Raw genomic sequence first — 57,671 nt, forward strand, 5'->3', positions numbered from 1 at the left:
ACACCTGCGTTGCACAAAAATTCCAAAATGCTCAAGTACGAAAATGTACGCTCCGCTTTTTGAATTGCTAAGCGGAAACCTTCGGCTTGTCCATGGACTTGGTAGTGAACTCTAAAACCTGTAATCGTACAACAGTAAAACTAGTACATAAAAGAATAAGAGGGCGTCCTTCATTTAGCCGTTAACAATTACTCCGAAAAAGTTTACTTTGCAAAATGATTTATGGAAACCTTGTTTAAGTCGATATAAATGAACTGGAAAACCTCTGTATTCTTAGTCCTCTTCGCAGGACTTTTGATCTTTTTGACATTTAATCGTCACAAGCATAGTAAGAAAGGCTACTTCAATTATCAAAGTGAAATTTGGGCTGACAAGGCGGGTTATAATGTTTATTTGCCTGCAACATTTATTTACAATTTCGACGCTTCTGCCTTTCCAGATTCACTAGATTCTCGAACTGGCGATGGGTTTAAACTTAACAAAAAGACTAAAATTGTATATACCAAATATACCTACGGGGTAGCGCTAATGCAGGCACCATTTTTTTTATTCGCCTATTGGTATTCTAATTTGATGGGTGCGGAATCTACGGGCTACGAGCCAATATACCACGCTATTATTAATCTTTCCGCAGTTTTTTATTTAGTTTTTGGGCTCTTTTTTTTATTCAAATTTCTTTCTTTTCAATACTCTTGGAGAACGGCATTTTTCTCCACCGCGATCATTTTCTTAGGGACTAATCTTTATTATTATGCAATTGATGATACTGGGATGTCTCATGTTTATTCATTTTTTCTGTTCTCAGCTTTTTTGTTCATCTCACGAAAAACTGATTTTCTCAAGGATTTAAAGCTAATAAACTTGATATCGATCAGTATTATTTCAAGTATAATTCTTCTCATTAGGCCTACTGGGGCAATGTTCTTACTTGTATTTTTCTTTTTGGATTTGAATCAAAGAAATCATATTCTGGAAAGAGTTCGGAGACTAGGGAATATTAGAGCCACTAGTGTTTTTCTATCCATTTTTGCCCTTATCTGGTTACCACAACTTTTATATTGGAAATATTCCACTGGCGATTTCTTGTCATATAGCTACGGTGGGGAAGGATTTAATTTTTTAAGCCCAAAGCTAGGCTATACATGGTTTTCTCCGATAAATGGATTATTTTTATATACCCCTCTATATTTGCTTATTCTTTTTGGAATGGTGCGTATGATTCATAACCAAGTAACCAATGGATGGTTAATCCTGACCTCGTTTTTTGCAATTTCATTTGTGTTCTCTTCGTGGTGGGACTGGTCATTTGGATGCTCGTTTGGAGCGAGAAGTTTTGTTGAATATTTAAGTCTTTTTGTTTTACCTGTCGCATATACTCTCTCTCAATGCACTAAGTTGAGATTGTATAAAAAAGTACTTATTGGAACTCTTATTTTGGGGTTTGTGGCGTTTAACTTGAAAGTGACTTATACCTATGATAGTTGCTTTTTTGGAACTGATGCATGGGATTGGTCGGAATACCTTTCATTAATATCTTCTCCTACAAAGTGAGAACTCCGAATTTTTACGTCAATAGAATTTAGATTTTAGTTTTTTATTGAAAAGTGAGTATATATGCAACCCACATAACCCTCAAAGCCTTAACCCCAATCCAAACCGGATATGCAACTCATTCGGGAAAAGTTTGATATCCGACCTACTCGATTTTCTATCTGAAATTGGCACTGCCGGGTTTTCTGTCTTGGTACTTGATACAAAGGCATTTGCAACGGTAAAGGGAATATTGAGGTTGAGAAACCAGTGATCTGAAATGGAATATGCTAGTGTCGGTATTGCAGAGAAGCGAATACCACCGGTTGACGATGATACCGGGAATATGTCTGATGTTTGCGGCCTCATTGATGCTCTTAGGTAGTAAGGGCTGGCTCCTGCACCTAAGTAAACTTTAAGCTTCGATTCTTCTTCAAATAAATCAATCAGAAATGAATAGGTATAACGCACTGCTGCCTTAATCTCGTCTACACTCGTACCTCCTACCAAATGTGAAAACTGATTGAGACTGTCAAGCGAGTAGACCTCTGCTTCTTTAGTATTAAAACCAATTCTCGAAATTTCAAATTCTTGAAAGTCGCCATTCTCTCTGAATAAAAGTACTGCCGGACTAAAATAGCCATAGGCACCATTACTCTTCTTTACTTCAATGCCCTGTGGATGCCAATTTTGAACTTGCTCATTGGAAATTGCAAAATTGGAGTATGCCGCAAACGCGAAGTTCTGATCTTGTGAGAATAGGCTTACGGATGATAAAAGAAATGTGGCTAACACCAGAAAACTCAAAAATTTGACCCGTGAAAAACGCATATTGTTTGAAGATTGATGTGCGATGTAAAACGCTCAACAACAGTTTTTAGTATGCTTTAAGTTTGATTTTACTTTCTAATACTCCGGGAGATAAGTTAGGCTAAAGATATTCGAAGCACATCCATTATTCAATTTCTATTCTGAAAATTTAATGTAAAACTATTCAATATCAGCATTATAAATATTGAATATGCAGCTGTTTTCATAATCTGGAGGAATGGTTTTTACTTTTTCATTTTCCGAATCCCAGTTGTCAGTAATCTGTATTTTCTTCGTCAAAATTCCACCGCCATCTACTTCTGTATAAGCCGAGTCTATTTCCCAAACGCAATCAGGCTCTTCATCGCTACCCTTATTAGAGGTAGTAATAGACAACTGATTTGATTGTCCTGATTCAATATTTAGGGTATCGCTTCCGCGTCCATTTCTGTAAACTACCATTTTTAAATTCTTGTCGCTATTATTTTTAATCGATCTGGTCGTTACAGTTTCACTAGAGCAGGAGGTGAGGGATAGAAGGACAGCTATTGAAAATAAATTTTTCACTTCAGTATTGTTGGAATAATTGAATTTTGATTGCGTTTTAATAGCCGAAATCCGAAGCAAATGCTCCGGATTCCAGTGCTATGAAACAGAAAACCCTGAAATGACTCATAATTGAAACAAATAGAAGCACACTTCAGGTATCCGAAAGGTAAAAAAAATATTTTGATTATTTTAATTTCGAATAGGTGTAATTTCGCAAGTCCACATTTCAAAAGTGCTCTTGATGTGAGAATTTCATGCTGTATAGACGAGTGAGGGCATTGCACGCAGCTTACAAACCAAAGATTGAATATGGCTGTATCACTTCTGTGAAATGAGAATAAAAAAAACCCTTAACGAATTCTCGCTAAGGGTCTTAAAATATGATTTAACAATGTAAAATTAAGCAGGTACTTCTTCTACATCTGCCATAATAGTTAGAATGGTTGAAGCAGGCTCTGTATTAGCAGTAATTGTAACAGTTTTATTCTGTTTGTTTTTTTGCTTGCCTGGTTTATACACAACTTTTATTTCACCTGTTGCACCCGGAGCAATAGGCTCTTTCGGATACTGTGGTACCGTGCAACCGCATGAACCTTTGGCATTTTCAATAATAAGAGGTTCTTTACCTGTATTTGTAAAAGTAAAGACTTTGGTGTTTTCAGAATCCTGAAGAATATTTCCAAAATCGTAGGTACTTTCGTTGAAATCCATTGCTGTAAGCGGTCCTGAAGGTTTTGTGCTGGCAGATTTCAATGGATCTATCGATGCTACATCTGCAGCTTTCTTATTTGCCAGTGCGGTAGAATTATTGTCTGCTGCACGCTCAAAAGTTGCTTTTGCACTTGTTGGATCTGCATAGGATGAAGAGCCATTCTTTACTAATAATACTGTGTTTACAACGAGCAATGCTGCGATGAAAACCATTAATCCGTTTTTTAAACTTTCACTCATGTTCTTAGATTTTTGACTTTTTGAATTACAAATTTAGTAATTCTCTTGATTTGATGTATTGTTTAACAAATTGTTTAGAATTCAGTACGCGCTAAATTATAGTTTTTATAACTATTGTCATTTAAAATGTCAACTGCATGCGAGAATGCAGGCCAATAAGGATTGAATACTTGATAGTATGCAGAATAGTTCCAAAGATTTCGTGCAATAAGCGCTTCAAGCCTTCCTTTTATCATTTTTTCAGACGCAGCGTACTGCTCATCTGTCCATTCTATTTCGGAATCTTCATCGGCGGTGTATGCTTTAAACTCTTCAATTACAGTATTCATTTCAAAGCTTTCGATAAACTTATCTACGGTGGGGTAGGTTTTTAAAAGCTGCTTCCTATGTTTATTCGAGTAGGTAATAGCAAAGCTATTCATAACCCCTTTTCTGATCAGATCGGTATTCAGTTTTGTTGATTGGGTGGTATCAATGGGTACAAAAACATCGGGAGTAATGCCACCGCCACCATATACAATTCGTTTTTTGTCTGTGAAATATTTCAGAGAATCAGGTGCGTGGAGACTATCTAATGAAAATACTTCACCAGTTTCATAGCGCTCATATTTCTCCATATAATAAGCTTCGGCACCATCTTCGTATGATTTTTGAATACAGCGACCACTTGGAGTATAATATTTCTGGGTGGTTAAGCGCACATAGCTTCCATCTGGAAGGGGTATGGGGCGTTGTACCAGTCCTTTTCCAAAACTTCGGCGACCTACTACCAGCCCGCGATCCCAATCTTGAATGGCTCCGGCCACGATTTCAGATGCGCTGGCAGATCCTTCGTCCATAAGTACCACCAGACGTCCTTTTTCAAAATCACCATTTGCAGTGGCGCTGCGGTCTCTGCGCGGGTAGCTTCTTCCTTCGGTATAGACTATCAATTCATTTACTTTCAGAAATTCATCGGCTAAATCTATTGCGGTTTCCAAAAGCCCACCGCCATTTCCTTGCAGGTCAAGTATTAAATCTTCCATACCATTTGCTTTCAGTTGCTTCATGGCTGTTGTAAACTCATCCATCGTTGTTTTCGAAAAGCGATTTAGCTTGATATATCCTATTTTGTCGTTGACCATATAAGATGCATCAAGGCTGTAGATTGGTATTTCATCTCTGATGATTTCAAAATCGAGTGGATCTTTCGTGCCACGACGCGAGATACCGACATTTACTATAGTGCCTTTCGATCCCCTCAGTTTATCTGTTACATCTTTGTTGGTAATACCTACACCGGCTACATTTTCCCCTTCAATAGATACGATTCTGTCACCGGCCATTATGCCAAGCGATTCACTCGGGCCACCTGCAATAGGCGATACAACTATAATCGTGTCTTTAAGGATATTAAACTGCACACCGATACCTTCAAAATTTCCTTCCAAACCTTCATTGGCTTTTGCCACATCTTCGGCAGGAATATAAACGCTATGTGGATCTAAATCTTCAAGCATTTTGCGAATGGCATCATCCACTAATTTATTCGTGGAAACGCTGTCAACATAGCTATTTTCAATATGATATAGTAGTGCGGTAAGTTTCTCTGCGGCTTGTCTAAATTCAGTATTGAGTTCTTGCTGTTGAGAAAATGCACTGAAAGACAGAGTGATAGACATCACTACAGTAAGTAATAATTTCATAAATGAGGTTTAATGCTTAATTTGTTCATAAAAGTAACGAATCCGCGTAAGGAAGGGATGTCTTAGTGCCGTTAAATATGGTTAAAGATGTTTGCCAATGCATACGCCAGGAAAAAAGAAATTGTTCCACCTTATCGTATAAATGATTGGTAATGAAACCTCACAACTGCTTATTGCGTAAGCGTGTTTAATGTATTCTTATGATAAATCAATAGAATCATCTCTTTTATTTTTTCCAGATGCGTTGCAACACGAAATATAATCAATGAAAAATGAAGAATTACATAAGTTTACTAGCGAGGATTGGAAGCTGTTAGAATCCCAGTTTGCGGGGTTTTCATTGCCCGTTATCGATTTCGTAACCGAAAATAAAGGTTCACTTTCTGAAGCCGAGGAAATATACATAAACGCATTTATTTACTATACGCAATTACTCGAGCTTCATGGTCTTAAGCTCTCCACAAAGGCTGAAGATTTGATTTATTCTTTTTCGCGGAAGCTTTGGATAAAAGTATTGGGAAAAAGAAATGTGGATGTCAATTTTGTAAAGCATCGCAGGTCATTTTTTGAAATGGAAGATGCATTTCATGAAATTGAATCCATAAATGAAAGAAGCGAAAAAACGGCCGAGAAACTCGCCGAAGTGGGTGAGCCGGCACGTACGCTGATATTAGAACATATTGGGCGAAACGCAGAACTTGCAATTATAGGGTCGAGATTGGGCTATTCCGATGAAGACAGGGCTTTTGGACAAATATCCAAAAGTCTTCGCAAACTTATTCGCCTCTCTGAAGGCAAAACATTTGAACTAGATGATGCTGATTTTAAGCTCTTATTGAGATATGTTCTGGACAATCAGGGTCGTGACTCAATAGATCTTAATGAAGAGAAAAAAGTAGCAGTAACCATGATTTCGCGATCTGTGGCAATGATTAGAAGCTATGTAACCAGAAACCAGCGCATTGCAAAATTAAAAGAAATGCAGGAAAGAATTCACCCGGATGTGCATTCTGCTCTTGAAAAATCTCAGCCAGTCAGTACTCAAAAAAACAGAAAAATGAAGCCAATAGCAGTATTTGCCCTTTCGGCTATAGTGGCGCTATCCGTTTCGGTGATGACAGCATTCGGAATTTCCGGTTTTCAAAAACAAAACCAGCAATCTGAAACTGAAACCGAAATAAACGCCGATACGTTAATAACTGAAACCGTCGTTATAGACTCTATGCCTGTGATAGCACATAGTTCATCGGCATTTGCGATTTCTAACGATGGTCTTTTTATCACCGCAGCAAAAGTCGAAAAGGGAATACGGTTTAAGCTCATCCCATCTGTGGAAGGAGAAGTGCTAATTGGCGAAGTGGTATTTAGCGATACCGCACAAAGTCTTGCAATAATAAAATGTACTTTAGAAAGCCGTTTGCGATTACCTTATATGTTATCTTTTGAGGATCCGAAAATTGCACAGGAATTGTATTCTATAAGCAATTATAAGCAAGAATTTTTTTATACGGAAGGTAAAGTAAACGCAGCAGGAGTAGAGGGAATGGGAAAAGTGAAACTAGATAATACTACACCCGGGGCTCCTATTGTTTCTGAAAAGGGACAAATTCTTGGAATGGTTCTTGGTAATGGTGATGAGAATATGAATCTCGTGATTACCAGTTCAAAAATGAAAGAAGCTATTTCAAAATATGAGGAAAACTCGGGCTTAAGAGTCCAGCTTGTTACTCGCAATGGTTTGTTTTATAGCAATAGAACATCTCAGGTAGAACTCTTAAAACCCTTTATCTACGAGGTAAAAAATATTTGAAAGGAAAGCGCAACCTTCTATTTCGAGGCGCGTACTATAAATCGAAATAAGATGCCCGTCCGAAAGGGCTATGAAACAGGAAAGCCTCCCTTGCTATGGGGAGGCTTTTTCTATATAATGCTTTTTTATATTAATGTATTCCCTGATCTGCAAGATAACGCTCTGCATCCAGTGCTGCCATACATCCGGTACCCGCAGCAGTAACGGCTTGGCGGTAAATTTTATCGGCAGCATCGCCACATGCAAATACGCCTTCTACTTTTGTTTTGGTCGATCCGAGTTGTATCTTTAGATATCCGGTTTCGTCCATATCAAGCTGTCCTTTAAAGATGTCGGTATTTGGTTTATGACCAATAGCTACAAAGAATCCGGTAACATCCAGAACTTTTTCTTCGTTCGTTTCAGTATTTATCACTTTTACACCTTCCACTCCTTTTTCGCCCAGCACTTCCATTGTTTCGGTATGCCAGAGAATCTCAATGTTTGGGGTGTTCATCACACGGTGCTGCATCGCTTTTGAAGCGCGCATTTCGCCACGGCGAACTATCATAGTAACTTTACGACAAAGTTTAGCCAGATAGCTGGCTTCTTCAGCAGCTGTATCGCCGGCACCTACAATTGCTACGTCCTGACCTTTGTAGAAGAACCCATCGCATACCGCGCAGGCACTTACTCCAAACCCATTTAGGCGTTGCTCGCTTTCAAGACCAAGCCATTTTGCCGAAGCTCCGGTAGAAATAATTATCGTATCGGCAGTAACATGCTTCTTGCCGTCTATTTCCACTTTATGTGGCTTTTGACTGAAGTCAACTGAGGTGGCCAATCCAAAACGCACATCGGTTCCAAAACGCTCGGCTTGTTTTTTAAAATCTTCCATCATTTCAGGACCCTGAATCCCATCAGGATATCCTGGATAGTTTTCAACATCGGTGGTGATGGTAAGCTGACCACCGGGCTGTAAACCCTGATACATTACTGGATGCATATCGGCTCTGCCTGCATAAATAGCAGCGGTATAGCCAGCAGGCCCAGATCCGATTATAAGACATTTTATGTGTTCAATTTCTTCGCTCATGCTGATATTATTCAAATTTGAAGGTGCAAATGTACGAAGAGATTGGGCGATTTAGAAGTGATAGTTATCACCAAAACCAATGAACCCTAAGCCGGAAACTATTACGGAATTGCAATGATAGTATCGCGCGAGCAAGCGTATCCCGCCCAAATGCCTAAGCCACCATTAATATTGCTGATTACATTTGCCGGAGATGCAAAAGGACTTCCATTGGCACCTTGTTGAGATTCAAATGTGAGGTAAAACTCGTAGGAGGCTTTGGTAATTGAACAAAACTTAAATATAAAGGTATCTCCTATTTCAAAATAACCAGATTCGTCGCCCTGATCTGTCGGGCGAATAGAATTTGCCGGTTGACCTCTTGTGAAGCCTACTTCAATGGTTTCTCCGTTAAAAAATTCATCAATAAAAGTAGATCCCAAAGGGGCGTAATAAAGATCATCAATGGGGTTGTTATTGTCGTTTGGCCCTATTCTTTTGGTGAAAATGCGGTAAGCATTATTGAGTGTGTCTGGATCTGAAAGATTGCAAAATACGTAGCCATATTGTGGACTATCTGCCCAAAGCCGAAACCAAACAGAATCGGGTTCAATGATTGCCGGGATTTTGGTCGTCGCCGATAATTCCTTTCCCTCTGCGGTTACAGACAGGTCGTAAATTGTGTTTTCAGTACCTATTAGAGCAGGGTCAAGCCCAATGTAGGCGCATATTCTAAGATCGTCTAAGTCTTCTATGCTTATTCCAATTAAACCAGATACAATTGCTTGAAATTCGGGAGGTAAGCTATCTGAACAAATTCTATTGAGCAGAATGCCATTTACCCGTACCTCTGCATTATCAATATATGAATTGGCAATATCTTGGGCGCTTGTTGGCTCAAAAAAACCGCGGGTTTTGCTCAAAAGTACAACTGGAGGCTGGCCGGTTTCTATGGTGCCTTCTACAACTATTTGGGTTTCACCAGTGGGTACGTCGATTTCTATCTCTCTTTCGCAAGAAGCAAACAAAAGGGTAAAGGCTACCAGTATCAGAATCCGAAAAACGTATTTTAAAACGAGAAATTCCATGTAACAGAAGGTAAAATAGGAAAAAGTGAAACTTGCTTGGCCGTAACTTTATACGTATTATCTACAGCTCTTCCAGCGGTATCGAAATAATAAAAATACGGATTGAGCCTGTTGTAGACATTGTAGATCGAAAATACCCATTTCGATTGTATTTTACGTGGTACTTCAATCTTATTTCCGGTTTTTGGATCTATTTCAATTCGGGTATTGTTTGGCTGGTAAATCGCAGAAAGATCAAGGCGGTGATAGTCTTTCATTCTGAAACTATTCCTTTCGTCATAGTTGTACACCAATCGGTTTTCGATGAAGTATCCACTTTGTGGAAGGGTAATTGCACGACCAGTTCCAAAAATAAAATTCCCTGAAAGTGTCCATTTTTTATTGAGCTTGTGAGCGACTACGAGCGCGAGATCGTGCGTGCGATCAAATGTAGCCGGATAAGTGCGCCCCTGGTTTATTTCTTCAAAAGTCCGCTCTGAACGCGAGAGTGTATAACCAATCCAACCTGTAGTTTTCCCAATTGTTTTATGAATAAACACTTCAATTCCATACGCTATTCCATTCCCAAAAGTCAAAAGATTGTCTTCGTTATTATCTACTCCATCACTCGGTTGGGTATTTTCCTTGTATTCAACAAGATTGTCCATAGTTTTGAAATATCCTTCCACAGAAGTTTCGAGCATTCCGTCAAAAAAGTTTCTAAAATACCCCAGAGAATATTGCCGTCCCAGTTGTGGTTGTATAACGTCGGTGCTCGGAAGCCAAACATCTGTGGGCAGCGCGAGTGGTGAGATATTGGCAAGATGAATATACTGGTAGTTTTGGGTGAAAGCTGTTTTAATAGATGATCTGGAATTTAATTGATAACGAACCATGAACCTGGGTTCAAGCCCAAAATAATCCGCAATATTTTCATTTTTACCGTACGAAATGGTATCTGTTTTATTCCCATTTTCATCTAAAATATAGCGTGTAAATGGCCCCACATGCATAAATGCTGAGGCGCGAATGCCAGCTTCAAAACTCCAGGTTTCGGTGAGATCAAAGGCATCTGATAAATAGATTGCTCCCTCATGACTTCTGTATTTTTGAAGCTCCCCCAAGTCAAACTGTGTTCCTCCCTGCTCTGCTCTTGAGTTGTTAGGTCGAATGGCGTGATTGGTATAAGCGCCACCAAAACGCATTCGATGGCTACCCAAATTAAAACTGTATTCGGGTTTAAATCTGTAATCGAGCACATTGCTTTTTACCTCCAGCTCAAAATCATCCTGAGCACCCAAAAAGGTAAAGCGATAATTTGTAATTGAAGCATTTAATTTAAGTAAACTATTGTTATTGAATAATTTGCTATAACCACCTGAGGCAATTCTATTGCCCCAACCTACCGTTGTTTTAAATTCTGATTGTGGGCTGTTAAAGTCAAAATAATCATCACCGAAATAACCGCTTAGGTAGAGCTTTCCGCCTTTATTGAGTTTCCAATCGAGCCTGGCATTCAAATCGTAAAAGTAGTAGCCGCTTCCGCCGAAAGGCGAACTCTTTTTAATAAATGGCTTAGCCAAAGCGTCAATATAGGTGCGCCTTCCGGCGATAAGAAAAGTGGATTTTCCTTTTTCGATAGGTCCTTCCAGGGTAAGTCGGCTCGAGATTAGGCCAATTCCTCCCCGGCCTGAGAATTTGTCTTTATTTCCCTGTCTTTGCTCAATATCAATTACCGATGCAAGCCGTTCGCCATGGCGAGCCGGCATTACACCTTTATAAAGTTTTACACTTTGAATAGCATCTGAATTAAAAACAGAAAAAAAGCCGAGTAGGTGAGAGGCATTATACACTACGGCATCATCAAAAAGAATGAGGTTTTGATCGGGGCCTCCACCACGCACATAAAATCCGGCACTTCCTTCACCAGCAGATTGCACACCCGGAAGGAGTTGGATTGATTTGAGCAAATCTACTTCTCCCAAAAACGCAGGCATAGTCTCTATCGTTTCCATAGTGAGGGCATTCACGCCCATTTCAGTACTCCTTATTTTTTCAAGCCGTGTTGCTTCAATTTCAACAGCCGATAAAGTGATAGAACCCAGAGAAATATCGAGTTTAAGAGAGTCATTTTCGCTGAGGCTTATCTGTTTTTTATATTCGCGGAAGCCCACATAAGATGCTGTAAGCAAATAATTGCCTGGTGATGCACGAAATTTATAATTTCCATTTGCATCTGTAATTGCGCCCTTTAAGCTCGGGGTAAGATAAATGCTAGCTCCCGGAAGCGATTCGAGGGTAAGGCTATCTTTTATACTTCCGTAAATAAGCACCGATCTTTGCGCCTGTGCGGAAATTTGCAAAAAACCAAAAAGGAAGAAAAAGAAAAATAGTCGAACCAAAACAAACATTGAATGGGGATAACTACGAAAGGGGTGTTTTGGTTTAAACTGATTCACAATTGCAAAAGTACGGAGAAAGAAAAAGGTGGAGCTCTTGCGACTAGGGAATTTCGTACAAATGAATATATCGTTTATTATGAACCGCAATTTATCGCCTATCGCATACTTTTATTAAAAATAACCATCTTTGGCGTCAGATAGTCTTGACTACAAACTAGAATTGCCTGCATGGAGAATATCAGATTAACCATTATTGTTCCCGTTTACAATGAAGAAGAAAGCCTTGGACAGCTTCAAACTGAATTGAACAAATACCTTAATGCCACACCTGTAAGCTCTCAGATTCTTTTTGTAAATGATGGTTCGTCGGATAAAAGTCAGACAATAATCGAAGATATTTGTGCTGTGAATCCTGCTTATCACTACTTAGCGCTGGCCGCAAATCACGGTTTAAGTACAGCTGTAAAGGCGGGAATTGATGCTTGCGAAACAGAATTGGTTGGTTATATAGATTCTGATATTCAGACTACTCCAATGGACTTCTTAAATTATTTTGCCTTCTTCCCGGAATATGATATGGTAAATGGAATTCGAGCCAACCGAAAAGATACAGGCGTTAAAAAGCTCTCCTCGAAAATAGCAAACTGGTTTCGTCGTACTATGATAAATGATGGTATTGAAGACACGGGCTGTCCTTTAAAAATTATCAAAACCGACTTTGCCAAGCGGATTCCATTTTTTGACGGTATGCATAGGTTTATCCCGGCGCTGATACAACTTCAGGGTGGTAAAGTGAAACAAATTCCCATTCAGCATTTTCCCCGTTTTGCGGGCACAGCGAAATACAATTTGTGGAATAGAATGAAAAAGCCTTTTTTTGACACCTTGGCCTTTAGATGGATGCGTAGCCGATACATTCGCTATTCTGTTAAAAAACAGGCATGAATCCCGAGCAAATACAAAACATCGGGTTTATAGCTCAAGGCCTTTTTGCTTCGCGATTTATTGTGCAATGGGTACGATCAGAAAAAGTAGGTCGCGTGTTGACTCCTGTTATGTTTTGGCAACTGAGTCTTGTAGCATCTTTCCTGCTCATTATATACAGTATTTTGGCTCAGGATCTGCCGGTATTGTTAGGGCAAGCCATTGGCTATTATATCTATGTTCGCAACCTTAGACTTAAGAGAGCCTGGCGCGTTCTCCCCAAGTATTTTCGATATTTTGTCGTTGCTTTTCCATTTCTGGCAGGTCTTTGGCTCATCTTTGGAGGTGAATACAGCCTCAAAGGAATTTGGGATCACCATGATAACATGGCTCTCTTGATATGGGGTACAATAGGGCAGCTTATCTTCTCTTCTCGCTTTATTTATCAATGGTATTATTCCGAAAAGGTGAAACGCTCAGTGCTGCCTTTGGGGTTTTGGATTATCAGCATTGTGGGTGCGGTTTTTATATCAACCTATGCCTTTTATATGGATCTGTATCCGATAATTTTAGGGCATGTTTTTGGCTTCTTTATTTACAGCCGAAACATCGCCATACACTTCAAATACCAAAAGAAATTGGCAGCGTTGAAAAATACAAATGTTTAGACCACGTGGATTGATCGGTACCAATCTACAAACCTGGCAATGCCTTCTTCAAACGGAATCTGCGGGTTATAACCTATTAGCGCTTTGGCACGGCTTATATCTGCAAAGGTAATGTCCACATCACCCTCCTGCATAGGCATTTGCTGAATGTTTGGCTGTTTGTCCATATAGCGGTAAAGCGTAGCAATCAAGTCGCTCAAATTGATAGGTGTATTATTGCCCAGATTGATCGTTTCGTAAACGTCGGTATGCGTTAATAAATAGTTCACACCACTAAAAATTCCCGATACGGTATCAGAAATGTACGTATAATCGCGCGAACTACTACCATCGCCATACATTTGAATCGGTGTTTCTTCATCAATTAGTTTTGAGAATTTGTGAATGGCCAAATCTGGGCGTTGCCGCGGGCCAAAAACAGTAAAGAAGCGCGCATTAATCACGTCAATATGATAAAGGTGATGGTAAGTAAAATTCATTAATTCGGCAGACCTCTTGGTAGCAGCATATGGCGAAATGGGCTTATCGTCCACCTCATCTTCCTTAAAGGGAATTGATTTTTGATTTCCATAAATAGAAGATGATGAAGCGAAGAAAAGTTTTTTACATCCCGTTGCCACCATCCATTGCAGAATATTATGTGTTCCGTTCACATTTACTTCAATATAGGCTTTTGGATCTTTTATAGAAGGGCGTACACCTGCTTTTGCCGCAAGGTGTACCACAATATCAACCGGAGTAGACAAGGTGTCAAACAGCGTTTTTTTATCGCGAATATCAACCTTATGAAATGTAAAAGAAGGGTGCTTAATAAAGCCAGACATGTTCCGATCCTTGATGCTTCGGTGATAAAATCTGGAGAAATTATCAATTCCAATTACCTCATGACCTGCTTCCAGAAATCGCTCTGCTGCATGGGAACCAATAAATCCAGCGCAACCAGTTAGGAGTATTTTTGCCATGCTCAAATATATGGTTTTTGATTTTCCAACCAGTTTTTAATTTTCTCGAAGCTTATATTTTTAATTTTGGGGTCTAAGCCAAAGAATGAAGAGCTACCAGCAATTCTTACTAATCCTTTCCCTTTGCGGCCTCACTTTTTTTGCCCACTTGGGCGAGTTTGCTCCCGATTTGATGGAAGCGCGTAACTATATCTCTGCCCGAGAAATGCTAAATGATGGCCATTGGATTACGCCAACAATGAACGGTGAGCCAAGGCTTGAAAAACCGCCATTTCCAACCTGGATTACCGCCTTGTCAGCAAAATTTGGTGGCGGTCTTGACGATCCTTTTAGTATGCGATTTCCGGCAGCAGCATCTGCTACACTCTTGGTCTTTTTCTTCTTTGGATTTTGCCGCGAGCTAAGCAAAGAGAAATATCTGCCGCTGCTGGGTGCCGCTATTATGGCTACCAGTCTTATGATAATTCAGCAGGCGCGCACTAATAGCTGGGATATCCACGCCCATGCTTATATGTTGGGAAGTTTATGGCTGCTCTTGCGTGGCTGGAGAAAAGGAGGTTGGCGCAACTTCACAGGAGCCGGAATTTTAATGGGCTTATCCATTCTCAGCAAGGGTCCCGTTCCGCTATATGTGCTTTGGCTTCCATTTATTCTTGCTTATGGATTTGGGTATAAAAATGGACTGGTAAAACGATATTGGAAGCAAACACTTTTGGTATTTGTACTGGGACTAATCGTTGGATTCGGGTGGAGAGTTTATATTTATTTAGAACTTCCTGAAGTGATGGAATACGTTATCAATAAAGAAACCACATCGTGGGGAGATCGCCATGTGCATCCGTTTTATTTCTATCTCCACTTTCCGGTTTTTATCGGTATATGGTCTGTTTTTGTTATCGCCAGTTTCTTTTACAAATATGCTAAGGAGCGCGTAAATAGATTTGGAAATTACCGCTTTGCGCTTTTGTGGATTCTCATTTCTGTTCTTCTCTTGTCGGTTATTCCCACCAAAAAGGAGCGCTACCTCTTGCCTGTTATGATTCCCATGGCCTTAATGGCAACTTATATGGTTTACGCTGTTATTAAAGCTATACAGGAAAAGAATGATACGAAATGGGATAGAATAGTTTTGCGCATCTTTTCGATAATTATTGGCCTTGCCGGTGCGGCATTGCCTATCGTTGCCTGGGTTTTAAAAGACCAGTATGCTTCGAGTACACTTTTTATAATAAGTGTAATTATAACAGGCATCTTGGGTCTACGCGGATGGTATTTGATAAAATCTAACAGTGCTTCCAAACTAGTTGTTAACGCCATGGCAATTGTAGCTGTGGTAAGTGGATTACTCACTCCGCAGCTATCTGATATACATTATCAGTACCCCAATTTTAGAGATATTGCAGAAATTCAGAAAATCTCCAAATTACAGGGAATACCAACGGTATCTAATTCTCAAGAGCTCAATATGAAAATGGTATGGGCCGTAGGTGGAAAGGTAGGTTATATAAATTTTTCTGAACCAAATTGGGAATCATCACTACCTGCTGTGCTAATATGTGGAGCAGCGCCCGCGGAGTGGATGCCGATTGAAGTTTTAGAAAGACTAAAATTTGAAGATTATGGAGTGTATGATTATTTTAGAAAAAATTCGGAGTACAAAGCGCATGTATACTATGTTTCAAAACTCTCTGATTAAGTTATGCTCAGCACTCGCTTTGTGCGTAATATTCAGTAGCTGTAGCTCTGTGGATACAGATGCAATTGATAATCTACATAATGGAAAGATATTGAAACTTGGTCATGCCGGGTTGGGTTTCACATCTTTAGTAAACCCGTTTAATCCCTATCCTACCAATGGAATAACAGCACTTAAAAAAGCAATGGATTATGGGGCTGATGGAGTAGAGGTGGACGTGCAAATGACAAAAGATAGCGTAATCGTACTTTTTCATGATTTAACCATGGAGGAGAGTACAAGTTTGAAAGGATGCATTCAGGAAAAAAACTGGTCAGAAATTAAAGATACACACTATGAGCTTGGTGGTATTTATGATCTTTTTCAATCAGATAAAATAATGCGTTTAGATAGTTTATTGTCGTGGTTTCAAAATATGGAAGAGTATCCCCATATCCACTTTGATACCCGCATTTACAACACGTGCAATAAGTCTGAACCCTATGCGTATAACGGTAGTTTAGGTCCCCAACTGGTAAAAGTGTTAGATGAATACAATGTGCCAACTGATAAGGTGCTCATCATTTCGACGACTAAAAAGTTTTTGGAGTATTTGCAGGAAATACAAACGCAATATTTGCTATCTTATGAAGAAACGGACGATTTTGATAAGGGGTTAGAGACCGTATTGGATTTGGGAATTACTTCGATGACTATAAAACCTAAACTCCTAACGTCAGAAAAAGTAGCAATCGCTCACAAGAACAACATCCAAATAGTAACTTTTGGCGCTAAATCGCGAAGCGGAACTGCCAGCTTAATAGAGTTGAATCCCGATGTGATTCACAGCAATAATATCAGAGCTTTGATTGATTTGCTGAAGAATTAGAGAGTTGGAATTAGCTTTTTTTGAAGGCTCGGGAGCTTAGACCAAAATCGAGCAAAATTGTGATTTCGGCCAAATCAAAACAGAGCTTTTATCAAAAAAAAAGCCTGTAGATCACAAGATCTACAGGCTTTATATTTTTTTAAAAAACTAGTCGGGGTGACAGGACTTGAACCTGCGACCTCACGCCCCCCAGACGTGCACTCTACCACCTGAGCTACACCCCGATTCTGTGGTTAGGGCGACAAAAGTAGCATTTGACAGCATTATTTGCAATGATTCCAAAAGTTTACCGGCAAATTAGTGGGGCGATTTCTTTAAATGCTAATTATCAACAGCATTTAGAAGTAATTTCATTTTTATTTCCCCGATCGCGTCATAAATGCACCTATTATTAGCACCACTGCCGAAATAATCAGCGGTGTCCAGTTGGCTTTACTTACAGCGATGTCGGCTCCGAAAATACTGAATGACTCGGAATCGCCGATAGCCTGAATTCCAAAGATTATGCACCCGATTATACCGAGTACGAGCAGAATAATTCCTACAATTTTCATGGTTTGTATTTTAAATGTTCAAGGTTTTATTTGGCAAAAATCAGTCCGCGATTAAGACTGTATGGTGAGTTACTTGCGATAAGAAGTTGATAGCGTGATTTTTAAAATTAAATTTTGAAATTGTAAAATTAAATGTGAAAATAATAAGTGTGGAAATTACTGCACATATGAGCCTATACAGGCGCAAGTTTAAAGGAAGGCAAATAATTGATTGTAATTTGAACTAGAACTGCTTAGCCGAGATAGCCTACCCCAATTGGATGCTTTGTAAGCCAGCCAGTTACACTATACCTGCTGGCTTCTGTTTTGAGTACTTCATGTTCTACAATATCGCTGCGCAGTAAAACCATTCTTCCCGGAAGGGGATCAATATCAACGAATGCTTCGTTTGGGGCATACACACGAAGCTGACCTGCATTTGCGGTAATCCACTCAGTGTTGACATAGAAAATGACCGATAAAATACGGTTGCTTCTTATTTTGAACTGATCAAGGTGTCGTTTGTAAAATGTGCCTTTTGGATAATGTGCCAGATGAAATTCGCAATCTAGCGCACCCAAATAACAGAGCCGGTTCATTTGGGCAGTTAACTCATCAATTAACAAATAGAATTCACTTATTTCCTGATCTCGTATTTTATCAAGCCAATAAATCCAGTCGCCGCGTATGGCTCGATCTACGGTAAAATCAGCCATGGAGCCAATTCCTGCTTTGCGAAATTCTTCTTCCTCCAGCTTTGTTTTTAGAAAGGCATGTAGTTTGGCTAAAAGATTTTTGTTGAGAAAATCGTTGAGTATAACGTAATTGTTTTCGGCGAGGTCATCTGCCCATGATTCCCATTGAGAATCACTAAAGTAGGGTTCATTCATTTATATGGCAAGAGTACAACAAAAGTGAAGAAAAAATCTTAAAATTAAGTAAATTCAAAATTTTCTGTTGTAAATCAGTCATTCTTTCATCATTGCATTCAGGCCAAAGATATCAGTGCGCCAGCAAATCGCTGATGAATTTTCAGATTATTTATCTCAAGACGAATGAGCTGATCGTATGATTTTAATGATCTTCAATTAGCATCACTTATCCGTTTTCACATTCATTGCAATTCACGATACAAAATTCGCAAGGAAGAGCAGAATTGCGAATTTATCGTAAATCTAGTCTTATCTGGTGCCTGAGCCTTTGCAAGCATTAATTTTCTTCCTTGCTTTGCAGTTCAATTGGCTAAAATGCCGTTTATCACAATTTTAAAATGGGGGAAATTGTTTTTTCCATATTTGTGAAAAATTGATAGCCATGATAAAACCATTATTTCAAATCTCCATTGCCGGAATTTTATTGCTTTCCGCCTGCGGAGATGCAACAGAAGTCAAAAATATGAATACAGAAACCAAAATTGATGTCCCTATAATTCCCGTTGAAGATTTTTTCAAAAATCCTGAAATGTCTTCTTTTCAAATATCACCAGATGGGAAACATTACTCTTATACTGCTCCTTGGGAAAACCGAATGAATATATTCGTAAAGCAGGTTGGAAGCGACAAGGCCACACGAATTACCGAACAAACCGACCGCGATATCTCTGGATATTTTTGGGGTAACGACAATCGGATTGTGTACCTGAAAGACGATAACGGCGATGAGAATTTTTACCTCGTGGCAGTAGATGCCAATGGCGAAAATTTGATTCCGCTTACGCGTGAGGCAGGTGTGAGAACCCAAATTATTGACGATTTAGAAGATGATAAAGACTTTATGATCGTTGGGCTAAATAAGAGAAACCCACAGATATTTGATGCATACCGTTTGAATATCAACACAGGAGAAATGGAAATGATCGCCGAAAATCCGGGAAATATTACCGGCTGGATGACAGATCACGACGGGAAAATGCGCGTAGCTATTACAAGCGATGGGGTAAATACGTCTGTGCTTTACCGGGCTACTGAAGATGCCGAATTTAAATCGGTGCTCACTACAAATTTTAAGGAGACAATGTCTCCACAGTTTTTCACTTTCGATAATAAGAAGCTTTACGCAAGCAGCAATATCGGTCGCGATAAAGCGGCTATTGTTGTTTTTGATCCAGAAACTGGCAAAGAGGAAAAGGTTCTTTTTGAGGATAATGAATTTGACGTTGATGGATTGAATTACAGCCGAAAAGATAAAAAGCTGATTGCTGCAACTTATACCGGAATTAAGCAGGAGCGTCATTTTTTTGATGATGAGTACAAAGCTATTTTCACAAAACTCGAAAAGCAGTTTCCTGAAATGGAGATTTTCATGACTTCTTCTACCGATGCTGAAGACAAGTTTATTATTCGCACCTACGGCGATAAATCTTTGGGCGAATATTACCTATACGATCGCACTTCAGGTGAAGTAACCGATATCGCAAATCCATCGCCCTGGATTAATGAAGAAAATATGGCTTCTATGCACCCCATTTCGTACCAATCACGCGATGGCCTCACCATTCATGGATACCTTACATTGCCTGTAGGCTATACCATGGACTCTGCAAAGAATCTTCCGGTGGTTGTTAATCCACACGGTGGCCCGTGGGCGCGAGATAGCTGGGGGTTCAACCCTGAAGTACAATTTTTAGCTAATCGCGGGTACGCTGTTTTGCAAATGAACTTCCGTGGATCGGTAGGTTACGGACGCGATTTTTGGGAGGCCAGCTTTCGCGAATGGGGCAAGAAAATGCAAGATGATATAACCGATGGAGTGAACTGGATTGTAGAAAAAGGAATTGGTGACAAAGACAGGATTGCGATTTACGGAGCGAGTTATGGAGGTTATGCAACACTTGCCGGCATGGCATTTACTCCAGATTTATACGCCTGCGGAATAGATTATGTTGGAGTGTCAAACCTGTTTAGCTTTATGGGAACCATTCCACCTTACTGGGAACCGTACAAGAAAATGATGTACGAGATGGTTGGAAATCCCGAAGAAGCCGCAGATTCAATCATGCTCAAAGAAGCATCTCCCGTTTTTCATGCTGATAAAATTGTAAAACCACTTTTCGTAGCTCAGGGCGCCCAGGACCCAAGAGTAAATAAAGACGAAAGCGACCAGATGGTAGCAGCAATGAAAGCGCGCGGTGTAGAAGTGGAATATATGGTAAAAGACAATGAAGGCCACGGATTTCACAATGAAGAAAACCGATTTGAATTTTATCGCGCTATGGAAGCATTTTTAGCGAAGTACATAGCAGAGTAGTTGATCTATTTGCCCAAATTGAAGTTTGAAACGGAAGGTGTGTGAATGCTTTCCGCTTTTTTTTCTTCTGCGTCTTATGTAATGTAGGAAATTCTGTGCAATTTTTTCACAACCTCTCATCAAAACGAAAGATCAACATTTTCGATAATAAAAGACTGAAAACATTTGTGAATTAACAAATATTGGTTACATTGCAATTATAATAACCCAAAAACTCCTTAATTATGAAAACTTTTACACAGCATTCTCACAGCATTCTCACAGCATTCTGGTGGATCGGCTTCCGGCAGTTCAACTGGAGGATTAGACTGTGTCTGGCAAGGAGTTGACGGTACCGTATTAGCCTACACCGGTATAAAAGGTGAATGGAACGAGGATGGAAGTGGATATTCTGTTTCACTATATTATGAAAATATTTTCGATTATATGGGTTTTAGCAGCGATTGTTATGATCCAGATGGAGACTTGGTATCATCAACAACGGGTGATAGTATAATTACTTTTTTTCGAGAGATACAATTATTATCTATAACATCGTATCAAAATGGAGCTAAAAACGTTTTCACAACTTCTGCTAGCGAATTGTTTAATCAAGACGGATCCCCAAATATCCCATCTATCAATTTTGAAAGAGGGCTTCACAGAATTGCGATCAAATATCGTGGACAACCCTTAGATTATACTTTTGTAGAAATAACGGGTTCGGGAACCTTGACTATACCTCACAAAGATTTCTTTAATGCGAATGTTTATCCGAACCCAGTTACCGCGCAAAGTCAATATAGTATTGACATGAATACTTCTGCCAGATTGCGAATGACTTATGAAATTTATGATCATTTCGGTAATTTGGTTACAAGTACTTATTATGATTTAGAAGAAGGGCATAGTAGAACTCATGTTTTCCCGAGTGATAAACTAGACCCCAATGGAATTACAGTTCATAAATTCTCATTTGATGATGGATCGTATGAAACTATTACAACAATTAAATAGTTTTGAATCTATAACCTATGAATTTTAACATGAACAAAAATCTCTCATCTTTTTTACTCTTGTGCATTTTTTTTCACTTCAATTGCTCAGCCCAAACAGATCAAACATTGGTTTACTCTTCTTATTTTGGAGGGTCTGGTTCAGAAACAGCAAGTCGAAATGTCTTAGACACAAGGGTTGATCATTGGTTATCTGGAGACATAACCTCTTCAAGCAATATGCCATTTACGAATAATGCTTTCCAATCCTCGCTAAATGGAGAAGTAGATATCTTCATATCAATTTTTCAAGATTTAAACACGTTGACATATGCCTCTTATTTCGGTGGAAGTAATAATGAATACAGTTCAAGCGTGCAATTTATGCCGGGTATCAATGGCTTTGTTATTGCCGGATTTACAACATCCACAGATTTCCCAGTCACTAGTGATGCTTATTTACAAGAGCATCAAGGAGGTGGAGAAGATGGATTTATAGCTCGCTTTTCAGAAGATGGACAGCTTCTTTGGTCTACCTATTTTGGCGGATCTGAATATGATCGTATTGAGAATATGTCAGTTGATGCTTTCGGTTTTATATATGTAGTAGGTCGCACCGCCAGCGCGAATTTGGCTACCAATGGGGTTCACCAAACAGAAATCAATGGTGGGGATGCATTTCTGGCTAAGTTCGATTCAGATGGTATTCTTATGTGGAGCACTTACTTTGGTGGTTCCGGTGATGATCGATTCTCTTGTATTGGAGTAAGCCCAGACGGTAATACAATATACTGTTCTGGATCTACTAACTCCGATAGTAATATTGCCGTAAATGGATTTCAAAATGTATATGGAGGACTAGTTGACGGCACTATCGCTTGCTTTAACTCCTCTAACGGCACTCTAAATTGGTCAAGCTATTACGGCGGAGAGGAATATGATAAGATAGATGATTTGATTGTTGAAGATGATGGAAGTATTTATTTTTCAGGTGAAACACGCTCTTCATCGGGTATCACGTCAAGTAATGCTCATCAAGAAAATTTCGCAGGTTTTTCTGACAACTTTCTTGTGCGTTTTAGCTCAGAAGGCGATAGAGAATGGGGCACTTATTATGGAGGAGATAATACTGAAGGATTTAGTGGTCTTACCTCACAATATAATAATATTTTACTGTATGGATCTTCAAATTCTCAAAACAATATAGTTTATGGAAACCCCTTTGACGCGGGAAGTTCCTTTACTAGCTCATATATGGCAAAGTTTAATCCATCAGGTGAGGTTATTTGGGGTAGCCATTTTATCTCGGATCCACCAATTTCTATACGAGCTTTTAAAGCCATTCCCGGTAGTTCAAAGATGGTTGCTATAGGCGGAGTGTGGGAAGGTGTAAATATGTCAGAATTTATCACCTCTGATGCTTACCAGGAATATAATGCCGGTGAGGATGATCTTATTTACTTTGTTTTTGAAGACAATACACTTTCCGCTAAAACGCATAACATAAATCCCCTAAAAGTGTATCCAAACCCAGCTACGGACATGGTTACGATAGAAAGACCTGAAAATTTAACCGGTGATCTAAATCTGGAAATTTTTGATGCAATGGGAAAACTGGTTTTACGTAAGTCATTAAATACATGGAGCATTGGCGTAAATGTATCAAAGCTTACAGCCGGTGCTTATATTTTAAAAATCAATACCGAAGAAGAAATATATAGAACGAAGCTTATTGTGGAGTGAATTATAGGCTCGAGCATGGTGGCTACGCTACCCTTGCCGGAATGGCGTTTACACCTGATTTATACGCCTGTGGAATTGATTATGTTGGTGTATCTAACCTGTTTAGCTTTATGGGAACGATCCCTCCTTATTGGGAACCTTTCAAAGTAATGATGTACGAGATGGTTGGAAATCCCGAAGAAGCAGCGGATTCAATTTTGCTCAAAGAAGCATCTCCCGTTTTTCATGCCGATAAGATTGTAAAACCACTTTTTGTAGCTCAAGGCGCCCAAGATCCAAGAGTAAATAAAGATGAAAGCGACCAGATGGTAGCAGCAATGAAAGCGCGCGGCGTAGAAGTAGAATATATGGTAAAAGACAATGAAGGCCACGGATTTCACAATGAAGAAAACCGATTTGAATTTTATCGCGCTATGGACGCATTTTTAGCGAACCATCTAAAGAACATTCCTGAAAAAGTGGATATGTAAATATCAGATATTGAATTTCTGTTTAGTCCGAATTTAAATATTGTCGCTCCGTTAGATCAAATCTGACGGAGCGATGTTTTTTTTGTCCACTTTTTCGAAAATAGACCCAATTATATTTGTCTAAAAAGAATTTGCAATCGCATTTTGAATTATATTTATAAACGAATTGAGGTATGCCATTATCCCCAATTTCTTTAACCGTAGTTGAATGACTTGATTTTCTTCATAAAATCATATTTTGATGAATGCAAATAATAGAATCTTACAAAAAGGGTTAATGACTATCGTTGGCATTCTTTCCTCCTTTTCATTGATAGCACAAAAATTGGATGTATTTGAAAACTTGCAAGATTATCGGAAGTTTAGCCTAATGGTAGGTACGTCATTATATCATTCCGCTGACAGCCGTATTACCTCCGGCACCATGGCACCAGAAAATTTGATGAATTGGGGTGTATCCGGTGGATTCGAATATGATTTTCGACCTGAACGCCGGTTGTCTTTTGTTTTAGGACTTACTTTGACCAAAGAGCCCACTTCTCGATTTAGATTAGATATTAAAAAAGAAGAAATACCGGGTGTTACTTCTGATTATAGCTCGACAATTCGTGAAGCTTTTTCACCTTCTTTCTCAGTGCCCTTTTACATAACGTATAAATTCCCTTTAAACAAAAACCAATTTCTCGAGTTTCAGACAGGTGGAAAAGTAAAATGGTTACCACCTGGTGGATCGGTTTATATCGTTTCGATTAGCGAAGATATTACGGATGCTGTTGAAGTATTTACTCTTAAAACAGAAACTGCGGATAAATTCTATTATGGTAGTTATTTATTCGGTGCAGGAATAACCACACTCTTTAGCGGTTTTTTGATCAAGACAAATTTTCTTTATACGCTTAACTTTCAAGACACTTATGGGGGTCAATATGAATTTAAAAACTTGAGCGTTTCCGGAAGTTCGACAGGAACTTATGCTTTGTCGGGAAATAATTTGTCGCTAATGGTTAGCATTGCTTTTAGGAAGCCGGATAGTCGTCGGAATGATTATTATTAAAAATCGCAACTCAAAATGCCCTCTGTAAAACACTTCAAGAAGTTAGTCCTCATAGCTTTTACTATGCTAGTTGGTCAAGGTATTTTCGGACAGGATGGTTTTTATGCCGGAATAGAAATGGGTGTTTTATCGGGTAGATTTCATTATACCAACGAAAAAGGATATTCCTTATCGCAAGGGTGCATAGGAAACACTGTAGGAGCACATTTTGGGAAGAGAAAGAAGGGATTTTATTTTCAGACAGGAATCTATCGTGACAGACCCGACCATCCATTCGCAGAAATCAATTATGAGACTTGGGAGCCATCAAAATCTTTCAGCGCTGCAAACGGTATTGAAAATTATAGGATACCGCTTTACGTCGGAAAGGAATTTAAAATTTACAAACAGCTATACGGCGGTGTAGGTCTTGGATTTAATACTATAATAGCGAGGGATATTGGGGAAGTAAGTGGGTTTGGTACTGTTCATTATGATCTCACTCAACCTGTTCTCACCGCAAGCGGAGATTCTACATGGGGTGCTTTACGCGTAGACCATAGGGTTAATTTCGGATTTGAATCTGTCTTTACGCTCGGAATGAGGTCGAAAGGTAATTTTGACTATTTCTTAAAGGCTGGATATTTGGCTCATTTTCAGCCGTTTTCAAATGAAACAATTACTCATTATTCCAATCGGGAAGTAATAACTGCAACCCGTGTAGGTCAAAACTCAATGACAATTGGAGTCGGTTTAAGTTATCGATTCCAAAGTAGAAATCGCGAGAACGAGCCTACTGAAACGATTTTTTGATATTCTATACTGAGGTAGTTGACTTTAGACAGATGAATGGTCAAACTATGGCGTCCAAAAACCAATCACTAAAAACTAAAAACCAAAATCACCCTTCCCCAAGTTCTTTCAAAATATCATCCACTTCCTTCTCCGTATTCTTGAGCACTGCCTGGCAGCTGCGAATTAATTGGGCAGCTCGTTTTACTTTTGCAGAAAGCTCATCTACAGAAACGCTTTCGTCTTCAATCTCGGCAATTATTTGCTCGAGTTCTGCTATTTGATCTTCGTATCTCTCTTTTTTCGCCATTGTTTTTATTTTACTGTACTCTTTACGGTGCCCTTCCACAAGCGGGTTTCCAGTTCTGCTCCCGGCTCTAATTCATCTGCGTTGTTAACGGTTTTACCATTTAGGGTGGTAATGCTGAAACCCCGTTTAAGGGTATTTGCCGGGTCTAAAATTCGCAATTTATCGGCAATAAATCCCAAATTTGTCTGTGATTCCTTTAGCTGACTCATTGTACTATGCGCGAGTGAAGCCGGCTGGGCATTAAGTTTTCGATTGCAAGTTTCAAAGCGATTTTTTACTACCCCATTAAGGCGCATCGGCATACGGTAGTTTATAGATGCCTTTGCTTCAACAAGCGCATTTTCCACACCGTTGTTTATACGGTTTGCGCTGCGGCGAATGTGATTTCTGCGGTTGGCGAGCTTTTCGCTTACGGCCAGCTCCAACTGGTTGGCTTTTGCATCAAGCTCATTCCGCGTAAGCGTAAACCAGCCTTTGCGAAAGTTGGTGAGACTGCGTTTTACATTTTTTAGGCGTGTGGCAAAGTCAATGAAGTTTTGCACCAGATTGCGTGCTAAATCGGTAGGAGTGATGAGGTTTTTGTACGCCACTTGCTCCACCACAGTAAGATTTGTTGCATGGCCTATTCCCGTGAGGATGGGGATAGGAAACAGGCTTACATTTCGGGCCAGGTTGTAACTGTCGTAACAATCCAGACCGGTTTCGCCGCCACCGCCTCTAATAATCACAACGGCATCAAAATCTATATCAACCTGCCGGATTTTAGTCAGTGCCGCAATTATGCTCGCCACTGCTGCGTCGCCTTGAAGCAGAGCCGGAAACAAACGCAAGTTTATGCTATTTGGAAAAGGACTTGAAGCCAGTACATTTTTAAAATCGAGAAATCCCTTGCTCGTTTCTACCGAAATTACAGCCACATTTTGCACTAGTAATGGTAAATAGAGTGATTTGTTCTGGTCAAATATTCCTTCTGCTTTCAGCTTTTTTATGGCTTCAGTGCGCATCCGTGCCATCTCGCCCAAAGTATAGCTGGGTTCTATATCAAGAATATTTAGCGAAAGCCCGTAAACAGCGTGAAAACCAAGCGTGCAGAGGAAGAGAATTTGCATTCCGTCACCGGGTTCTTTTCCTGTTAGCTCCAGAAACTTGGTTCGGATATGCTGATATTTTGATTTCAGAATAAACCCTTTTAAATCGGCTACGATTTTCCCGCTTTTCTTTTCTACAAGTTGCGGGTAGCAATGGCCACTCTGCGGGTAATAATTGAGTTTGCTTATTTCAGCAGTAATCCAATATGATTTCGAATACGTTTTTTCTATCTGGCTGCTTAAACTTCTGGCCAGCTCACTTAGCGAGTAGTGTTTTTTCACCGCCGACGTATTCATATCAGCCATGGCTATTTATTTTGATTTGCTTAAATTCTGAAGCGCTTCTTTTGTAATTGGCTTTGAAATAAAATTGATTATTAAGCTATTGTCATTAGCTTTCCTTTGATCATCAGGGTCAAAAGTGGCGGAGAGCATCACCACGTGCGGCGTGCGTACAGGAATATTACTAAATTGGCCGTATGCTTCTATAAAATCCCATCCAGAAATTTCTGGCATTTGAATATCGAGAAAAATAAAATCCGGCATTTCATTTCCTTTTTCGTAATGGTTGTCTAAAAACGTCAGGGCGTCTTTACCATTACTGAATGTTTTGATTTTTTCGGTGAAATCAGATTTTCTAAGCATGGTTTCACATACCAAAACTGAAATCGGATCATCGTCAATAATTACTACAAGTTTATGCACAGAAATTAAATTTGGGTTGGGTTTTAAACGAACCTACTTGCGAAATAGTTCTTCAATGCAAATGTATGCTATTTGTGTCCTTTTACAAGTTTATTGATGTATTCTGCTATTTCAGAACGATTAACCCATGTCAGACTATTTTTAGAGAATTCAAATTTTCATAAATTTCAATAAACAGATTTCTTTATTCTCTGTACTTATCCTGCGGGCTTCATTGTGGCATAGCGCCGGGGGGAAACGGAAAAGTTGGCAATACTTCAACCACTAACTTTATTTCGGGTCTTTATCAACCTGTACCGCCTTTACAGGAAATGTTTAATATGGCAGGGATGAATTTACCGGAATATCTAAAAAGGAAAAGACGGAGATGTGAAAGTGCAAAAAAGGCAAGCCTGATACAAGAGATTCAAAACCGGAAAAAGAAGATAAGGAATAGGATTTCATACTCCAATTTGTCTGGTGGACTTATTTCACTTTATCGGCTTTCGCTATAAAGGTAACGTCGCCTTCCAAACATTTTCAGTATACTGGTGTTTCAGTCAAAACCTTATCATGAAAACAATTTACAAATCACTTATTTCAATTTTATTTATCACTTCTTTATTTTCTTGTGGCGACGGCACAAAAGATGATGCATCTGAAACGGAAGACCCAAAAGAAACCGCTCAAATCAAGCAACCGGTTAATGTAACAGGCAGGGAGGTAAGCTATTCTACAGATTCTGTAAAAATGAATGGCTATATCGCCTACGATTCAAGCTTCGAAGGCAAGCGTGCGGGGATATTGATCATCCATGAATGGTGGGGACATACTGATTATGTTAGAAAAAGAGCAGAAATGCTTGCCGAACTAGGGTATGTGGGTTTTGCAATTGACATGTATGGCGATGGAAAAAAGGCCGATCACCCTGATGATGCAATGAAATATATGAAAATGGTAATGCAGAATATGGATGGTGCCAAAGCGCGTTTTGACGCTGCGTATAAGCAACTGGCAAGCGATCCACATGTAGATCCGGAAAATATATCTGCCATAGGTTATTGCTTTGGTGGCGCCGTAGCTTTGTCAATGGCAAATGCAGGAGAGCCGCTTGATGGAATAGCTATATTTCACAGCAGTGTGCAAGTTGCCATACCACCATCTGATAAATTACAAGCCAAAATTTTGGTTCAAAATGGTGCCGCGGATCCAATGATTTCGCCCGAATCTGTGACTGTTTTTAAAAACGAAATGGATAGTCTGGGTGCCGATTATGAATACATTTCGTATGCAGGAGCCCAACATGGTTATACCAACCCGGGAGCAACCGAGCTCGGTCAAAAATTTAATATGCCGATATCGTATAATCTCGAAGCTGATACCACTTCATGGAATAAGCTCAAAATCTTTTTGGGTGATTTGTACCCTTCCGGGAAATAGATTTAAGACTACTAATTTTCTATGCTTTGATTGCGAATGAGTTTAACTGCTACAGATTAACGTGCGCACGGTGGTATCAGGATGCCTTTAAAATTTCGGATTTCGCAAATCAAACTTTCATTATTAAATAGAGAAATAACTATCTGAATTTCACTTGGTGACAATTGTTTTTTGCAAAATTATTAATAATAACTGAAAAATAATTGGTAAAATGCTTGATTATATCCCGATGAATAGGTTAAATTAGCCGACTAATTAATCTTATTTAATAACCAAACCTATTTAACCATGAAGCGAATCCTAACCCTCGCAATTGCGGCTTTGATCATTTCAGGCTGCGCAAAAGACGATGAACCAACCGTACAGGAAACCCCCACCAAAAGTGCTGCTGCAAAAACTTATGATGCAGATTTTATGATCGACTATTTTTCGCTTCAGTGCGATATAGTGCGCAATACCAATGGTTTCTTACCTACAATTGCCGCTCGTGGGTATGGATATCTGGGCGTTACCGCCTATGAATCTGTCGTTCACGGAATTCCCAATGGTCAATCTCTCGCCGGACAAATACAAGGAATGAGCGCCGGGAGCTTACCCCTTCCAAGCGCTGATTTGAAATATGACTGGGCTTTGGTGTCCAACAAGGCTATGGCCGATATGATGCGTTATATGTTTGGCGTTAATCTAAATCCTGACGATGCAATTCTAATTGACAATATGGAAGCCAATACCAAGGCTCAATTATCAGCCGGAGTTGATGCCGATGTTATAGCACGCTCTGAACAGTTTGGTGCCGATCTTGCTGACGCTATTTATCAAGTTAGCAAAACAGATGGTGGCGATGAATCGTATCTCAACCCCTGGCAAACTCCATGGGAAGTGCCCGAAGCTGACTATTGCTGGATTCCTACAGATTTACAACTTCAGCCTTTAAGTCCTGACTGGATGAACAACCGCAGCTTTATTGCAAATATTGCTGAAGATACACAAATTGGGGCCCATATTCCTTATTCTTCAGACCCACAGTCAGAATTTTACGCAGCTGCAATGGAGGTTTACAATCAGGTTAACAACAATACACCAGAACAAGTAACTATTACAGAATATTGGGCCGATGATCCATTTCAAACTTGTACTCCAACCGGCCATACTTTTAATATATTAAAGCAATTGCTGGCAGAATCAGGAGCTACTTTAGAAAAAACTGCGGTAGCATTTGGAATGATGGGTGTGGCAGAAAATGATGCATTTATTTCGTGTTGGAAATCGAAATACGATTATATGCTTATCCGACCGGTAAGCTATATTCAGGAACATATTGATCCCGATTTCACAACCGTTATTGGTACGCCGCCTTTTCCAGCGTTTATTTCAGGCCATTCTGCCGAGATTGGTGCCGGTATAAAAGTGATGATAGACCTCTTTGCCGATGCGCAGGGCAATTATACATTTACAGATATCAGCCAGCAGCAATACGGTTTTACGCCGCGTAATTTTGATAATTTTTATGATTTGGCAAATGAATGTGCCTTGTCTCGTTTTTATGGAGGAATTCACTTCACCATGGACAATGACAAAGGGCTCGAGCTGGGCATTGCAGTGGGTGATGCGGTAGTAAACGAACTGACCTGGCCGAAAAATATTCAGTAAATGAAATCATTAAAGATCTTTCTGCTTGCAGGAATCTTAGTTGCGTCATGCACCAATGATCCTGTTGAAGAGCAAGATTCCTGGCCTGTAGATTTTGATGCGCTTGTAGCCCTCAATTGCAGAGCAATAGAATTGCGGAAAGCACGGTTTGCTACTGCAGATTCTCTTCGTCTGGATATGGATTCCATAAAAGCTTCAATGAATCAATCTGATTTTGAAAAGTATCAAAACGATTTTGAAACGCGCAAGAATGCATTGCTTTCAGAGAGCAATGCATTGGCAGATACAATAAGGCTACGCATGAAAGGAGTAATGAGCGATTTAGGTCCTGATAGAAAACGCGTTTTTAACGATAGCCTTCAAGCAACATTGAAGCGTGAAGGCTGTGAATAGCTGACGGAAATTTCTTCACTTATTGTCTTTGAAAAAATTGATATCTAACGTATTAGTGTAGCAATAATACGTAGTGTTTGCGGGTTACTTTCATTGTGATTCCGGCTGTTTTTGTACTTCATCGGGTACGTGTAAAAGGCTTACGAATAGTGATTTTCAGAACTGATATCATTTCCATTTCAGGCTTCTGCGGGCGCAGTCCTACTTTCAGATTTGCCCATGTTTTCACCGTTTTACGTCTGTTTAAAGTTTGGATGATTTCAAAATTGAAAGTAGTTGCGGCGGATTAAACAATCACAAATTTCCGCTCATCTAGATGATTTTCATCGTCAAGTCTGTACGCCACGAGTTTTCCCTCTTTAGCCACGCTGTAGTCTAGGCAGCAAATATTATTTCGATAGAGCATAGGCTCACCTTTTAACCAGTAATGGCCAAAAAATACCTTTTTCTCATAGGGGCTGTAGAAATTCTTCGATTTCAGATCGTCAACGGTAATCTCATCATTTGGTAAGGAATCATCTTTTAGAACACTTATCTTTTTATACGTCATTTTAGCAGGATTTTCCCACCATTTAATTCTAAACTTGTCTCTTCTCGTGCCATCTTTATCTATAAGAAATTGACCTTTTGGCATGTCGGCCTCTTTGCCTTTTAGCGATTGATCTATTGCGTTGTTTAGAGGTGATCCAATTTTAACCGTTTCGCGAAGAGTTTCTTTTGTTAGCCGATCATTGGTCAGCGATTTTCGAAGCAAATCAATATTTTCATTGTCCCAGCAGGCATGAACCGCTCGAAATTTGCTAGTTTCGTAATAGATCGGCAATGTCATAAACCAATTCAGATAATCATTTAACCCTTTCTCATCGTTTTGAAACTGATCCAGCGTTGCTTGGTACTGATTCTTGTTTTTGAAACTGTGTTCTCTTAAGTGGGTGCCATTCTCATACCGATGGTGATAACAAAGTGCGTTGTATTCATGATTTCCCATCAGCGCCACCGCATTTCCGGTATCACTCATCGCTTTCACGATCTCAAGCGTTTCTCTGATTTTTGGACCGCGATCTATGTAATCGCCTACAAACAGTACTTTTCGTTCGGGATGGCTGTAGGCCCCATTCTTTTTTCTGTATCCCATTTTTTGCAATAGAGCTTCAAGCTCATCAGCATATCCGTGGATATCGCCAATTAAGTCAGTCATAATTCTATAATTTATGTGGTTTTTAATTTGTAGTTCAGAAGAAGTATTTTCTTCAAACTTTATCCGGTTAAGCGCAAATAAATAGGGTTAGGACAGGCGCTTTTAGAATTGAAAATAATGTCAATTCTATTCTTTATTTACGTTTTATTTGTTAATTAATCTCACTCGCCCAACCGAGTTCAAGATACAAATTATATAGTTTTTAGGCAAGCGTTTTGGTGATTAAATTACCACATTTTAGTCAAGCTATTTCTAACAATAAGAAGATGTTGAATAATTACTTCATTCAGTCGTCTTGAGAAATCCTCCATGTAGAGGTCGCTTAATTTGCCAGTCTATCTTGACGAATATCAATTGAATTAGGGCTCCAGGTGTTTGATTGAATTTCTGTACTCAACTTATATTGTGAAGTCGCAAAAATTTCCTTTTTATCCTGAAATGGTAAGGACTCACAAGAGCGATTTTTGTCTTCTTCTAAAAGGGTGTAATTACCTAATCTATAAACTACCGATTCGTGAATTGCTTGTGGAAATTCTGTGAGATAATTTTCATTACCATTTTCAGGTAGAATATGCTCAATCGTTCCCGGATTCTCTTCAAAATCGTAATCAGATTGACTTATGTGGTTTTCTAATGAGAATAAAACGTAACGCACGATTTTTTTACCTCGTTTTGTACTAATCGACTTAGAGGCAAAATCATTTTTAAAATCATTATCACTGGGGTATAATGTTTTAATTGCTTGAGCTATCTCAGTAATCTTTGTAGATTCATTTGTGCTTATTTTTATCGCAGCCTTATTGTAAACATCTTCTTTTAAGTTGGTATGAAGTTTTGCAATAACGGTATATCTAAATGTTAATGTACTAACAAGTTTTAATACTCTTGCAAAATCTTCCTTGTTAAGGTTATTATAAGCTGCAATTAAAATAGGATAGGCTTGTTTTTCTTTAAACAGGGTCAACTCCTTGATTCTTTTTTTAATCTCACGATGGTCACCCCAAAAGGTATCTGAATAATTTGACAGCGCTTTATACAGTCTTGCATTGTCTTCTAAAGAATCTAACAAATCTATCACAGCAGGTGAATCTGAAATTGATTCCTTGATAGCTCGGAATAAATATTCCTGTCTGATTAATTTATTTTTAGAAATCCAAAAGTGTCTTAAAAAAGTAGGAAAATCATCTAAGCCGATAACGTCTACAATTTTCTTCCATTTAGATTTTACATGCGGAAGGTCAACTTGTGAGGATATTGAGAAAAGGTAATTCTTTAATAAATCTGTTACAGTTAGTCCAACTCCTCTTGAGTTTAATGTCTCAAATACAGTGTAAGCACTTAATTCATCTTCCACAATAATTTGAATGAACATAAGCCGCTCTGCAATATCTTTATTTAAAAAGTTGGTGATTATTTCTCCATTCTTTTCTTCAGTAAAAAGTTCATTAACTTTTTCTATAAAATATACATAGGCATTCCAAATTTGTTTATCGGAATCTTGTAACGTGGCGACGTTCGTTGGCGGTCTAAAAACAAGGAGGTTAGATTGAAAAAAACTATCATTATTTTCGTTCAATTGTAGTTTAGATGAATATGTTAAAGAAGCAGGGTCTTTATCTCCTATATATTTTTTGGACAAAAGAGATACACGCTCCTTGTTATCTTCTATTTCAATCCCCTGAGAGATAAGAGAATTTAACTTCTTATTACTGCCAAAACGATAATGGTAAGCGTGGAAAATCTCTGTGGTCCATCAATGACATTATATTTCTTGTCTCCCATATTCTGGAGAACTATTGAACCCATATAATGCACGTTGCCGGTTTCGCTTATAGCTAATATGTCATTCCAAAGATCTTCCCACTGATCTTTTTTCCAGCTATAATCTCTCTGGTATGGAGGAACAGTATAGGTCTTTCCATTGCCAATTATATCACTTAAGCTAACAGTGCTTGTATCTAATAAATTATTTACTGCCATAGGTCAAAGTTAGTCTTTTTTTGATCCTTACGGGAAGGCTTATGCACTCTACAATATGTTTTTAATTCGGAATTATGCATTCTGAAAAACCTAACATTTTAGAAAAATTTCATTTCGAATATTTCTTATTTGAATTATGGCTTATAGTCTTAGACTATCATTTTTTCTAAAAATAAATATCACATAGAACTCGTCTCCTCCGGATAAATCAATTCTCCATTCACAATTTCAGCAGGAGCGGTGTATGGGTGCTCATTGGTTTTATCAATGGCCATAATATGCATAACAGTCCAGCCTTTGCTCTTCAAATAATCTGAAATCATAGCTCTATGGCATCGCCACCACATCGCTTCGCTGCACATATAAGCCACTCTTTTTGTTTCGGCGAGTTTCACCAGTTCTTCCATTCCGGTTTCAAATTCAGCAGTATCCATATAATCTGCGTAGCCTCTAAAGGCCGGATGGCGCCAAATGGTATGCTTTGATTCTGGATCTGCTTTTCTTCTTCCGCCAAGCGTTTTAAGATGGCTGTATTTTATCCCGTTTTCGGGAAGTGAATCTTCAATTGCTTCTTTGTTAAATTGCGGAAACTTTCGCGAACCCGGAAAGCTTCTAACATCGACAACCAAATCAATATCGAAAGATTTAAGCATTCCGATAAACTCTTCAGGCGGATGAGTAGAATGCCCGATTGTCCAAATTTCTTTTTGTTTCATGATAAAAATCAAACAAATAGGAGTTAGGTTGGTTTAAATAAAAAAGAGAGCTGATCGATAATTTGCTCTGCATAATTAGTTTGAAAATTTAAAACTTTCATTTTCTACCCTATTTGTTTCCACACAAAACCACCAGGCTTATATAGATAGCTAAACTCTTCTTTTGCATTGAATTTGACTGGAAAATTGCATATTTAATATCTGGAGTGAAAATGTCCCTAGACTATTGCTTTGCGAAAGGATATTCACAAACCCCGCTAATAAAAAAACCGCATTCCAAAATTTGAAATGCGGTTTCGAGAATCAATCAGCAAGTTTTTAGGCCGTAGCCGAAACGTTTCGCTTCAAGATTTCTAGAGATTTTTCAGAAGCACGAATGCTTTCTAAATGATTGCGCAAAATATCGGCATGTCCTGGTTGAAGGCTGGTATCTTTTAAAACATCTTTGTATGCTTCTTCGGCATGTGACTCTCCGCGAATGGCTTCATCGAGCATAGCAGCGTCGTTATTTGTAGAGAATATTTCTCTAAAGTGCATCCACGCTCTGTGCATATCGCCTTCTACACTTGTTCCCTTGTCAGGCGTAAAACCGAGATCTTTCATTATGGCCTTAATTTCATGACCAAAACGGTATCGCTCTCCAATGCTTTTTTCCATAAGGGTGTAAAAACCTTTGTGTTCAATATGTTCAAGTACGTGGTTAAAACCTTTCTCAGCGTCATAATTTCGCTCAATCAAATGATTTAATTTCTTTTCTAATTCTGAATTGCTCATGGCTTTATTAAGTTTAAGTGAATAAAATAAAACTGATCAAAAAACACAATTCAGGCATGTTTTTAGATCAGTTTCTGTACATTATTCTAACAAAACAGGCTTATAAAGGTTCAAATGTTCTAAAAAGTTACATTTTGAGTTTGATTAGAATCTTATTGCTCCATTTGTTTTTATCGAAATGTGCTCAGGCAGTTTGATGTTTTTCTGTGGCCACGGGATAATCAGTATATCCTTTTTCTCCGGGGGTGTAAAACGTCTCCAGAATTGGCTCGTTAAGCTCAATTTCATTTTTAAATCGATATACCAAATCTGGGTTAGCTAAATATTTACGTGCAAATGCAACTAAATCGCCCTGACCGCGCTCAATAATTTCATTGGCCAACTCAAAATTCAGGCCGCCACTTAAAATCATAGTTCCGCCAAAAGCTCTTGAAATATTGTTCTTAATTTCCTGAGGCACTTCCGGATTTCCCATTGAGGAATGGTCTACAAGATGAATATAAACCAATCCTATTTTTGCCAATTGTTGCGCCAGATAAACGTAGGTCTCTTTCACACTGTCGTATTTTGGAGTCATTCCCGAATTGGCGCCATAAGGAGAAAGACGGATAGCCGTTTTATTGCCTCCAATTTCAAGCGCTACACCTTTTGCTACTTCAATGGCAAAGCGACACCTGTTTTCAATGTTTCCTCCATATTCATCATTTCGCATATTGGTGCCCGGATTCAAAAATTGTTCTATTAAATACCCATTCGCTCCATGCAGCTCCACACCATCAAAACCGGCTTCGATACTGTTTTTAGCAGCTGCTATATATTCTTTAATCGCATCTTTTACATCTACTGGAGTCATAACCTTTGCCCGTGGATAGCTTTTTAATCCTTCCTGATCTGTGTACATTTCCCCATCAAGCGGAACAGCAGAAGGGGCTATTATTACGGCTCCTTCAGGCATGTTAAGCGGGTGCGATACTCTTCCGGTATGCATGATCTGTAAAAATATTTTGCCTCCTTTTTCATGTACTGCTGAAGTAACTTTTTTCCAGCCTTCCACTTGTGCCTTGTTGAAAACACCCGGAATACGTGGATACCCCAATCCATTTGGCGATGGTGAAGTGCCTTCTGTAATAATTAACCCCGCATTGGCACGCTGACCATAATATTCGGCCATTAATTCGTTCGGAATATTATCTACAGCGCGAGACCGCGTCATGGGCGCCATCACTATTCTGTTTTTTAAGGCAATATTTCCCAATTGATATTCTTCAAATATTTTCATCTGGTATTTTATGTTTTAGTAAATGATTTTTATCTTCAAGCCACACGCTATTAAAGCAAAACAAATGGTAAATTGTTTAACGTCTTTTGGTGATTTCGAGGCCGAACAAGGCGACTGGATGTTTGTTTAATAGGTAGGAGGAACAATTCTTAGCTTGAAAGTCGAGTTGATAGATTTCTCAAAATCAAAAATACAACTTATGACACTCAAAGATAAAGTATCCGTAATAACAGGCGGCGGTTCTGGAATTGGAGAACATACCGCACTCTTATTTGCCGAAAACGGTTCTAAAATAGTGATTACCGACATTAATGAAGATCACGGAAAGGCTGTGCTCGAAAAGGTTAAAAAGAAAGGTGTAGAAGGAATTTTTGTTAAAGCTGATTCCTCAAAACCTGAAGATTCTAAGCGTACAATTGAAGAGGCTGTGAAAGCCTTTGGCAAAGTTGATATCGCTGTAAATAACGCAGGCATCGGCGGCCCCCAGCAGCCTACCGGCGAATATGATATTGAGGCCTGGGACAAGGTAATCTCTGTAAATCTAAGTGGTGTGTTTTACGGAATGCGCTACCAAATTCCCCAAATGCTTAAAAATGGCGGTGGGTCTATAATCAACGTGGCCAGTATTTTAGCCAAAGTAGGATTTGCTCAAAGCGTGGCTTATGTCGCTGCAAAGCATGGAGTGATTGGGCTTACCCAAAATGGCGCTTTGGAGTATGCATCAAAGGGAATTCGGGTAAATGCTGTAGGGCCAGGATTTATAAGAACGCCACTAATTGATGACAATATGAGCAAAGAGCAGCAGGAGCAGCTGATAAGCCTTCATCCAATTGGACGGCTTGGAAAACCCGAAGAAGTGGCAGAGCTATTTCTCTGGCTCGCAGGCGATAAATCTAAATTTGTGAATGGATCTTATTACACGATTGATGGTGGGTATTTGGCGCAGTAGATTGCAGTAAGAAATTGACAATAGGCAATTTACAATAGGCAATAGGCAATAGGCAATAGCCAATAGGCAATAAGCAATAGGCAATAAGCAATAGGCAATTTGCAATAAGCAATTTGCATTAGGCATGATGATGGACATTGGTGGTTCATGATATTGGTTTGAGCCACGCGCTGTAGAGACAATGGCATGCCTTGTCTCTTTTATTTCAAACCAATTTTGAATTATTTCAAACCAATTTCAAATGTCTAAGATCTAAGATTAATCCCACGAGAATTTACCTCGCGAGAACGATTTAAACCATGTTTTCCTGTAGATAATCTTTTACAGCAAAGTAATACCTATATGTTTCAATCAATTGAAATGAAGTTACTTATAGTGTGGATGATGAGGCGAATTTGAAGTCCGACAATAAAGTTAACATCGACTGTTTGAATGGTCATTTCTCCATCTTTTAAATTTCATCTTTTAATTAAAGTAGCTTCAGTGAAAGGTATAATACACGTAAAAGCTCCAGATTATTTGGCTGATGCGCTGAAACTTAGCTTGATGGATTTCGAATCAGAAATAAAGATCAGCTCAATGGTAAAACTTTTCGAACTTGGGAAAGTATCGTCAGGCGTTGCTGCAAAGGTTTTGGGTATGTCGAGGCTTGATTTTTTAGATTTGCTGTCGAAATATAATGTTTCTGTGTTAAACGAAGTCGATTCTGTTTCTCTGCAATAATGTGTCCAAATGTTTACTGTTTTCTGGCTTCTGAAAACATTCAACGCCCTTTTTCATTGTCGTATTTGTCTACCAAGTTTCCGCCTTAAACCGCTTTACTTGTTTCATCACGCCCCGCTATTGTGGGATATTTTGCCTAGTCGATAGGTCTGGAGATGCTTCTATGGACCGCTTTTGCAAATGGAATGAAATTGGTACACAAAAATTTCAATCTAAATTTTCCTAATCCACCATTGCATTAATTACTTTGTCTATCAAAAACCGAATTACTAAAAACTGGCCTCTAGTAGCAAGTATAACGCTCATCGGAATACTGATAGCATGTTATTTTATAATTCCTGATTTTCAGTCGTTTGCAAATGAAGCGTACGATACGAAGTGTTGCTAAGCGACGATGAAGCAGATATAAAACGTTGGGTGGGAGAGCTTGGCTTTTGGGGTCCATTGTTTATCATCGTTGCCATGGTAGTGCAGATGTTCCTCATATTTGTTCCATCACCCCTGCTCATGGTGGTGGCCGTGCTTGCTTATGGGCCGGTATTGGGAACCATTCTGGCAATCGTTTCAGTAATGATTTCTTCAACCATCGGCTATTTTGTGGGTAGAATGATAGGTGAAGAGGCACTTTATCGCCTTATCGGCAAAAGCAAGGAAGATAAGATGGAAAGCTACGTTTCGCAATACGGTTTGTGGGTAGTTATTATTTCAAGGGTCTCACCTGTTTTTTCAAACGATGCGATAAGCTTTGTCGCTGGAATTTTAAATATGAAATTTCTAAAATTTATTGGTGCCACTTTCGTGGGAATAACCCCGCTTGCCATTCTTATCGGTTGGTTTGGCGAGAATAACGACAGACTTCGAACAGGACTTATTTGGACATCGGTAATATGCGTGGTGCTCCTCGTGGCGTATATCATTTTTGATCGTCGGCGGAATAAGAAATTGCAGATGGAGTAAAAGCGATTATCGCAAAGCGGATGGATTCTAATTGAGATGAGAGATTTCTTAAATAAACCTTTCCTGTCGTTTATTCAATTTCCAATATATCCTTTGCGTCGATAGTACTAAGTGGGCTTTACATTCAAAAAATTCTTTAACTCCTTTTTGAGAACATGGCGATGACCGATTTTCTTTACTGGATTTTTTAAAAAGATATATCACTTATCTTCGCGAAAATATCCTATTCATGAAATTCCACATCACCATTCTTGCCCTATTCCTTTCTTTTTCACTTTTCAGTCAAAAAAAAACCGATAAAAAAACAGACAAAAACAAATTTGAATCTGCTTATAAAGAAGGCTCGATCAGCGGATTATCCTTTCGATCCATTGGACCCGCATTAACATCTGGTCGCATTGGCGACTTGGCTGTAAACCCACAAAAGCCACACGAATTTTATGTGGCAGTGGCTTCCGGGAATGTCTTCAAAACAACAAATCACGGAACGACTTTTACACCCATTTTCGATAACCAAGGCTCTTACTCAATTGGTTGCATTACGCTGGCTCCCAGCAATTCAAGTGTGGTATGGATAGGAACTGGTGAGAATAACAATCAGCGCTCTGCAGCTTATGGTGACGGGGTTTACAAATCGACAGATGCCGGAAAGACCTGGAAAAATATGGGATTGAAAAACTCAGAACATATTGGCATGATTTGGATTGACCCAACTGATGAGAATACCGTTTTTGTTGCAGCTTACGGCCCGCTTTGGTCGGCTGGTGGCGATCGCGGTATCTATAAAACTACCGATGGTGGCGAGAATTGGGGAAAAGTACTCAACGTTTCTGAAAACACAGGTTTCAACGAAATTCATGCCGATCCGCGCAACTCAGATGTCATGTACGCAACTGCACACCAACGCCGTCGTCACGTGTGGACATATATTGATGGCGGCCCCGAATCTGCCATCTATAAAACCATTGACGGTGGCGAGAACTGGAAAAAACTAGAAGGTGGTTTGCCTTCCGGCGAAATTGGACGCATTGGAATGGATATATCGCCAGCAAACCCCGATGTGGTCTATGCGATAATTTCAGCCACAGAAACCGGCGGGTTCTTCCGTTCGGAAGACCGCGGAGAGAGCTGGACAAAAATGTCAGATCACCAAACAAGCGGAAACTATTACCAGGAAATTTACTGTGATCTTGAAGATGTAAATACGGTTTATAGCATGGATACCTGGCTGCACCATACAGAAGATGGTGGGAAAACTTTCCAGATGACTGGCGAAAAAAGCAAACACGTTGACAACCATGCTATGTGGATTGATCCTACCAATACAGACCATTGGTTGGTGGGCTGCGATGGAGGGCTCTACGAAACTTGGAATGCTGCCGAAGACTGGAAGTATTATGACAACCTACCGATCACCCAATTTTATAAAGTGGCTCTTGACAACGCAGAGCCGTTTTACAATGTTTATGGCGGTACCCAAGACAACAATACACAAGGTGGCCCTTCGCGAACCTCCAGCGAGCACGGCATTCTCAACAGCGATTGGTTTATCACCAATGGCGGCGATGGATTTCAGCCGCGTGTTGACCCAACTGATCCAAACATTGTTTACGGTCAGGCGCAGTACGGCTGGTTGGTTAGATACGACAAAGCAAGTGGCGAGCGCGTGCCTATCCAACCGCAGCCAGGCAAAGACGAAGATGCCTTGCGTTGGAATTGGGATTCGCCATTGATAATCAGTCCACATAATCACAAAAGGCTTTACTTCGCAGCAAATAAGGTTTTTAGAAGCGATAATAGGGGAGACTCGTGGACGTTAATTAGCGATGACTTGACTAGAAAGATTGACAGGAACTCATTAAAAGTAATGGGTCGCGTTTGGAGTCCGGAAGCGGTTATGAAAAACCAAAGCACTTCTATTTATGGAAATATTGTCGCACTCGATGAATCGCCTGTGCAAGAAGGATTGCTATACGCAGGAACGGATGATGGCTTAATCCAAACATCTACCAACGGCGGCGAGTCTTGGACAAAGCAGTCGGGCTTTCCGGGTATTCCCGATCGCACGTATGTGAACATGATAAAAGCATCGAAGCACGATGCCAATACGGTTTATGCTGTATTCAATAATCACAAGAACGGAGATTTTAAACCTTACATTTTAAAAAGTATAAATGGTGGCGGCAGCTGGTCTTCTATAAGCACCAATCTTCCCGAAAGGGGCTCGGTATATGCTATTGCAGAAGACCATGTAAATAAAGACTTACTCTTTGCCGGAACAGAATTTGGTGCTTATTTCTCCAACGATGGCGGTAATAAATGGACTGAACTTGGTGCTGGGTTGCCAACTATTGCCGTTCGCGATCTAGCTATTCAGGAACGCGAGAACGATTTAGTTCTGGCAACCTTTGGCCGCAGCTTTTATGTATTAGATGATTACAGCCCGCTGCGTAGCCTTAGCAAAGATTTGCTTGCAAATGAGGCTCACATATTTCCCGTAAAGGATGCCTTACTTTATGTGGAATCAAACAAAGTAGGTGGCAGCGGAAAGGGACATATGGGCGAGTCATTTTTTACAGCAGAAAACCCGCCTTTTGGTGCCATTTTCACTTATTCCATTGGCGATACGCTTACTACCAAAAAAGAAATTCGTGTTAAACGCGACAAGGCTGCCGCCGAAGATGGTTTGGATTCTCCCTATCCTTCATTAGAAGAGTTGCGCGAAGAAGATCGCGAAGAAAAACCTTACTTACTATTTGTGATCAAAGACAGCAATGGAAAGGCTATACGGAAAATTAAAAAAGACCCAAAAGTGGGTATCAACCGTGTAAGCTGGAATTTGCGCCACACCGCCACTTCGCCTATCAAACTGGTAGAAAAAGAACAAGGTCGCTATTCATCTCCAGATGAAGGGATGCTGGCATTGCCTGGTACATATACGGTTACTTTATTCAAAAATGAAAATGGCGTTTTTGCGCAAATGGCAGAGCCTGTATCTTTTGAAGTTGTGCCATTAAACAATCAATCTATTCCGGCGGAAAGCAAAGAGAAAGTACTTGCTTTTCAGGAAGGTGTTGCCGAATTGCAACGAAGCATGGAAGGAACACAAAAGCTTTTCAGCGAAAGTGAAGAGAAAGTGAATTACATTAAAAAAGCAATTGAGTTATTCCCAACTGTGCCACTCGACTTATCAACGAAAGTAAAATCCCTTGAAGATGATCTTTACGCAATAAAGCAAAAATTGTATGGGGATGCAACCCGCAGCAGCCGCGAATTTGAAACACTTCCCGGACTTACCGGCAGATTGGAGTACGTGGCTTATTCCACTTGGTGGAACACGTCAAACCCTACCCAAACCGCAAGAGATCAATTCGATCTGGCAAATAATGAATACCAAGATGTGCTTGCCAAAATGAAAAGTGTAGCTGCGGAAATAGCCAAAGTAGAAACTGAACTTACCGAACTTAAAGTGCCTTACACACCGGGAAGAGGTGAGGGGTGGAGAAAAGATTAAAAGAATATGAACTGGACTTTTAGCCTGAAAAATAAGTGGCGTGCTGCATTTGTATCTACTGCAATTATAGTGGTGATGCTCGTAATTAGCATGATTGGAACCAAGCATGTTGACGATTTGCGCCTGTCTTTCAAATCTGTTTACGAAGATAGATTGGTTGTAGAGCAATACATTTTTAAGATGTCAACTTTGCTTTATGAAAATCAATTAGAACTCAATAGACTTAAAGATACTGAAGAGCCTGCACTTATCCATGCTGACATTTTAGCAAATACCAAAGCCATATCAACTATTGCCGAAAAGTACGCGCTTACGTATCTAACGGAAAAAGAAGAGAAAGTCTTTCATGCTTTCAATACTCTGGTAGCCAAAGTAACCATTGCTGAAAGGCAAATGATTAAAGAAATTAATGGTTCCCCTCAAAAGCAAAAATCGATTACCTCACTTTCTTCAGATTACCAAAAAGCCATTGTTCAATTAGATGATTTATCTAATATTCAGCTTGCCGTAGCAAAAGAAATGCTCGATGAGTCAGACAAATTAGCAGCAGGCAATGTGGTGATGAGTAAGCTCGAAATAGCCATCCTCATCATTGTCGCACTTTTTGTGCAGGTCATTATTTTCTCTGCTCGCCTCAGCACTCAGCAAAAACCGGTAAAGTATAAGATGAATTGAGTCTATTCTTCAATTGCCTTAATCACTTTGCCATGATTTATCACTCCTGCAATAGCGGATTTTCCGAATGAATAGGGCAAAAAGCTGAGGTGCTCACATTTCTCGGTTATTAGCACATTTGCTACTTTTCCATTTGTAATCGATCCATGCGTATCTGCCAACTCCATAGCGGCTGCACCATTTAAAGTTGCGGCATTTATCGCTTCTGCCGGGGTCATATTCATTTTTATACATGCCAGCGATACGGCCAGAGCCATATTGCTCGACGGTGCCGATCCCGGATTATAGTCTGTAGCGATTGCTAGTGCTGCATTGTTGTCTATCAGCTTTCGCGAAAGCGTATAGGGAATACTCAAAAATAAGCTGCAAAGCGGCAAGGCCGTGGCGATCGTGTTCGCTCCGTTTAATGCCTGAATATCTGCTTCTTCCAGTACCTCAAGGTGGTCAACGGAAACCGCTCCGGCTTTCACCAATTCGGGAATGGCGCCAAGGGCATTAAACTGATTGACATGTATTTTGCTCTTCATACCATATTCCGCTCCGCGCGCTACTATTTCCATAGTTTCTGCAACCGAGAAATACCCTTCTTCGCAAAATGCATCTACATAATCGGCGAGTTTTTCTTCGGCGACAGCCGGAATCATTTCTTCCAGTATCAAATCAATATAGGCTCTGCGTTTCCCAGCGTAATCTGCTGCAATAGCGTGGGCTCCCAGAAAGGATGACTTGATGGCAATTCCGGTTTCTTTTTGCAAATCTTTGATAACACGAAGCATTTTAAGTTCGTTTTTGGTGCTTAGTCCGTAGCCGCTTTTCATTTCCATGGCGCCGGTGCCCATTTCTATCGCTTCGCTGAGGCGTGGCAATGCTTTTTCAAATAGTTCAGCCTCGCTCATTGATGCCAGCTTTGCTGCCGAATTTAAAATTCCACCGCCGCGTTTGGCAATTTGCTCATAGGTTAGGCCTTTTATGCGGTCTTCAAATTCAAGCTCTCTGCTTCCCGCAAATACGAGGTGCGTATGGGAATCGCACCACGCCGGGAGCACATAACGACCTTCGGCATCAATAACCTCCAGATTGCGCCAGTCGGTAATTCCACCCCAATCGTCCATAGATCCAAAAAGGGCAATTTTCCCATCTTCTATTGCCAGAAATGCATTTTCAATCATTGGCAATTTGTCCATTTCCTTTCCGCGAAGAAGCGATGGAGCGTCGTCATAAACACCGGCCAGGCCACGAATATTTTTGATTAAAATGCGCATCTCAATTGAATTTTTGGGTTTTCTGACTGCAAAACTCGCAAAATTATGGGGAATTTGGGTTTTTTGGACAGGAATGGTTAATTTGGCAGGTAGTTTTGAATGGAAACGTTTCGACTTATAACGACCTGACTTTCCATTACAAATAACAGAAAAACCGTAAGATCATAAAATGGAAAATTCTGAACTAATCATTTATACTACTCTTGACGGAAGTACATCTATTGCGCTTCTGGCTAAAGATGGAAATGTATGGATGAACCAAAATCAGCTTGCAGAACTTTTTGACACCTCTAAGCAGAACATAGGTCAGCATGTAAGTAATGTGTTGGAAGATAATGAATTAAAGGTAGAATCAGTTGTAAAGAATTACTTTACAACTGCGGCTGACGGTAAAGAGTATCAAGTGGCTCACTATGCTTTAGATATGATTTTGGCAATTGGTTATAGGGTGAGAAGCAAAAGAGGAACTAAATTTCGAATCTGGGCAAATCAAAACCTCAAAGAATACATGATCAAGGGGTTTATAATGGATGATGAGCGCCTGAAGAACCCGGATGGTAGACCCGATTACTTTGACGAATTTTTAGAAATAATAAGGGAGATACGAACTTCCGAAAAACGATTTTATCAAAAAGTTCGTGATTTATTATCGTTAAGTAGTGATTATGACGCTACCGATAAAGCGACGCAAATGTTTTTGCTGAAACACAAAATAAGTTGCTTTATGCTGTTACGGCACCTACAGCAGCAGAGTTAATTGTCGCAAGAGCAAACGCAGACGAAGCAAATATGGCCTTGACTTCTTGGAAAGGTGTAAAAGTTGGAAAGCAAGACATACTCATTGCGAAAAACTACTTACTCAAAGATGAAATTGATACTCTAAACAGACTTGCAATCATCTTTTTGGAAACTGCTGAATTACGAGTAAAGGAAAGAAAGGACATAACGCTTAATTTCTGGCGGGACAATGTAAAACGTATTCTTCAGTTTAGTGACAAAGAAGTTTTAGAGGATAAAGGAAGTATTTCACATAAAGAAATGGAAGAGAAAGTAAGATCTGAATTTAGTAAATTTGATGAAAGAAGAAAGTAATATGAAGCGGAACAGTCTGATTTAGAAGATTTGAAATTTCTGGAAGAACAGATTAAAGGGTATACGAAAAACTGAAATAGCAAATACAGGAGAAATTTTGTTATTCCCCTAACTCAAGCCGAAAATTTACCCCAATCACCCAAAAATTCACCCCCAAGCCCCCAAATCTTATTCTTGCTATTATCTTTGGCCTCATGGCCGGAAATACTTTTGGAAAAATCTTTCAGCTCTCAACCTATGGCGAATCGCATGGCACGGCCATTGGCGGCATCATTGACGGTTGCCCGGCTGGTCTTAATCTCGATTTAGAAAAAATCCAGAAAGAGCTCGATCGCCGCCGACCCGGCCAGTCTGATATAACTACGCAGCGGTCTGAAAGCGACACAGTTACATTTTTAAGTGGAATCTTTGAAGGAAAAACAACCGGAACACCGATTGCCTTTCAAATTCCGAATAAAGATCAGATTTCGAAAGACTATTCTGCAATAAAAGACGTGTACCGCCCAAGCCACGCCGATTTTGCTTACGATGCCAAGTACGGTCACCGCGATTACCGAGGCGGTGGACGTTCAAGCGCGCGCGAAACTGCTGTACGCGTTGCTGCAGGTGCCGTTGCAAAGCAGTTTTTAGCATTATCTGAAATCAAAATAAAAGCCTTCGTAAGCTGTATTGCCGAAGCCGAGCTAAGCGAAGGTATTGAAAATCTGGATCTATCTGCTCCCGAAAATGAAATTCGCTGTCCCGACCCAATTGTGGCTTCGCAAATGCGCAAGCTCATTGAGGAAGCGCGTGATTCAGGTGATTCTTTGGGAGGAATAATAACTTGCATAATAGAAAATGTTCCTGCCGGACTCGGTGAGCCCGTTTTTGACAAGCTTCACGCCAATCTCGGCAAGGCCATGCTGAGTATCAATGCTGTAAAAGGATTTGAAATAGGAAGCGGTTTTGCAGCAGCAAAAATGCGCGGAAGCGAGCACAATGATTCGTTTGTAAAGTCAGGCTCTAAAACTATTACAAAAACAAATTATAGCGGCGGTGTACAAGGAGGAATCTCAAACGGAATGAACATTGTGTTTCGCATAGCGTTCAAACCCGTGGCGAGCATTGGCAAAAGCCAAGATACAGTGAATAATAAAGGAGAAGAAACAAATATTAAAATTGAAGGAAGGCATGATCCATGCGTCGTGCCGCGTGCGGTGCCCATCGTAGAGGCCATGGCCGCACTGGTCATTGCAGATCATTCCTTGATTAATAGATCTACCAAAGTATGAAGAAACTCGCACTGCATTGGAAAATCATTATCGGTCTTGTACTCGGTATAGGTTGGGCTTTTGCGGCCAGCTATCTGGGCTGGAACGACTTCACCCGAAATTGGATAAACCCCTTTGGCGTCATCTTTATACGGATGCTGAAATTTATTGCTGTTCCGCTGGTACTCTTCTCCATTATTGCCGGTATAGGCGATTTAAAAGATATGTCAAAATTGGGTAGAATGGGCGCTAAAACGCTTGCCATATATCTGGTTACCACAGTAATGGCAATTTCAGTAGGTTTGCTTCTCGTTAATGTGGTAAAACCCGGTGAGTTTGTTGATCAGGATACGCGTATAAAAAACAGACTTTCGTATGAAGCCTGGGCCATGGAAGAAGAAGTTGCCATTAAAGACGGTCAATTTTTTACCGGGGATCCACAATATGCAGAATATTTAACTGAAGCACAGCAGGCAGCATCAGATTTGAGCAAGGATCCCAATGCCAAAACGAAGCTTGAAACGGCTAAGAAGGCAAAAGATGAAGGTCCTCTACAGTTTTTGGTTGATATGGTTCCCGAGAATATTATTTTCTCTATTGGCGACAATAGCCTTATGCTTCAGGTAATTTTCTTTGCCATATTTTTTGGGATTTGCATCGCGCTTATACCCGAAGAAAATGTGAGCTCGCTAAAAAGCTTTATTCGCGGAGGCAACGAAGTGTTTCTCAAGATGGTTGACATCGTAATGAGGGCCGCCCCATTTTTCGTTTTTGCGCTTATGGCTGGGGTGCTTTCGCAAATGGCAGATACGCCCGCCGAGGTTTTTGAAATCTTTAAGGGTCTCGGCACGTACTCCCTTACCGTGCTTGCCGGCCTTTTCTTTATGATTTTTATTTTCTATCCGCTGGTTGCGAAAGCAGTTGTAAAGCCACTTACGTATCGCGAATTTTTTAAACGCCTTAGTCCTGCTCAATTTTTGGCTTTCTCAACCAGTTCAAGCGCTGCCACCCTCCCCGTTACCATGGAGTGCGTAGAAGAAAACATGGGTGTATCCCGAAATATTACGAGCTTTGTATTGCCAATCGGTGCTACGGTAAATATGGATGGTACAAGTCTTTATCAGGCAGTTGCTGTGGTTTTTCTAGCCCAGCTTCACGGTGTAGATCTTGATTTTGCCCAGCAGCTTACCATTGTACTCACAGCCACCCTTGCCTCTATAGGCTCGGCGGCGGTGCCGAGTGCGGGCTTGGTAATGCTTATAATTGTACTCCAAAGCGTGGGATTAAATCCGCTGTGTATTGCAATAATTTTTCCCGTTGACCGTATTTTAGATATGTGTAGAACCGTTGTAAACGTTACAGGCGATGCCACAGTATCAACCATAATTGCAAAAACTGAAGGTGAATTAAATTACCAGAAATAAAAATTACTTATGAAAAAGGCTTTAAAGATTATAGGAATTATAGTTGTTGTCATTTTTTTATTGCTACTCATTCTGCCATTTGTTTTTAAGGGCAAAATAGTGGAACTAGTTAAAAATGAAGCTAATAAGAATCTCAAAGCTGAGGTCAATTTCTCGGATGTTGATCTTTCGCTAATCCGAAATTTCCCCAATCTATCGGTTAGCATTGATGACTTGAGCGTGATAGGTGTGGAGCCTTTTGCAGGCGATACGCTCGCTTATATAGATGCGCTTAATCTTACACTCGACATTATGAGCGTGATAAAGGGAGACGAGATTCAAATCAAAAAAATACAACTCAACAAGCCCAATATAAATATTTTGGTGCTCGAAAATGGTGCCGCAAATTACGACATAGCTATCGAATCTGAAGAAGCGGATGCACCCGCCGAAGAAGTCGGTAGCTCGGTAAATCTCAAAATTGATCAGTATGAAATCAATGATGGAAACATTGTTTACAGCGACGCTACGCTGCCTATGGTTATGGTAATGCAAGGCCTGAACCATTCAGGTAAGGGTAATTTTGCAGAAGAAGTTTTTACGCTTTACACAAAGACACATATTGACAATGCTGTTGTAGATTACGACGGTGTGCGCTACGTTGCTGGTGCTTCCGCAGATTTGGATGCCGACATAGCCATGGATTTGCCTAATATGAAGTTTACATTTATGGAAAATGAACTTCGTATAAATCAATTGGCGCTTGGTTTTGATGGTTGGCTTGCCATGCCTGCCGATGATATCGATATGGACATTACTTTCGATGCGAAGAAAAATGATCTTAAAACCTTGCTTTCGCTTATACCGGCGGAGTTTGCTCAGGAAATCGACAACGTAAAAGCAGATGGAAAAATATCGCTTAGCGGATTTGTAAAAGGCGTTTACAACGATAAGTCAATGCCTGGGTTTGGTCTTAATCTTGGCGTAGAAAACGGAAGCGTGCAATACCCAGATTTGCCGCGAAGCATCGAGAACATACAGATTCTGGCTGATATTAAATCGCCGGAAGGAAACGATATGGATAAAATGACTATTGATGTACCTAAGTTCCATATGGAAATTGGAAAATCGGCAAATGATCCAAATACGATAGATGCGCGACTTAGCTTGCGCAATCCGATGACCGACCCACTAATTGATACAAAGGTTGATGCCGATCTCAATCTGGGCAGCTTTAAAGATGTTATTCCAATGGATGGTGATTTTAACCTTGCGGGAATACTCAATGCACACTTTGAATTGAAAGGTGCTTTAAGCGCTATCGAAAGCCAGCAATTTGACAATTTCAAGGCTTCGGGTAATGCTGCTCTGGCAAATTTCGCTTACGCGGATACGGATGTAAAAGCCGAAATTCCTGAAGCGAGAATGACTTTTAGTCCGCAGCAATTAACCCTCGAAACCCTGAAAGTAATTTATGAAGGCATCAATATGTCGCTGGATGGCTATATGAACAATTATGTGGCCTATGCCTTAACTGATACTACTTTGCAAGGTGTATTTAATTTCAAAGCTGATAAAATTGATGCCAATAAATTGATGGGCGATGAAGCGGCCACAGAAGAATCTGCGGAAGCGGATACCACAGCTGCACCGGGCGATCCGGTCTTAGTGCCTGATAATCTGGATATAACGCTGAATACAGAAATTGGTGAGATAAAGTACGATGATTTGATAATCAGTAATATGCGTGGTGCGATGATTATTAAAAATGAAACCGTTTCGCTCAGCGACTTACTTTTTAACTTGCTGGATGGATCGGCCAAAATGAACGGATCTTACAGTACCCAAAATCACGCAGTTCCTGTGGCTGACTTTTCATATGATCTACAGAATATTGATATTGCTCAAACAGCCAAAGCGTTTACAACAGTAGAAAAATATGCACCGATTGCCAAGTATGCATCTGGAAAAATATCTTCTACCTTATCGATTAAAACAGATTTAACGGCCGACTTTACCCCCGTATATGAAACCATGAACGGACGTGGTACGGTGAGTTCAGACCAGGTGGTGCTTGAAGGTGGAAAATTTTTGAAGAAACTCTCTGAAACGCTTAAATCGCCTAAGCTGGCTAAACAGAATGTGCAGGATATTAATGCCAGTTTCGTTATAGAAAACGGAAAGATTACCACCGATCCATTTGATGTGAAAATTGACAAAATCGATGCAGTTGTGTCAGGCTATACAAGTTTTGACGCTACGATGGATTACAACATGGCAATGAATATTCCGCGCGAAGAACTGGGTGGCGATTTTAATAAAATGGCTGAAGGATTGCTGTCGCAAGCCAATACATTCCTGGGTGGCAACATGAGTTTAGGCAAAAACATTAAAGTAGATGTGCGCATTCATGGTGATATTGCAGATCCGGAAATATCGCCTTCTTTTGGCGGGATGGACGGCGAAAATGTAAAAGATCAAGCTAAAGAAGCTATTAAAGAAGTTGTAAACGAAAAGATAGATGAGGGGAAAGAAAAAGCGAGAGAAGAAGCTATAAAGCAGGCCGATAAAATATTGGCGGAAGCCCAAAAACAAGCCGATAAAATAAAAACTGAAGCCAAACGTGCCGCCGACAACCTGCGCACCGAAGCCGATAAGCAAGCGAAAAAATTAGTGGACGACGCCTCTAATCCGCTCGCAAAACAAGGAGCCAAAATTGCTGCTGATCAGGTAAGAAAACAAGCCGAAAATGCAGCATCGAAACTGGAGGGTGATGCCGATAAAGAGGCGAATGATATAATGTCCAAAGCCAGAGCCGAAGCCGATAAATTAAGGAAAGAGTAGAAAATAAATATGGATATAAAAATCCGCAATATTGTCATTTTTATGGTTCTGTTCTTTGCTTGTGCAAATGCTGACGCACAGCAGAATTGTGAGCCAACCCAATCTAAAAAGGCACAAAAAATTTTAGATAAGGTTTATAGTGCCGAAAAACATACTCCCGACGAAATAGAATCAATGCTTAGAGAAGCGGTAGAAGAGGATGATGAATGCCTCTCGTGCCGTTTTGGACTGGCGCGGATTCAATATCAGATCGCAACAAATCGCAATCAAGGTTATGCCGCGGCACTTGGCAATTTTGATAAGGTGATAAAACAATGCCCTGTTTTTCACTCAGATGCATTCTACTATGCAGGAATTATCTCATATGGAAATCAGGATTACGAAATGGCTCTGGAATATTTCGAGTCATTTTTAACATTTGATAAAGAGTTAGGCAAGTCATCGCGCGATTATGAAGTCAAGGAACAAGATGTCGCCACGGTGCTTCCCGAGATTAGGTTTTATGTAGAATTTTATGCGAATCCTGTACCCTTTAACCCAATTAGATTAAATGGAATTAATACGGCTGCCGATGAGTATTTGCCTATGCTTTCTCCAGATAATGAATTGATATTTTTTACGCGTAAAGAAATGGTAAAAGCCAAGGGTGATCTCTACGCACGCGAGGTAGAAAGTTTTATGCAAGCTGCTGTCAATGCAGACGGAAGTGATTTTCAAAATCCACAACCTTTGCCGCCGCCATTCAACATAGGCGACAATTACGGAGGTGTGAGCATATCGCTCGATAACCGTGAAATGTTTGTTACAGTATGTAAACCAGTTACATCGAGTTATAAGAATTGCGATATTTATGTTACCTCCTATGAGCGGAAAGTTGAAGCTGACGGAAAGGTCACATATAATTGGTCGGGCTTAGAAAACTTAGGCTCCAATGTAAATACGGAAGATGGTTGGGAAGCGCAGCCTACATTATCTGCTGACGGAAATGAGTTATACTTCGCTTCTGTTAGAGAAAATTCAACTCCCGACAAGGACGGAAATCCGACGATTGATATATACTACACTAAACGAAATGGGGATGGAACCTGGTCACCTGCTAAATCGATAGGTGGTGAAATAAACACCGGTGGTAATGATAAGAGTCCTTTTCTACACGTTGATAGTCGCACACTTTACTTTTCCAGTAATGGGAGAATAGGAGCCGGTGGATATGACATTTTCTTTTGCAAGCAGGCAGTTGATGGTTCTTGGTCGAAGCCGAAGAATTTGGGATATCCAATAAATTCTACTCAAGACGAACACGGCCTGGTGGTGAGTACCGATGGAAAACGAGCATATTTTGCTTCCTCGAACGTGCAATCGGCTCGGGGACTAGATATTTTTGCATTTGAAGTGCCCCAAAAAGCGCGCCCCGAAAAAGTACTTTTAATAAAAGGAGAAGCTCGAAATGCGGATGGAGAAATTATAGCTGAAGCCCGGATTGAGCTTAAATACACAAAGAGCAAAGAAGTGCGTGAAGTGGATGTAAATAAACACGATGGAACATACGCAGCTGTTATTAACCTCAAGAAAGAAGAAGATGTAGTTGTATCTGTAAAAAGCAATACCGAAGAGCTGGCTTTCAATACCCGTGTTTTTACGCTTGCCGATACGGCAAATACGGTGCAAACGATAGATATGGCTATCGATAAAATCACAGAAGGTAAAACGTACAGAATAAATGATATTCGCTTTAAAACGGGTTCGTCTGAACTCAATGAAGAGTCAAAACGCGTGTTGGATGAATTTGCAGATTATTTGAATGAAAACAAAACCTTAAAAATAGAGGTCGGCGGGCATACCGACAATGTTGGCGACCCGGTAAAGAACATTGTTTTAAGTACCGACCGCGCCTTTGAAGTCTTTGGATATTTGCAGGCAGCAGGAGTAGATGGCGGCAGAATGATTTTTAAAGGATATGGAGAGACTAAACCAGTTGTAGCTAATGACTCTGAAATCAACAGGGCAAAAAATCGAAGAACCGAATTTAGAATTACCCGTCTATAAATAAAACCAGTAAATGGTTTTTATTTACATTTGCAAAAAAAAATAAAATGATACGAAAATTCCTTTTTGCAATTTCTATTCTTGCTTTAACAGCGTGTGGTGGTGAGAGCAACCCCGAAGTATTAAATGAAGATGTAGATGTTGTAGTTACCGAGCCTGAAATGACCGTTTATGGCGACTCTACAGTTACAGCCAATGGTGCCCTTGAGCCTAAAGACTTTCTAGCACAAATGGATGGTAAGGATAGTTTGAAGGTAAAACTTCGTGCTACCATTAAAGAAACCTGCCAGAAAAAAGGTTGTTGGATGACTTTAGATATGGAAAACGGAGAAGAGATGCGTGTGAGATTTAAAGATTACGGCTTTTTTGTTCCAAAAGAAGGCGTGAATGGAAAGAAAGTGATTATTGATGGCTATGCTTTTCCTGATACTATTTCGGTGGCCGACTTGCGCCACTTGGCAGAAGATGGAGGCAAATCTGAATCAGAAATTGCCGCTATAAACGAACCGGAAGTTGGAGTGAATTTTGAAGCGACAGGGGTGATTATTGAGAACTAAAAACGCCTCAAATACGATTGAATATTGAGATTGAAATCCCTGAATTTTCAGGGATTTTTTTATTTTAAACCCCAGTAAAAGAAGGGCGTTTTCCCGAAAACAGCGCAAAAAAATAATCCTTTCGATAAAACATTGGTATTGATAGTTGAAAATGCTTAAATTTGACATGAAATTAAAAAACTCCATTCAAGTATGAAACACTTATACAAATCATTTTATCTTTTAGTCACACTATTCCTTATCGGCATTACCGCACAGGTAAATGCGCAAACCGGTAATTCCTGCAATACAGCTATTCCGCTTACGGTAAACGTGAATAGCTGTGTATATCAAACAGCATCTACTGCTGGCCTTACAAACAGCGGGCAAATACCGTTTGGTGCAAGCTGTACCGGTTTTGCAGGTAACGATCTTTGGTATTCTGTTGTATTACCTGCCTCTGGTGAGGTATATATTAACTCACGGTTTATTCCCGGTACATCAAGTCTTTTGATGGATATCAATATGGCCGTATATTCAGGTGCCTGTGGTTCACTATCACTTATCGGTTGTGACGAAGATTCAGGTTCTGGATTCTATCCTGCGAGTACGCTTACAGGTGCTCCCGGCGCTATAAGGTATATTCAATTATGGGATGTAGGTGGCAATCAGGCTACTCCATTCGAGATTTGTGCAAGTGGTACCCCTACCTGTACATCTCCCACAGCCACATTTACGCGTCAGTGCCTTGGAAACAATGAGTATCAGATTACTATGAATGTAACCAGCCTGGGAGATGCAACAGAGGTAACCCTTACCAACAATGGAGGTGCACCGGCTATAACAGGAATAACAGCAACTGGCCCACAAGTAGTGGGTCCCTTCGATCTTGGACAGACAGTAGCTATTACTTTGGGACATGCAGAAGATGCAACATGTAATGTTGTTTTTAACCTATCAGATCTTGGTCTGACATGTGAAAATGAAATTTCATGTGGAATTGATAAGATAGTAAATTACTGTTATGGGAATTTTGATAACAATGCATTCTTGTACAGCTCTCCTGATGGATCGCCTCTTACAATTACCTTCAATTCTGGATTGATTCAAAGTCCTGAAGATCGAATTATTATTAAAGATGGTGTTGACAATAATGCTCCAATTCTTTACAATGGGTCTAACGGTGGAAACTTAGCCGGTCTTATTAGAACTGCCACAAGCGGAAGCATTTATTTGAGAGTTCTTTCAGATGCCGGTGGTAGCTGTCAGGATGGTAGCCTTGGTCTTGGAACTCCATGGAATTATACAGTAAGCTGCGAAGGCCTTCCACCTTGTGAAGCTGCAGTTGAACTTGTGTCTCAAACTACATTTGCAGCATCAGAAATTGGTGCCGATCTTTCCGGAGTTCCATTCTCTGGAGCGACACAGTGTGCAGGTCCGGGAAATAATCCCGACCTCTACTTTAAGTTTACAGCCGTGGGTACAGTTACCTATTTCCGTGTGCAAGGTGGTGCCGGTTTCGATCCTGCGGTTGAAGTATTTGAAGGTTGCGGACAAGCTCAACTTGCTTGCACAAATGAGGCAGCCGAAGGTTTGAGAGAATTGTTCTGGGTTACTGGTCTTACACCAGGCCAAGAGTACGTATATCGCGTATATCACGCGGGTGCTGGTGCGCCGGCTACAACTGCATTCCAAACGGCAATTGCCCACATCCCTACAGTTCAATTGCGCCCTTCAGATTGCGGAGCTACAGGATTGGTGTCAACCAGCATTATCAGATCTACAACCCCAAATCCTAACTTTTTAACAAGCGGATTTATATGGGAGTTTACTGAACTTGAGGCTCCTTTCAATGTCTATGAAGTAAATTCTCCAAACGGAGGAAACCCGCAGTTTAGAATCTATTGGTTTGCTGATTACCAATATGGTCGTTCGTACTCGGTAAGAATTAAAGCGGTAATGTATCAGGGACCAAATATAGGTGATTACGGTCCTGCCTGTACCATCTCTCTTTCAGATCCGGTTGGTTCAGCGCTGCAACCATCGTATGACAATGGATTCTTTCAATTATGCGATATCGTGAAAGCAGTTCCGGTAAGCGGAACATCCAATTATAGATGGACTTTTGATGATGGAACAAATGTTCTTGAGTACAATTCAAATTCAAGTAACTATTTCTTGCCATTGCAAAACGTGAATGGACTCGAACTGGGAACTTCTTATGCTGTGAATGTATATGTTACAAATGGCGGTGTAGAGACTACTACGAGTATTGAACGAACCATTAATATGGCCGGTGCTGTTTCAAACACCTCTTTAAATCCTGCCTTCCTGGCATGCGGATCTACAGTGAGCCTTGGTCAGTGGACACAAGCTTTTCCGGTGTGTTCGGCAACGGCATTTACTTTCCGTTTTGAAAATCTTTCTCAACCGTTACTTCCCGTTATCGAAAAAGTCAATCCTACTCGCGTAATCATATTTAGTGCCGTTCCGGGTTTATTGCCGGGAGATACCTATAGCGTTACTGTAAAAGCAGCGGCAGGTGGACTTGTTGGCGACTATTCTACAGCTTGCGAAATAACAATTGCAGCTTTGGTAGAAAGACCAATCTCTACAACTACTGCAAGCCCTTCTGCTAATAATGTTGATGCGGGAATTCTTGATAATTCTGATCTAACGGTTTATCCAAATCCGGTTTCTGCAAACAATGACATTGTTGTTGTAATTTCTGATATGAAAGAAGCACAACAGAACATTATAGTAGAAATCTACGATATGAATGGTAGACTAATGCAAAGCGAGCGCTTTGGAAATAACGGAATGACTTTTAACGGAAAAGTAAATCTTGACCAAAAAGTTGCAACCGGAGTTTACATTCTCAAAACTATCGTGAATGGCGCAGTACAAGGAAATCAAAAATTAATAATCGAATAGCGATTATAACCATATCAATGTTTAAAATCCCTGCGCTTGTCGCAGGGATTTTTTCATTTAGGCCATGTTTTTATCTACATTTGATTAAATATTTTTTCTATGATTACTGCTGAGAAGAAACAAACAGATTTTGAACGCAAAGACCTTACTGATAAGGAATTAAAACATATTTATTACAATCTTCTAAAACCCAGGATGATTGAAGAA

At 40.0% G+C, this 57,671-nt stretch carries 46 protein-coding genes, 1 tRNA gene and 2 pseudogenes (1 of these 49 running past the window's edge); 28 read left to right on the forward strand and 21 right to left on the reverse strand.

Annotated features, from left to right (window positions below):
• The first annotated feature begins 528 nt into the window (after window positions 1-528).
• On the forward strand, window positions 529-1,551 hold the full coding sequence (locus tag G3O08_RS14360; protein WP_163286082.1) for a hypothetical protein: 1,023 nt from the start codon (window positions 529-531) through the stop codon (window positions 1,549-1,551).
• An 81-nt stretch (window positions 1,552-1,632) separates the two neighbouring features.
• Here the strand turns inward: G3O08_RS14360 and G3O08_RS14365 are convergent, their stop codons facing one another.
• The 4 genes from G3O08_RS14365 to G3O08_RS14380 all read right to left on the reverse strand — a co-directional run bounded on the left by G3O08_RS14365 (window position 1,633) and on the right by G3O08_RS14380 (window position 5,525).
• The gene (locus G3O08_RS14365) at window positions 1,633-2,325 is read right to left on the reverse strand and encodes a hypothetical protein (protein WP_163286083.1); all 693 of its coding nucleotides are present in this window, start codon (window positions 2,323-2,325) and stop codon (window positions 1,633-1,635) included.
• Between the two features lie 195 nt (window positions 2,326-2,520).
• Window positions 2,521-2,907, reverse strand: coding sequence for a hypothetical protein (locus G3O08_RS14370; RefSeq protein ID WP_163286084.1), 387 nt, complete (start codon window positions 2,905-2,907; stop codon window positions 2,521-2,523).
• Between the two features lie 381 nt (window positions 2,908-3,288).
• On the reverse strand, window positions 3,289-3,840 hold the full coding sequence (locus G3O08_RS14375; protein WP_239541250.1) for a DUF1573 domain-containing protein: 552 nt from the start codon (window positions 3,838-3,840) through the stop codon (window positions 3,289-3,291).
• Between the two features lie 74 nt (window positions 3,841-3,914).
• Entirely contained in the window at window positions 3,915-5,525 is a 1,611-nt protein-coding gene (locus G3O08_RS14380; RefSeq protein ID WP_163286085.1) for a S41 family peptidase, read from the reverse strand.
• A gap of 265 nt (window positions 5,526-5,790) precedes the next feature.
• On the opposite strand from G3O08_RS14380, the gene G3O08_RS14385 reads away from it, so the two are divergent.
• The gene (locus G3O08_RS14385) at window positions 5,791-7,335 is read left to right on the forward strand and encodes a S1 family peptidase (protein WP_163286086.1); all 1,545 of its coding nucleotides are present in this window, start codon (window positions 5,791-5,793) and stop codon (window positions 7,333-7,335) included.
• A gap of 130 nt (window positions 7,336-7,465) precedes the next feature.
• On the opposite strand, the gene trxB is transcribed toward G3O08_RS14385, so the two are convergent.
• The 3 genes from trxB to G3O08_RS14400 form a co-directional block, all read right to left on the reverse strand.
• Window positions 7,466-8,410 carry a thioredoxin-disulfide reductase gene (gene trxB / locus G3O08_RS14390; protein WP_163286087.1) on the reverse strand — a complete coding sequence of 315 codons (945 nt, stop codon included), beginning with the start codon at window positions 8,408-8,410 and terminating at the stop codon, window positions 7,466-7,468.
• Between the two features lie 101 nt (window positions 8,411-8,511).
• Complete coding sequence (locus tag G3O08_RS14395) at window positions 8,512-9,477, reverse strand: DUF4249 family protein (RefSeq protein ID WP_163286088.1); 966 nt, start codon at window positions 9,475-9,477, stop codon at window positions 8,512-8,514.
• Window positions 9,459-11,858 carry a TonB-dependent receptor gene (locus tag G3O08_RS14400; RefSeq protein WP_204336890.1) on the reverse strand — a complete coding sequence of 800 codons (2,400 nt, stop codon included), beginning with the start codon at window positions 11,856-11,858 and terminating at the stop codon, window positions 9,459-9,461. Before G3O08_RS14400 ends, G3O08_RS14395 begins: the two co-directional genes overlap by 19 nt.
• A 228-nt stretch (window positions 11,859-12,086) precedes the next feature.
• Between G3O08_RS14400 and G3O08_RS14405 the strand changes: the two genes are divergently transcribed.
• Window positions 12,087-12,803 (forward strand): glycosyltransferase, encoded by a 717-nt coding sequence (locus G3O08_RS14405; protein ID WP_163286090.1) that lies wholly within the window; start codon window positions 12,087-12,089, stop codon window positions 12,801-12,803.
• Window positions 12,800-13,450 (forward strand): lipid-A-disaccharide synthase N-terminal domain-containing protein, encoded by a 651-nt coding sequence (locus tag G3O08_RS14410; protein WP_163286091.1) that lies wholly within the window; start codon window positions 12,800-12,802, stop codon window positions 13,448-13,450. Before G3O08_RS14405 ends, G3O08_RS14410 begins: the two co-directional genes overlap by 4 nt.
• Here the strand turns inward: G3O08_RS14410 and G3O08_RS14415 are convergent.
• Entirely contained in the window at window positions 13,447-14,412 is a 966-nt protein-coding gene (locus G3O08_RS14415) for a GDP-mannose 4,6-dehydratase (RefSeq protein ID WP_163286092.1), read from the reverse strand. The genes G3O08_RS14410 and G3O08_RS14415 overlap by 4 nt on opposite strands.
• An 85-nt stretch (window positions 14,413-14,497) precedes the next feature.
• On the opposite strand from G3O08_RS14415, the gene G3O08_RS14420 reads away from it, so the two are divergent.
• Together G3O08_RS14420 and G3O08_RS14425 are read left to right on the forward strand one after the other, a co-directional pair.
• Entirely contained in the window at window positions 14,498-16,108 is a 1,611-nt protein-coding gene (locus tag G3O08_RS14420) for an ArnT family glycosyltransferase (RefSeq protein WP_163286093.1), read from the forward strand.
• Between the two features lie 49 nt (window positions 16,109-16,157).
• The gene (locus G3O08_RS14425; RefSeq protein WP_163286094.1) at window positions 16,158-16,976 is read left to right on the forward strand and encodes a glycerophosphodiester phosphodiesterase; all 819 of its coding nucleotides are present in this window, start codon (window positions 16,158-16,160) and stop codon (window positions 16,974-16,976) included.
• Window positions 16,977-17,127: 151 nt separating this feature from the next.
• On the opposite strand, the gene G3O08_RS14430 is transcribed toward G3O08_RS14425, so the two are convergent.
• The 3 genes from G3O08_RS14430 to G3O08_RS14440 form a co-directional block, all read right to left on the reverse strand.
• A tRNA-Pro gene (locus tag G3O08_RS14430) sits at window positions 17,128-17,200 on the reverse strand.
• A gap of 132 nt (window positions 17,201-17,332) precedes the next feature.
• The gene (locus tag G3O08_RS14435) at window positions 17,333-17,530 is read right to left on the reverse strand and encodes a hypothetical protein (RefSeq protein WP_163286095.1); all 198 of its coding nucleotides are present in this window, start codon (window positions 17,528-17,530) and stop codon (window positions 17,333-17,335) included.
• A gap of 233 nt (window positions 17,531-17,763) precedes the next feature.
• A complete protein-coding gene (locus tag G3O08_RS14440) occupies window positions 17,764-18,399 on the reverse strand; it encodes a 2OG-Fe(II) oxygenase (RefSeq protein ID WP_163286096.1) in 636 nt (211 codons plus the stop codon).
• A 424-nt stretch (window positions 18,400-18,823) separates the two neighbouring features.
• Between G3O08_RS14440 and G3O08_RS14445 the strand changes: the two genes are divergently transcribed.
• From G3O08_RS14445 to G3O08_RS14470, 6 genes and pseudogenes are all read left to right on the forward strand, one after another.
• Window positions 18,824-20,755, forward strand: a complete 1,932-nt coding sequence (locus G3O08_RS14445) for a S9 family peptidase (RefSeq protein WP_163286097.1) — start codon at window positions 18,824-18,826, stop codon at window positions 20,753-20,755.
• 426 nt (window positions 20,756-21,181) lie between these two features.
• Window positions 21,182-21,751 (forward strand): hypothetical protein, encoded by a 570-nt coding sequence (locus G3O08_RS14450; protein WP_163286098.1) that lies wholly within the window; start codon window positions 21,182-21,184, stop codon window positions 21,749-21,751.
• 29 nt (window positions 21,752-21,780) lie between these two features.
• Window positions 21,781-23,472 (forward strand): T9SS type A sorting domain-containing protein, encoded by a 1,692-nt coding sequence (locus G3O08_RS14455; protein WP_163286099.1) that lies wholly within the window; start codon window positions 21,781-21,783, stop codon window positions 23,470-23,472.
• Window positions 23,473-23,474: 2 nt separating this feature from the next.
• A pseudogene (locus G3O08_RS14460) lies at window positions 23,475-23,942 on the forward strand (alpha/beta hydrolase family protein); the annotation flags it as partial.
• 241 nt (window positions 23,943-24,183) lie between these two features.
• Complete coding sequence (locus tag G3O08_RS14465) at window positions 24,184-24,996, forward strand: hypothetical protein (protein WP_163286100.1); 813 nt, start codon at window positions 24,184-24,186, stop codon at window positions 24,994-24,996.
• A gap of 63 nt (window positions 24,997-25,059) precedes the next feature.
• Window positions 25,060-25,788, forward strand: coding sequence for a hypothetical protein (locus G3O08_RS14470; RefSeq protein WP_163286101.1), 729 nt, complete (start codon window positions 25,060-25,062; stop codon window positions 25,786-25,788).
• 88 nt (window positions 25,789-25,876) lie between these two features.
• Here the strand turns inward: G3O08_RS14470 and xseB are convergent, their stop codons facing one another.
• From xseB to G3O08_RS14485, 3 genes are read right to left on the reverse strand one after another with little or no spacing between them, the layout of a single operon-like run.
• Window positions 25,877-26,077 (reverse strand): exodeoxyribonuclease VII small subunit, encoded by a 201-nt coding sequence (xseB, locus tag G3O08_RS14475; RefSeq protein WP_163286102.1) that lies wholly within the window; start codon window positions 26,075-26,077, stop codon window positions 25,877-25,879.
• 5 nt (window positions 26,078-26,082) lie between these two features.
• Window positions 26,083-27,471, reverse strand: a complete 1,389-nt coding sequence (xseA, locus tag G3O08_RS14480) for an exodeoxyribonuclease VII large subunit (protein ID WP_163286103.1) — start codon at window positions 27,469-27,471, stop codon at window positions 26,083-26,085.
• Window positions 27,472-27,477: 6 nt separating this feature from the next.
• Window positions 27,478-27,870 (reverse strand): response regulator, encoded by a 393-nt coding sequence (locus G3O08_RS14485; RefSeq protein ID WP_163286104.1) that lies wholly within the window; start codon window positions 27,868-27,870, stop codon window positions 27,478-27,480.
• 552 nt (window positions 27,871-28,422) lie between these two features.
• Here G3O08_RS14485 and G3O08_RS14490 point away from each other — a divergent pair.
• From G3O08_RS14490 to G3O08_RS14500, 3 genes are all read left to right on the forward strand, one after another.
• On the forward strand, window positions 28,423-29,289 hold the full coding sequence (locus G3O08_RS14490; protein WP_163286105.1) for a dienelactone hydrolase family protein: 867 nt from the start codon (window positions 28,423-28,425) through the stop codon (window positions 29,287-29,289).
• Between the two features lie 288 nt (window positions 29,290-29,577).
• Window positions 29,578-30,939, forward strand: coding sequence for a vanadium-dependent haloperoxidase (locus tag G3O08_RS14495; protein ID WP_163286106.1), 1,362 nt, complete (start codon window positions 29,578-29,580; stop codon window positions 30,937-30,939).
• Window positions 30,940-31,332 carry a hypothetical protein gene (locus G3O08_RS14500; RefSeq protein WP_163286107.1) on the forward strand — a complete coding sequence of 131 codons (393 nt, stop codon included), beginning with the start codon at window positions 30,940-30,942 and terminating at the stop codon, window positions 31,330-31,332.
• A 286-nt stretch (window positions 31,333-31,618) separates the two neighbouring features.
• Here G3O08_RS14500 and G3O08_RS14505 read toward each other — a convergent pair whose 3' ends face one another.
• The 6 genes from G3O08_RS14505 to G3O08_RS14530 form a co-directional block, all read right to left on the reverse strand.
• Complete coding sequence (locus G3O08_RS14505) at window positions 31,619-32,530, reverse strand: metallophosphoesterase (RefSeq protein ID WP_163286108.1); 912 nt, start codon at window positions 32,528-32,530, stop codon at window positions 31,619-31,621.
• A gap of 322 nt (window positions 32,531-32,852) precedes the next feature.
• On the reverse strand, window positions 32,853-34,169 hold the full coding sequence (locus tag G3O08_RS21520) for a DUF262 domain-containing protein (protein ID WP_262888970.1): 1,317 nt from the start codon (window positions 34,167-34,169) through the stop codon (window positions 32,853-32,855).
• A gap of 56 nt (window positions 34,170-34,225) precedes the next feature.
• Window positions 34,226-34,510, reverse strand: a complete 285-nt coding sequence (locus tag G3O08_RS21525; RefSeq protein WP_163286110.1) for a DUF262 domain-containing protein — start codon at window positions 34,508-34,510, stop codon at window positions 34,226-34,228.
• A 179-nt stretch (window positions 34,511-34,689) separates the two neighbouring features.
• The gene (locus G3O08_RS14520) at window positions 34,690-35,226 is read right to left on the reverse strand and encodes a DUF488 domain-containing protein (RefSeq protein ID WP_163286111.1); all 537 of its coding nucleotides are present in this window, start codon (window positions 35,224-35,226) and stop codon (window positions 34,690-34,692) included.
• 318 nt (window positions 35,227-35,544) lie between these two features.
• On the reverse strand, window positions 35,545-36,000 hold the full coding sequence (locus G3O08_RS14525; protein WP_163286112.1) for a ferritin-like domain-containing protein: 456 nt from the start codon (window positions 35,998-36,000) through the stop codon (window positions 35,545-35,547).
• Window positions 36,001-36,184: 184 nt separating this feature from the next.
• Window positions 36,185-37,279 carry an alkene reductase gene (locus tag G3O08_RS14530; protein WP_163286113.1) on the reverse strand — a complete coding sequence of 365 codons (1,095 nt, stop codon included), beginning with the start codon at window positions 37,277-37,279 and terminating at the stop codon, window positions 36,185-36,187.
• Window positions 37,280-37,478: 199 nt separating this feature from the next.
• Here G3O08_RS14530 and G3O08_RS14535 point away from each other — a divergent pair, with 199 nt between their 5' ends.
• From G3O08_RS14535 to G3O08_RS14555, 5 genes are all read left to right on the forward strand, one after another.
• Entirely contained in the window at window positions 37,479-38,228 is a 750-nt protein-coding gene (locus G3O08_RS14535) for an SDR family NAD(P)-dependent oxidoreductase (RefSeq protein WP_163286114.1), read from the forward strand.
• Window positions 38,229-38,711: 483 nt separating this feature from the next.
• Window positions 38,712-38,951 (forward strand): UPF0175 family protein, encoded by a 240-nt coding sequence (locus G3O08_RS21530; RefSeq protein ID WP_204336891.1) that lies wholly within the window; start codon window positions 38,712-38,714, stop codon window positions 38,949-38,951.
• Between the two features lie 378 nt (window positions 38,952-39,329).
• Entirely contained in the window at window positions 39,330-39,908 is a 579-nt protein-coding gene (locus G3O08_RS14545) for a TVP38/TMEM64 family protein (protein WP_204336892.1), read from the forward strand.
• Window positions 39,909-40,137: 229 nt separating this feature from the next.
• A complete protein-coding gene (locus G3O08_RS14550; protein ID WP_163286116.1) occupies window positions 40,138-43,422 on the forward strand; it encodes a VPS10 domain-containing protein in 3,285 nt (1,094 codons plus the stop codon).
• A gap of 6 nt (window positions 43,423-43,428) precedes the next feature.
• Window positions 43,429-44,097, forward strand: coding sequence for an MCP four helix bundle domain-containing protein (locus G3O08_RS14555; RefSeq protein ID WP_163286117.1), 669 nt, complete (start codon window positions 43,429-43,431; stop codon window positions 44,095-44,097).
• A gap of 2 nt (window positions 44,098-44,099) precedes the next feature.
• Here the strand turns inward: G3O08_RS14555 and hutI are convergent, their stop codons facing one another.
• A complete protein-coding gene (gene hutI / locus G3O08_RS14560; protein ID WP_163286118.1) occupies window positions 44,100-45,359 on the reverse strand; it encodes an imidazolonepropionase in 1,260 nt (419 codons plus the stop codon).
• Window positions 45,360-45,612: 253 nt separating this feature from the next.
• Here hutI and G3O08_RS14565 point away from each other — a divergent pair.
• The 8 genes and pseudogenes from G3O08_RS14565 to G3O08_RS14600 all read left to right on the forward strand — a co-directional run.
• Window positions 45,613-46,451 (forward strand): annotated as a pseudogene (locus tag G3O08_RS14565) (virulence RhuM family protein).
• 194 nt (window positions 46,452-46,645) lie between these two features.
• Entirely contained in the window at window positions 46,646-47,722 is a 1,077-nt protein-coding gene (aroC, locus tag G3O08_RS14570) for a chorismate synthase (RefSeq protein ID WP_163286119.1), read from the forward strand.
• On the forward strand, window positions 47,719-49,125 hold the full coding sequence (locus tag G3O08_RS14575) for a dicarboxylate/amino acid:cation symporter (RefSeq protein ID WP_163286120.1): 1,407 nt from the start codon (window positions 47,719-47,721) through the stop codon (window positions 49,123-49,125). The genes aroC and G3O08_RS14575 overlap by 4 nt, the downstream gene beginning before the upstream one ends.
• A 9-nt stretch (window positions 49,126-49,134) precedes the next feature.
• On the forward strand, window positions 49,135-51,948 hold the full coding sequence (locus G3O08_RS14580; protein WP_163286121.1) for an AsmA family protein: 2,814 nt from the start codon (window positions 49,135-49,137) through the stop codon (window positions 51,946-51,948).
• Window positions 51,949-51,957: 9 nt separating this feature from the next.
• The gene (locus G3O08_RS14585) at window positions 51,958-53,994 is read left to right on the forward strand and encodes an OmpA family protein (RefSeq protein WP_163286122.1); all 2,037 of its coding nucleotides are present in this window, start codon (window positions 51,958-51,960) and stop codon (window positions 53,992-53,994) included.
• A 47-nt stretch (window positions 53,995-54,041) separates the two neighbouring features.
• Complete coding sequence (locus tag G3O08_RS14590; protein ID WP_163286123.1) at window positions 54,042-54,551, forward strand: DUF4920 domain-containing protein; 510 nt, start codon at window positions 54,042-54,044, stop codon at window positions 54,549-54,551.
• A 192-nt stretch (window positions 54,552-54,743) separates the two neighbouring features.
• Window positions 54,744-57,464: a T9SS type A sorting domain-containing protein gene (locus G3O08_RS14595; RefSeq protein WP_163286124.1), complete on the forward strand. Its 2,721-nt coding sequence runs from the start codon at window positions 54,744-54,746 to the stop codon at window positions 57,462-57,464.
• Between the two features lie 99 nt (window positions 57,465-57,563).
• On the forward strand, window positions 57,564-57,671 hold the 5' end (the start) of the coding sequence (locus G3O08_RS14600; protein WP_163286125.1) for an alpha-ketoacid dehydrogenase subunit alpha/beta. 1,893 nt of this gene lie beyond the right edge of the window; only the first 108 of its 2,001 coding nucleotides appear in the window; the start codon lies at window positions 57,564-57,566; its stop codon lies beyond the right edge, outside the window.

The sequence above is a fragment of the Cryomorpha ignava genome (genome assembly GCF_010686655.1).
GTDB lineage: Bacteria > Bacteroidota > Bacteroidia > Flavobacteriales_D > Cryomorphaceae > Cryomorpha > Cryomorpha ignava.

What these genes read in the sequence shown, in the direction of transcription:
- G3O08_RS14440 (WP_163286096.1), bottom strand. Translation starts at nt 18,399, where the DNA reads ATGAATGAACCCTACTTTAGTGATTCTCAATGGGAATCATGGGCAGAT.
- G3O08_RS14470 (WP_163286101.1), top strand. Translation starts at nt 25,060, where the DNA reads ATGCTAGTTGGTCAAGGTATTTTCGGACAGGATGGTTTTTATGCCGGA.
- G3O08_RS14455 (WP_163286099.1), top strand. Translation starts at nt 21,781, where the DNA reads ATGAACAAAAATCTCTCATCTTTTTTACTCTTGTGCATTTTTTTTCAC.
- G3O08_RS14585 (WP_163286122.1), top strand. Translation starts at nt 51,958, where the DNA reads ATGGATATAAAAATCCGCAATATTGTCATTTTTATGGTTCTGTTCTTT.
- G3O08_RS14450 (WP_163286098.1), top strand. Translation starts at nt 21,182, where the DNA reads ATGGGTTTTAGCAGCGATTGTTATGATCCAGATGGAGACTTGGTATCA.
- G3O08_RS14595 (WP_163286124.1), top strand. Translation starts at nt 54,744, where the DNA reads ATGAAACACTTATACAAATCATTTTATCTTTTAGTCACACTATTCCTT.
- xseA (WP_163286103.1), bottom strand. Translation starts at nt 27,471, where the DNA reads ATGGCTGATATGAATACGTCGGCGGTGAAAAAACACTACTCGCTAAGT.
- G3O08_RS14420 (WP_163286093.1), top strand. Translation starts at nt 14,498, where the DNA reads ATGAAGAGCTACCAGCAATTCTTACTAATCCTTTCCCTTTGCGGCCTC.
- G3O08_RS14520 (WP_163286111.1), bottom strand. Translation starts at nt 35,226, where the DNA reads ATGAAACAAAAAGAAATTTGGACAATCGGGCATTCTACTCATCCGCCT.
- G3O08_RS14555 (WP_163286117.1), top strand. Translation starts at nt 43,429, where the DNA reads ATGAACTGGACTTTTAGCCTGAAAAATAAGTGGCGTGCTGCATTTGTA.
- G3O08_RS14550 (WP_163286116.1), top strand. Translation starts at nt 40,138, where the DNA reads ATGAAATTCCACATCACCATTCTTGCCCTATTCCTTTCTTTTTCACTT.
- G3O08_RS14505 (WP_163286108.1), bottom strand. Translation starts at nt 32,530, where the DNA reads ATGACTGACTTAATTGGCGATATCCACGGATATGCTGATGAGCTTGAA.
- G3O08_RS21525 (WP_163286110.1), bottom strand. Translation starts at nt 34,510, where the DNA reads ATGGCAGTAAATAATTTATTAGATACAAGCACTGTTAGCTTAAGTGAT.
- G3O08_RS14495 (WP_163286106.1), top strand. Translation starts at nt 29,578, where the DNA reads ATGAAGCGAATCCTAACCCTCGCAATTGCGGCTTTGATCATTTCAGGC.
- G3O08_RS14575 (WP_163286120.1), top strand. Translation starts at nt 47,719, where the DNA reads ATGAAGAAACTCGCACTGCATTGGAAAATCATTATCGGTCTTGTACTC.
- trxB (WP_163286087.1), bottom strand. Translation starts at nt 8,410, where the DNA reads ATGAGCGAAGAAATTGAACACATAAAATGTCTTATAATCGGATCTGGG.
- G3O08_RS14500 (WP_163286107.1), top strand. Translation starts at nt 30,940, where the DNA reads ATGAAATCATTAAAGATCTTTCTGCTTGCAGGAATCTTAGTTGCGTCA.
- G3O08_RS14445 (WP_163286097.1), top strand. Translation starts at nt 18,824, where the DNA reads ATGATAAAACCATTATTTCAAATCTCCATTGCCGGAATTTTATTGCTT.
- G3O08_RS14490 (WP_163286105.1), top strand. Translation starts at nt 28,423, where the DNA reads ATGAAAACAATTTACAAATCACTTATTTCAATTTTATTTATCACTTCT.
- aroC (WP_163286119.1), top strand. Translation starts at nt 46,646, where the DNA reads ATGGCCGGAAATACTTTTGGAAAAATCTTTCAGCTCTCAACCTATGGC.
- xseB (WP_163286102.1), bottom strand. Translation starts at nt 26,077, where the DNA reads ATGGCGAAAAAAGAGAGATACGAAGATCAAATAGCAGAACTCGAGCAA.
- G3O08_RS14395 (WP_163286088.1), bottom strand. Translation starts at nt 9,477, where the DNA reads ATGGAATTTCTCGTTTTAAAATACGTTTTTCGGATTCTGATACTGGTA.
- G3O08_RS14405 (WP_163286090.1), top strand. Translation starts at nt 12,087, where the DNA reads ATGGAGAATATCAGATTAACCATTATTGTTCCCGTTTACAATGAAGAA.
- G3O08_RS14465 (WP_163286100.1), top strand. Translation starts at nt 24,184, where the DNA reads ATGAATGCAAATAATAGAATCTTACAAAAAGGGTTAATGACTATCGTT.
- G3O08_RS14410 (WP_163286091.1), top strand. Translation starts at nt 12,800, where the DNA reads ATGAATCCCGAGCAAATACAAAACATCGGGTTTATAGCTCAAGGCCTT.
- hutI (WP_163286118.1), bottom strand. Translation starts at nt 45,359, where the DNA reads ATGCGCATTTTAATCAAAAATATTCGTGGCCTGGCCGGTGTTTATGAC.
- G3O08_RS14435 (WP_163286095.1), bottom strand. Translation starts at nt 17,530, where the DNA reads ATGAAAATTGTAGGAATTATTCTGCTCGTACTCGGTATAATCGGGTGC.
- G3O08_RS14385 (WP_163286086.1), top strand. Translation starts at nt 5,791, where the DNA reads ATGAAAAATGAAGAATTACATAAGTTTACTAGCGAGGATTGGAAGCTG.
- G3O08_RS14380 (WP_163286085.1), bottom strand. Translation starts at nt 5,525, where the DNA reads ATGAAATTATTACTTACTGTAGTGATGTCTATCACTCTGTCTTTCAGT.
- G3O08_RS14525 (WP_163286112.1), bottom strand. Translation starts at nt 36,000, where the DNA reads ATGAGCAATTCAGAATTAGAAAAGAAATTAAATCATTTGATTGAGCGA.
- G3O08_RS14580 (WP_163286121.1), top strand. Translation starts at nt 49,135, where the DNA reads ATGAAAAAGGCTTTAAAGATTATAGGAATTATAGTTGTTGTCATTTTT.
- G3O08_RS14530 (WP_163286113.1), bottom strand. Translation starts at nt 37,279, where the DNA reads ATGAAAATATTTGAAGAATATCAATTGGGAAATATTGCCTTAAAAAAC.
- G3O08_RS14535 (WP_163286114.1), top strand. Translation starts at nt 37,479, where the DNA reads ATGACACTCAAAGATAAAGTATCCGTAATAACAGGCGGCGGTTCTGGA.
- G3O08_RS14360 (WP_163286082.1), top strand. Translation starts at nt 529, where the DNA reads ATGCAGGCACCATTTTTTTTATTCGCCTATTGGTATTCTAATTTGATG.
- G3O08_RS14590 (WP_163286123.1), top strand. Translation starts at nt 54,042, where the DNA reads ATGATACGAAAATTCCTTTTTGCAATTTCTATTCTTGCTTTAACAGCG.
- G3O08_RS14415 (WP_163286092.1), bottom strand. Translation starts at nt 14,412, where the DNA reads ATGGCAAAAATACTCCTAACTGGTTGCGCTGGATTTATTGGTTCCCAT.
- G3O08_RS14375 (WP_239541250.1), bottom strand. Translation starts at nt 3,840, where the DNA reads ATGAGTGAAAGTTTAAAAAACGGATTAATGGTTTTCATCGCAGCATTG.